The organism is Micromonospora sp. NPDC050417, assembly GCF_044458865.1.
GTDB lineage: Bacteria > Actinomycetota > Actinomycetes > Mycobacteriales > Micromonosporaceae > Micromonospora_G.
Genome location: NZ_JBITIH010000021.1, coordinates 1 through 57,671, shown reverse-complemented (window position 1 = coordinate 57,671; position 57,671 = coordinate 1). Strand labels below are relative to the sequence as shown.

The window sequence follows — 57,671 nt, the reverse complement described above, 5'->3', positions numbered from 1 at the left end:
GGGGATACGCTTACGCGCCTCAGCTCCGGTGATCACCTCCAGCATCCGCTGGTTCGGCGACACCGCGATCAGCACCGACCTGGCCGGGTCGGCGAGCTGTTCCAACAGCCGTACGGCGTGCTCGCGTACCGGCTCGTCCAGCGCACCCACGTAGACCGTGAAGACCAGTCCGCTGCCCTGGTCGGCGAGGCGCAACGCCTCGTCGATGCGGAGCAACTGGCGGGTGGAGAACGGACCGTCGAGCACGTCCGGTCGACCCACCGGCTCCGGCTCAGCCGGGCTGTACGTGGTCATGGTCTGCTCACCAGCGGTCACTTGCGCCTCCCGTTGTGCCCGCCGGAATCGGCGTACCCGTGGTCTCGGTCTCCGCACCGGTCAACTCGGCCGCGCGGCCACTGCCGCGCAGTGCGGCGGTGGCGGAACCAGCCAGATTCTCCGGTGCGGACAGGAACCAGACCGGTGTGAAGTCGAACGGACGCCCTGGCCGATACCGCTTGGCGCTCCGGCCGCCACCGGCGAGCGCCAACACGGCGATCACCAGCACCACGGCGGCCGGGACGCCGACGAAATACAGCAAGGTGTCGGTAACCGTCCACTGCTCGGTAGCAGACAACCTCAACGCTCCCAGGCGTGATAGGGACCAAGACACCCGGCCCAGGGTGGGCGGCCAGGCTGCCGGTCCGCTCCGACTCAGACTGTGTCAACGGTATCGTGCAGCGACGCGCCGCGTATCTCGGGGTGGCGAACCGACCCCGCATTGACCTGCCCGGGACCGGGCGCGGGCGGTACCGATCGGTGTCTGTCGCCGTACCGGACAACCGGACACCGCCCACGCGTGGACACGAAAACGCCCGAGGAACCCGTTACTCGTCAACCGTACGGGCGAGCGCGTCGGCCAGCCGCCAGCAGTCGTGGTACGTCGAGTAGAGCGGGACCGGTGCGGCCCGGATGACGTCGGGTTCACGGGAGTCGGTGAGCACCCCGTGCTCGAACCGCAGTCGCCGGGCCAGTTCGGCGGCGCTGCCCTGGCCGATCCGCAGCGAGAGCTGGGCTCCGCGCCGCTGCGGGTCACGCGGGGTGAGCAGGCTCATCGGTCGGGTCGCGACGACCTCGTCGAGCACGCGCTCGGCGTACGCGGTCAGCCGTACGCTCCGTTCGCGGAGCGCGGTCATTCCGATCTTGTCGAAGAGTTCCAGTGAGGTGCGCACCGGCCCCATCGCGAGGATCGGCGGGTTGGAGACCTGCCAGGCGTCGGCGGTGGCCGGCGGCCGGATCCGCGCGGTCATTTCGAACCGGGTCGCCGGTTCGTTGCCCCACCAGCCCTCGAACCGGGGCAACCCGGGATCGCCGAGGTGCCGCTCGTGGACGAACGCGGCAGCGATCGCACCCGGCCCCGCGTTGAGGTACTTGTACGTGCACCAGGCGGCGAAGTCCACGTCCCAGTCGTGCAGTCGCAGCGGTACGTTGCCGGCCGCGTGGGCGAGGTCCCAGCCGACCACCGCGCCGGCTGCCCGACCGGCCCGGGTGATCGCGGGGATGTCCATCAGCTCGCCGGTGAGGTAGTTGACCCCACCGAGCAGCACCAGCGCGACGTTCTCCCCCTCCCGTTCGAGGTAGTCGAGCACGTCGGCGGTGCGCAGGTTCTCCTCGCCCGGACGGGCGCGCAGCCGTACCACCACCTGGTCCGGGTCGAGCCCGTGGAAGCGCGCCTGGCTCTGCACGGCGTAGCTGTCCGAGGGGAACGCGGTGTCCTCGATGACGATCCGGTTCCGGGCACCGGACGGGCGGTAGAACGAGACCATCAGCAGGTGCAGGTTGACCGTGAGGGTGTTCATCACCACGGTCTCCGCCGGGAGGGCGCCGACCAGTCGCGCGGCCGGCTCGGTGAGCAGACTGACGTACGGGGTCCAGGGGCGGGCACCCTCGAAGTGGCCCTCGATCGCCAACCGGGCCCAGGTGTCCAACTCCTCCAGCAGTTCCGCCCGGGTGGCCCGGGGCTGGAGACCGAGGGAGTTGCCGACCAGGTAGGCGGCCTCGGCGTACCGTCCGCCCTCGGCGGGCGGGATCAGGAACAGGTCGCGCTGGCCAGGGTCGGCGGCGTCGAGACGGTGAGCTTCTTCTTCGGTGAAGGGCATCTTCGCTTCCACTTTCGGTGTCGTTCCGGTTCCGGTCCCCACGGGTCGCCGCCTCACATGGAGGTACGGGCCGACCAGAGCTCAGGAAAGACCGTACGGGCCATGCTTCGTTGCAACCAGGCCACGCCGCCCGAGCCACCGGTGCCCGGCTTCGCGCCCATGGTCCGTTGGGTCGCCTTCAGGTGCTGGTAACGCCAGTCGCCGAACTGCTCGGAGATCTCGGAGAGGGTCTCGCCGAGCAGACGCAACTGGTTGTCCGGGCCGGTGTCGGAGTAGATCTCGACCCAGCAGCGCTCCACCTCGGCGCTCGGCTCGGCCGGCTCGGTGAGGTCCCGGTCGAGCAGCGTCGCGGGGATGTCGAAGCCACGGCGGGCGAGCAGCCGGAACACCTCGTCCCAGAGGCTCGGCGCCTGGAGGGCGTCGGCCAGGGCGTCGTACACGGCGGGTTGCCGGCGGAACGGGCGGATCAGCGACGGGGTCTTCAGCCCGAGCAGGAACTCAAGCTGGCGGTACATGGCCGACTGGAAGCCGGAACCCTCGCCGAGCAGGTCACGGAACGTGTTGAAGTCGGCCGGGGTCATCCAGCGCAGACCCCGCCAGGCCGCGTTCAGCCCTTCCAGGTGCAGTACGGTGCGGCGCAACGGTCCGAGCGCGCCCCAGACGTCGTCCTCGGCGAGCCGCTGACGAGCATCGCGCAGTTCGAAGCAGGTGAGCCCGAAGTACAGCTCCATGATCTGGCTGACCATCAGGAACGACATCTCGCCCGGGTCCTTGCCCAGCGTCTGCTGCAACGTGTGCAGCGTGCTGGCGTGCACGTACGCGTCGTACGGCGTCCGGTCCGCGAACTCCAGCGTTGGCTCGCCCTGGTTCGCCTCGGCTCGGGCGGTGCGCTCGTCGGCGGTGACCGGCCGGATGCCGGGCCCGTTCCACCCCGTCGCGCCGACCCGGTCGGCCGCGATCACCGGCCCATGCTGCCCGTGCTCCATCTGACTGTCCCCTTCCGTTCCCGCCGTACGTCATGATCTCGCTCTCAGGCGCCTCCGAGGAATGCCGAAGCAACGGCATACTTGCGTCCTGACCTGCGAATCAGCGGCTATTTCGGTGAAACACCTCACGAAGGGAAGGTGCGGCATGGACGGCATGGACTGGGCGCTGCTACGCGAACTACAGGCCGACGCCCGGCTCTCCTTCAGCGAACTCTCCCGCCGGGTCCACCTCTCGCCGCCCGCCGTCGCCGAACGGGTCCGCCGGCTGGAGGAGGCCGGGGTGGTCACCGGCTACCACGCCCACGTGGACCTGACCCGGGCGGGACGGACCGTGGTGGCTCTGATTCGGATGTCCTGCTACGGCCCGCAGTGCATCCTGCGCGACCCCTCGGTCGCCGACTGGCCGGAAGTGCTGGAGATACACCGGATCACCGGGGACGCGTGCAGTGTGCTCAAGGTGGCCGCCGGGTCGATCGACGCCTTCGAGGACGTGATCGACCGGCTCGCCCCGTACGGGCAGCCGTCGAGCACGATGGTGCTCTCGTCCCCGCTGAACTGGCACCCGGTCACCCCACTGCCGGCGGTACCGGATCCGACCGCCCCCTGAGGCGGCGCCCCCCGATCGGTTGTCGCCCACCCACCGGCGAGTGGCCCGGCGATCCGGCGTGATTCGCGGGTCCGGGTGGGAACACCTCCCTCGACGCGAGTTACCGCGCGAAGCCGGCCGAGGGCCGGAAGGGGGAGGTCATGCGGGGTCGAACGGCAGTCCGTCGGGCACTCGTCTCGGCGGCCGGTGTGGTCGCCCTGGGGGCGCCAGCGGCGCCCGTCGCGGCGGCACCGACGCCGACACAGGCATCCAACGCGTTCGTCGAGGTCACCCCGAATACCGCCCAGGCGGGCAGTCGGGTGAACATCCGGGCAAGTTGCGACCAGGCAAACAACAACCAGGCGATCGTCGAGTCGCAGGCGTTCAACCGGGTCGTCGTACGACCGAACAACGGCTTCCTGACCGGGCAGGTGACCATTCCGGGCAACCGGGCGCCGGGCACCTTCGACGTGAACCTGACCTGCCCGAACGGCAACACCGCGCACACCACCCTGACCGTGGTCAACATGAGTAAGCCGACTCAGGGCCCGGCCACAGGGGGTGGCGGTACGGCCGGCGGCTTCGGCGGCCCGATGGTGCTCGCCGGTGGCCTCGCCGTGGTCGTGATCGGCGGTGGGCTCTGGCTGATGAGCGCGCGTCGCCGGCCCGAGACGCGACTCTGAGCCGGCCGAGCCGATGGCCGGTCGCCTCGCTCCGGTCCGGGCGGCGCAGAGCAGGGCTTGGCGCCTGCTCTCCCGGCTCGCCACCGAGGCGTCGGCGGCGAGCATCGTCACCCCGGACACCGCGGATCGCACCGCGCCCGGCACGCTGCGTACCGGGCGGGCGCAGCCCGGTACGGGACGGGCGGTCGGCACCGCCCGCCCGCCCGGTTACCGGGTCGCGCCGCAGCGCGTGGGCCGGGTCCGCCAGCCGGCACGCCGCCGCCCCGGTCCGGTGCCGATCATCATCGTGCTGATGGGGCTGATCATCACCGGTTTCGGCGTCCAGTACGTGACCGGGACGAACTTCCTGCCCGGGTTCAGCGCCGGTAGCCAGCCACCACCCCGCAAGTTTCCGGTGATGGAGCAGAGCCCGCCGACCGCGATCGCGATCGACTCACTCGACGTCCGGGCCCGGGTGCACCGGGTCGGGATCGCTCCGGACGGTTCGATCGCCGTACCGCCGCCCGACCGCTACCAGGAGGCCGGCTGGTACGACCAGAGCCCGACCCCGGGCCAGTACGGGCCGGCCGTGATCGTCGGCCACGTCGACACCCGGACCGGCCCTGCGGTCTTCCACGACCTGGCGAAGGTACGGCCCGGCGCCGAGATCGAGGTCACCCGGATGGACCGTTCGGTGGCCGTGTTCAAGGTCAATTCGGTCCGCCGTTACGACAAGTCCCAGTTGCCGACCGAGGAGGTCTTCGACGACTTCAACCGGCCCGGTCTGCGGCTCATCACCTGCGGTGGCCGTTGGGTCGGCGGCACCACCGGATACGCGGACAACGTGGTGGTCTTCGCCTCGCTGGTCTCCGCCCGCCCGGCGTGACCCCCGGCCGCGCTTTCCCGGTCAGGCGGCCTCGGCGTCCCGGAGGTCGAGCCAGTCCGCCCAGCGCGGGTCGGGTGCCCGGTGGCCGAGCACCCGCCAGGCTGTCCCCTTCGGCGGGGCCGGTAGCGCGTGCAGCCGCCAGCCCATCTCGGCCGGGGTCTTGTCACCCTTGCTGTGGTTGCACTTGGCGCACGCCGCGACGACGTTCTCCCAGGCGTGTCGACCGCCACGGCTGCGCGGGAAGACATGGTCGATGGTCTCGGCGGGGCCCCGGCAGTAGGCGCACCGCCAGCCGTCCCGGGCGAAGATCGCCCGCCGGGAGAGACCGACATGACTGCGGTACGGCACCCGGACGAAGCGGGTCAGGCGTACCACCGAGGGCACCGGCAGCGAGTTGCGGGCGCTGTGCAGCATCCCCTCACCGTCGGCGACGCAGACTGCTTTGGCCGAGAGCACAAGAATCGCTGCTCGACGCACCGAAACGACACACAGCGGCTCGTACGTCGCATTGAGTACCAACGAGCCGGAGCCCACCGTGGGTCGTATGTCAGGCATCGCGATCACCCTCCCGGTTGTGTCGTGCCCCACCCCTGTCATCTGCCCTGTGCCGACCGACGGCGCGGTTCGCTACCGACCGCGGCCGACGCCGGCAGATCACCGGCGTCCGTGCGCCAATAGTCCCCGATAGGACCCCCGATTGCACGCACTAATCCGGGGTCCCTCATGAAGCTTTTGTGTCGCGTGACAGGATGACCGGTTCCGTCCGGTTAACCAGGCGACACCGGACGCTTCCCGGCCGTTCGCGCTGGCGGGAGTGAACCCCCCTTGCGGCGGGGCGCCCGACGGTGACGCCGACCCGTGCGGTACTAAGGCACTCGTGAATCTCGTGCTCCCGTACGCCGTTCCCTCCCCCAGTCCGAGCAGCCCCGGCCCGACCAGTCCCAGCCCGGCCTGCCTGGACAGCTACGCCTGCGACCTGCTGTGGAAGTGGACCGACACCCCGTGGTTGGCGGAGGGCAGCTACTACCTCCTGATCAAGCCGCTGCGGATCATCGCGATCGTCCTGATCGCCATGCTGACCCGGTACCTGCTGCACCGGACCATCAAACGGCTGGTGGGCGCGACCGCCGAGGGGTCGGTGCCGACCATCCTCAAGCCGCTGCGGGAACGGATTCCCACCGCGCACGTCGACCCGGCAATGGTCGTACCCGAACGCCGTCGACAGCGCGCCGAGGCGATCGGTTCGGTGCTGCGCAGCCTGGTCACGGCGGTGGTCTTCGGGATCGCCGTACTGCTGGTACTGAGCGAGCTCAGCTTCGACCTGGCGCCGCTGCTGGCGAGCGCGGGCATCGCTGGCGTGGCCCTGGGCTTCGGCGCACAGACGCTGGTCAAGGACTTGATCGCCGGGTTGTTCATGCTCCTCGAAGACCAGTACGGAGTGGGCGACACGGTCGACCTCGGCGAGGCCACCGGCGTGGTCGAGGCGGTCGGCCTGCGGATCACCACGATCCGGGACGGGCGCGGGGTGCTCTGGTACATCCGCAACGGCGAGATCGTCCGGGTCGGGAACAAGAGCCAGGGCTGGGCGCTGGTCATCGTCGACCTGCCGATCGGCTTCGCCGGTACGGAGGAGGCGACCGCGGTGCTGCGTACGGCGGCGGCGTCGGTGGCGCTGGACCCGGAACTGTCGCCGGAGATCGTCGAGGAGCCGGAGGTGCTCGGCGTCGAGCAGATCACGGTGGACGGCGCGGTGATCCGTACGGTGGTCAAGACGACATCGGACGGACAACTGGCGGTGGGGCGGGAACTGCGCCGCCGCCTCGCCGAGGCGTTGGAGAACTCCGGTATCACCGCGCAGATCGCCGCGTCGCGGATGTATCTCCGCCCCCAGGCACCCGGGACGGGCGGCACCGAGACGGGTCAGGGCGGGGCCACCTGACCGGGGCGGGTGGCGCCGTCGGAGCGGTTCGCGGGATCAAGGGGTCGCGAACCGCATGGCTGGTCAGGTATCGTCCGTTCGTTCAGTCATCAGTGCGACGATCTACCCATTCACACTAGCCAAATGTCTGACGATCGGGCAGAATCCGGGACAAGCTCCTCTCGGAGCGTGACGAAGACTTCGCTGTCCCCTACGTCTGACAACGTTTCCCGACGGCTCCATCATGAGTGGTCAGCGGTCGAGAACGATGGAGGCCCCCGTGTCCGAGGCGACACGAACGCCCGAAGGGCCGGCTACCTTCCGCGAGGTGTTCGCGCAGCCGGAATTCCGGGCGCTCTACACGGCCAACGCGTTCTCCTGGCTTGGTGACTACCTGGCGCGAGCCGCCGTCACCGTGCTGGTGTTCCAGGAGAGCAAGTCGGTCGCGCTCTCGGCCGCCGCCTTCGCGGTGAGCTTCCTGCCCTGGCTCGTCGGCGGCCCGCTGCTCGCCGCGGTGGCGGAACGCCACCCGTACCGGAACGTGATGGTCATCTGCGACCTCACCCGGATGGTGCTGATCGGCCTCATCGCCATCCCCGGCCTACCGGTGCCGGTGATCCTGGCGTTGCTCTTCGGTGTCACCCTGGCCAACCCGCCGAGCCAGGCAGCCCGATCCGCGCTGCTCCCGATGCTGCTCAGCGGCGACCGCCTGGTGGTCGGTCTGGCGGTCAACACCAGCACCGGGCAGGCCGCCCAGATCGCCGGGTACGTGCTCGGCGCCTCGGTCGCCACCCTGAACCCGACCACCGCGCTGCTGATCAACACCGGCACCTTCGCGTTCTCCGCGATACTGATCCGGTTCGGCATCCAGCAGCGGGCGGCGGCGATGACCCCGGAACACCGCAGCCACCTGCTCCGCGAGACGGCCGAGGGGTTCAAGCTGGTCTTCGGAACCCCGGTGCTGCGATCCATCGCCGTCATCGTCTTCGCCTCGATGCTCTTCGCCATCGTGCCCGAGGGCCTGGCCGCAGGGTGGGCGGCGAAGTTCGTCGACGTGTCCGACCCTGATCACCCCAGCGCCGGCCTGGTCCAGGCGATGATCATGATTGCCAGCCCGGTCGGTTTCATCCTCGGCGGTCTGACCATCGGACGCGGGCTGCGTCCGGACGTACGACGGGCGATGATCCGGCCGTTCGCGGTGCTGGCCCCGCTCGCCCTGGTGCCGGCGCTGCTCAACCCGACTCCACCCGTGGTCGCCCTGATGGCGCTGATCAGTGGCTTCGCGGTGGCCGGCCTGCTGCCGGTCGCCAACGGTCTCTTCGTGCAGGCCCTGCCGCCCGGCTTCCGGGCCCGCGCGTTCGGGGTGATGAGCAGCGGGATACAGGTGCTTCAGGGCGGCGCGGTGCTGGTCACCGGGGTCCTCGCCAGCCGGTTCAACATTCCCACCGTGGTGGGGCTCTGGAGCATCGGCGGGGTGCTGCTGATGCTGGTCGTCTCGACCCAGTGGCCGAGTACGGCGGACTTCAACGCGGCGATCGCGAACGCCTCGCGGCAGACCCGGATGGGTGCCGAGGTACGCCCGGCGCAGCGCTCGGCCGAGGAGTCGATCGACGACCGGGCGCCGGGCTCTCCCAGCCCCCAGGGCGGCGTCAGCACTCTGTGATCAAGGCCGCCCCGACCGCGTCCCAACCGATCGATCCGGACCTGGCAGGATGGAAGCGTGACGTCTCCAGCTGAGGGCGATCCGACGCGGACGCCGACGACCCTGTTCGAGGCCATCGGCGGTGAACCGACCTTCCGCAAGCTGGTCGACGAGTTCTACGTCGGCGTCGCCGGCGATCCGCTGCTCCGCCCGCTCTATCCCGAAGAGGATCTCCGCCCGGCGGCGGACCGGATGACGCTCTTCCTGATGCAGTACTGGGGCGGACCGAACACCTACTCGGAGCAGCGTGGCCACCCGCGACTGCGGATGCGGCACGCCCCGTTCCGGGTCGGAGCGGCCGAGCGGGACGCCTGGCTGCGGCAGATGCGTCGGGCCGTGGAGAGCCTGGACCTGCCGAAGGAGTACGAGGAGACGCTCTGGGACTACCTGGAGCGGGCCGCGTACTTCATGGTCAACACGGATGAGGGCGACGTGACGCCCCCGCCCCGGCTCGGCTGACTGACGGCGTAGCCCACCACGTGCCCGGAAAATCAGCGGGAGAGGCGTCAGAGCAGGGCACCCTCGTCGTGTAGCCAGTCGACGAAGGTGGTGGCCATCGCCGCGCCGCAGTCGAGCACCTCGACCACCAGCGCGTCATGCGCTCCGGACCGCATCGGCACCTGCATCTCGGCGTAGATCGGCAGTTGGCCGCGTTCGGTCGGGTCGCCCACGTACGCCTTGGCGAAGCGTTGGGCGTGGTTCCACTCGTTGACCACCCGGTAGGCACGGTCCACCCAGTCCGGCGGCACCGTCGAGTAGGGCCGGGCACGCATCACCAGGATCTCGTCCTCCGGCCCCTCCAGCGCGAAGAGCACGGCGTGCCGTTCCCACATCGCCAGCAGGCTGCCGTCGCCGTCGGCGAGGTAGCGGACGTCGAGTAGGTCGAGGGCCTCACCGAGCCGGCGCAGGGTCACCGGTGCGACCGTTGCCGGCGCGATGGCGGCTGGTACGACGACGGCGGGCCGTTCCGTTGTCGCGGGCGATTCCGACGGATCAGAGTCGTGCTCCGGCTCACGTGGCGCAGGCGGTCCGACCCGCACGGCCTGGTCCACGGAGATCCTGCTTCGAGTCTCCGGCCCACCGCTCGAAGCGGTGTGACCGGGGCGCCATGACCACCACGGCATTGCTCGCGCACCTCACTCCCCAGCGGATCCAGTCGCCTACGGTGCGTTGGATCCGAGGGACGACGGTACCCGGATAGCCGTTCGGAGGCATCCCCCCAACGGATGCCCGTGACCGGAGGAACTATATAGCATCAACCGTTCAGGGGATCTCGAATAGGCGTGATCGACAGTTGGCTCGCTCTGAGTGCCCATGCGACTCCGAAGGGTGCCGAAAGCCCCGTCCACCGCCCCACCGCCCTGACCTGGACCCCGTCCGGACCGATCTGGCCCACCGAACCCGGACCAGCGGCTTCGACAGAAGTGGATACGGCCGCTTCGAGCGGAGTCGCCGCGGGACCGAGAAAGCCCATCCGGACCACCGCCTGCACCAGCCGCTGCGACACCTCGAACCGGCCGGGCGGCCCGGCCGGCGACGAACGGGTGACCACCACCGCGACGTGGTCCAGCAACGCGTCCCGGAGCATCCGCTGCCCCACGGCCCGACCGGCCACCCCGTGCTCCGCCGCGTCACGCAGTGTGCCCGCCGCCGCGGCGGCGATCCGACGTACGTCCGAGCCCGGCATCGTGTCGACCAGTTCCCCGGCCGACGGCGGCAACGGCCACCGCCAGTCGGCGTCCCGGCGGGGCGGCAGACCGGCACCGTCCCGAGCCAGCTCGGCCAGGAGCGTGGCCGCCGAGACGGTCACGTCACCTGGACCGGGCCCGGCGACGGTCCGGCCGACCAGCACCGCCCACGGCAGACGGGCCCAGAGCGTGGTACGCCCCGCGGGACCCGCCGGGCGTAGGCGTACCACCGCGGTCGGGTCGAGCCGGGTCAACCGGGCCAGGAAGGCGCCGGCGTCGGCGATCCCGGTCAGCCCGTGTCCGGGTGCCGCCGTGGCGACCGGCTCGCCGGGAGCGTGCCCGTCCACCGCCGGCCCGCTCACGGCAGCAGGTACGGCCGCAGGAAGGCCCGCTCGTCCGCGGAGAGGCGACGGGGCTGACCCTGTTCCAGGTCGTACGGCACCAGCACCGAACGGGCCCGACTGGCCAGCACGTCGCCGTCGAACAACTCGTAGCCGATGGTGAACCGGGAGGCCCGGATCTCCTCCACCCAGAGTTCCACCCGGACCGTCGGCGCCTGCTCGGCGGTGGCCCGGCCGAGGGCGTAGTCCACCGGACGCAGGTAGTCCACCTCGTGCCGGGCGATGACCACCCCCTCGGCGAACGAGCCGACCCCCCAGGCCCGGCCGCCGACGAACATCAACGCCACCCGGGCCTCCTCGTAGAGGGTGAGGAAGCGGGCGTTGTTGACGTGCCCGTACGCGTCCAGGTCGGACCAGCGCAGGGCGCAGTGGTAGACGTACCGGGCTGCCGGCGGGTGCTCGGCGGCGACCGGACTAGTCACGGGTGAGCTTGCGGTAGGTCACCCGGTGCGGTCGGGCCGCTTCGGCGCCGAGGCGGTCGATCTTGTTCTTCTCGTACGCCTCGAAGTTGCCCTCGAACCAGAACCACTTGGCCATGTTCTCGTCCTCGCCCTCCCAGGCCAGGATGTGCGTTGCCACCCGGTCGAGGAACATCCGGTCGTGCGAGATGACCACGGCACAGCCGGGGAACTCCAGCAGCGCGTTCTCCAGCGAGGAGAGGGTTTCCACGTCGAGGTCGTTGGTCGGCTCGTCGAGCAGGATCACGTTCCCGCCGATCTTGAGCGTGAGCGCGAGGTTCAGCCGGTTCCGCTCGCCACCGGAGAGCACCTTGGTCGGCTTCTGCTGGTCCGGGCCCTTGAACCCGAACGCCGCCACGTACGCCCGGGACGGCATCTCGACCTTGCCGACCATCAGGTAGTCGAGCCCGTCGGACACCACCTCCCAGACCGTCTTGTCACCGTTGAGGCCCTCACGGTTCTGGTCGACGTACGACAGGTGCACGGTCTCGCCGACCCGCACCGCGCCGTCGGTCGGCTGCTCCAGCCCGACGATGGTCTTGAAGAGCGTGGTCTTGCCGACACCGTTGGGGCCGATGATGCCGACGATGCCGTTGCGCGGCAGGGTGAAGCTGAGGTTGTCGATCAGCAGCCGGTCGCCGAAACCCTTGCTGAGGCTGTTCGCCTCGATCACCGTGTTGCCCAGGCGCGGGCCCGGCGGGATCTGGATCTCCTCGAAGTCGAGCTTGCGGGTCTTCTCCGCCTCGGTGGCCATCTCCTCGTAGCGGTCCAGCCGCGCCTTGGACTTGGTCTGCCGCGCCTTGGCGTTGGAGCGGACCCACTCGAGTTCCTCGGTGAGCCGCTTCTTCATCTTCGCGTCGCGCCGACCCTCGACGGCCAGCCGGGCGGCCTTCTTCTCCAGGTAGGTGGAGTAGTTGCCCTCGTACCCGATGGCCCGGCCCCGGTCCAGCTCCAGGATCCAGCCGGCCACCTTGTCCAGGAAGTACCGGTCGTGGGTGATCGCCATGACGGTACCGGCGTACTTGGCCAGGTGCTGCTCCAGCCACTGCACGCTCTCCGCGTCCAGGTGGTTGGTGGGCTCGTCGAGCAGGAGCAGGTCCGGAGCTTCCAGCAGCAGCTTGCAGAGCGCGACCCGGCGGCGTTCACCACCGGAGAGCTGGGTGACGTCGGCGTCCGGCGGCGGGCAGCGGAGCGCGTCCATCGCGAGTTCGAGCTTGGAGTCGATGTCCCAGGCGTCCTCGTTGTCCAACTCCTCCTGGAGCCGACCCATCTCCTCCATCAGCTCGTCGGAGTAGTCGGTGGCCATCTGCTCGGCGATCTTGTTGAACCGCTCCAGCTTGGCCTTGGTCTCCGCGACCGCCTCCTCGATGTTGCCGAGGACGGTCTTGGCGTCGTTCAACGGCGGCTCCTGGGCGAGCATCCCCACGGAGTAGCCGGGCATCAGCCGGGCATCACCGTTGCTCGGCCGGTCCAGCCCAGCCATGATCTTGAACAGGCTGGACTTACCGGCGCCGTTCGGGCCGACCACACCGATCTTGGCCCCGGGCAGGAAGCTCAGCGTCACATTGTCGAGCACGACCTTGTCGCCGTGCGCCTTGCGCGCCTTTTCCAGAACGTAGATGTACTGGGCCACGGTGCGGCCTACCTCCAGAGTCTGCGGAACAGGGAGCCTTAACCCGAGCCCGGGAGCCCGCGAGCGGGACGCGAGCGCAGGGTGAACTCCGCGCGGGCCGTCGTCAATCCTGACAGGTGAGGCGGCGTACGCCCACATCACCCCGCCGGGACCCGGAACGAGGGCCGAAACGGCTCGATATCGTCAAGATCACTTACTGGTTTGGCCTCACCGTCCCGCAGGGCAGTAAGAGTGGCACCGCGAGGGAGGCACCGCAGCTACGCTCAGTACGCTCAGCGGTGGACTGCGGAATCACCGGAGGTGCACAGATCGTGACGGAACGTAGCTCGTTCGTGGTCGTGGCGAATCGTCTGCCGGTCGACGAGGTGACCACCCCCGAGGGCCGCCAGTGGCGCCGAAGCCCAGGCGGCCTGGTCACCGCCCTGCACCCGGTCCTGGTCCAGCACCAGGGCACCTGGGTGGGGTGGGCGGGCGGGGTGGGCGCCGCCCCCGAACCGTTCGACCTCGATGGCATCGGGCTGCACCCCGTTCCGCTGAGCGCCGAGGAACTGGAGCGGTACTACGAGGGCCAGTCGAACGCGACCATCTGGCCGCTCTACCACGACGCGGTGGAAACTCCGGCCTACAAGCGCCGCTGGCGGGAGGCGTACCGGCTGGTCAACGCCCGGTTCGCGGAGGCCGCCGCGGAGGTGGCCGCCGAGGGAGCCACGGTCTGGGTGCAGGACTACCAGCTCCAGCTCGTGCCGGCGATGCTGCGGGAACTCCGACCCGACCTGCGGATCGGTTTCTTCCTCCACATCCCTTTCCCGCCAATCGAGCTTTTCATGCAGATGCCGCTGCGGGCCGAGGTGCTACGCGGCCTGCTCGGCGCCGACCTGGTCGGCTTCCAGCAACGGCTCGCGGCCCAGAACTTCGTCCGGCTGGCCCGGCACCTGCTCGGCCTCCGCTACGAGGGGCAGATGATCCAGGTCGACGGGCGCCAGGTGAAGGCCGGAGCCTTCCCCATCTCGATCGACGTGGCCGAGATGGAGCGGATGGCGGCCGACCCTGCGGTGCAGGCACGGGCCAAGCAGATCCGGGCCGAACTGGGTGACCCGAAGACCGTCGTACTCGGCGTCGACCGGCTCGACTACACCAAGGGCATCGAGCTTCGACTCAAGGCGTTCCGGGAGCTGCTGGCTGACGGAAAGTTGACAGTTCCGGACGCCGTTATGGTGCAGGTCGCCACTCCCAGCCGGGAACGGGTGGAGCACTACCAGGCACTACGCGTAAAGGTAGAGCGCGAAGTTGGCCGGATTAATGGCGAATTTGGGCGTGTCGGCGTGCCTGCTGTTCACTATCTGCACCAGTCGTACAGTCGCAGTGAACTTGCCGCGCTCTACTGCGCGGCTGATGTGATGATGGTGACCCCACTGCGAGACGGAATGAACCTGGTGGCCAAGGAGTACGTTGCATCGCGCGCCGACTCTGGCGGCGCGCTCGTGCTCAGTGAGTTTGCCGGCGCCGCCACCGAGTTGCGCCAGGCCTTCCTCTGTAACCCGCACGACCCCGACGGGGTGAAGGACGCGCTGTTGCGCGCGGTCCACGTCGACAAGGTGGAAGCACGGCGCCGCATGCGCATCATGCAGCGCCACCTGCGTACCCACGACGTCGAACACTGGGCCCGGTCTTTCCTGAACGAGCTGGGCGTGCCCGAAACGGAGGCAGTGTGAGCACGTCCGTACTGGACACCGGGTCGATGGCCCTGGACTCGATCGATCCCGCGCTGCGGGACGCGATCGGTCGAATCGCACGCTCCCCCAACCTGCTGGTCGCCTGCGACTACGACGGCACTCTCGCGCCGATCGTGGAGGACCCGAGCAAGGCCGTACCGCTACCGGAGTCGGTGGCGGCCGTACGCGCCCTCGCCGCCCTGCCCCAGACCACGGTCGCCGTGGTCTCCGGCCGGGCACTGCGCGACCTGGCCACCCTCTCCCGGCTCCCCAGCGAGGTACACCTCGTCGGCAGCCACGGGTCGGAATTCGACATCGGCTTCGTGGAACGCCTCGCCCCCGAACTGGTCGAGGTACGCACCCGCCTCCGCAGCGAGCTGCGCCGGATCGTCGCCGAACAGCCCGGCGTACGCCTGGAGAGCAAGCCGGCCAGCATCGCGGTACACACCCGCGGTGCGGCACCCGAGGTCGCGTCGAGGGTGGTCGAGGCGGTACGGAAGGGACCCGCGAGCTGGAGCGGCGTGACCGTCACCCAGGGCAAGGAGGTCATCGAGCTGTCGGTGATCCCCACCCACAAGGGGACCGCCGTGGACCAGCTCCGCACCCAGATCTCGGCCAGCGCGGTGCTCTTCATGGGCGACGACGTGACCGACGAGAACGCCTTCGCCAACCTGCACGGCCCCGACCTCGGCATCAAGATCGGCTCCGGGGAGACCCAGGCGACCTACCGGGTCGCCGACCCGGTCGAGGCCGCGCGGGTGCTCGGCCTGCTGCTCCAGGTCCGCCGCACCTGGCTCTTCGGCGAGCGGGCGGTGCCGATCGAGCGCCACTCGATGCTGGCCAACGGTCGCACCGTCGCGCTCCTCACGCCCGAAGCCAAGGTCACCTGGCTCTGCCACCCGAAGCCGGACGCCTCAGCGATCTTCGCCGACCTGGTCGGCGGCCCGCCCGCCGGTCACTTCAGTGTCGGACCGGAACGGGGCGGGCTGCCGCTCGGACAGCGTTACCGGCCCGGCACGATGACGGTGGAGACCCGCTGGTCCGGGCTGACCGTCACGGACTGGCTGGACCGGCCGTCGTCGGACAACGTACCGGCCGGATCGGCCGTCATCTCCGGCGACTCGACCCTGGTCCGGGTGCTCACCGGCTCCGGCCGGGTCCGGTTGGAGTTCGCCCCCCGGCCCGAGTTCGGCCAGGTGGCGGTGCAGCTCCAGCCGCTCGCCGACGGGCTGCTGGTGCTCGGCTCGAACGAACCGATCGCGCTCTACTCCCCCGGCATCGAATGGCAGGTGGTCGCCGACGGCGGCTACGAGACCGCCCGCGCGGTCGTCGACCTCGCCGCCGCCGGCGGATCGGTCACCCTCGAACTCCGCTTCGGCTCGCACAGCCTGGCCCACCACCGGGTTCCGGTGGCGGAACGGCAGGCCGCCGCCGAGCAGCCCTGGCGGGACTGGGTGGCCAGCCTGAAGCTCCCCACACACGACCGGGAACTCGTCGCCCGCAGTGCGCTCACCCTGCGCGGGCTCTGCCACGAGGCCACCGGCTCGATCCTCGCCGCCGCGACCACCTCGCTTCCCGAGGAACTCGGCGGGGTACGCAACTGGGACTACCGCTACTGCTGGCTACGGGACGCGGCGATGACCGCCCGCGCCCTGGTCGACCTCGGTTCACTCGGCGAGGCCGAAGCCTTCCTGCGCTGGGTCGACGGCTGTGTCGAACGTACCGGCGGACACCCGGAACGGCTGCACCCGCTCTACACCGTCGACGGCTACGAACTCGGCGCCGAAGCGGTCATCGACACCCTGCCCGGTTACGCCGGCTCCCGGCCGGTCCGGGTCGGCAACCTCGCCAACCACCAGCTCCAGCTCGACGTCTTCGGCCCGATCGCCGACCTGCTGGCGGCCGTCGCCGACCTGCGCGGTTCGGTGCTGGAAACCGAGTGGCGGGTGCTGGAGTCCATGGTCGAGGCGGTCAGCCGGCGCTGGCACGAACCCGACCACGGCCTCTGGGAGGCCCGCCTTCCTCCCCGGCACCACGTCTACTCCAAGGTCATGTGTTGGATGACCGTGGACCGGGCGCTGCACATCGTGCGCCAGCACGGTGACGGGGACCGGCCGGAGTGGGTCGAACTGCGCGACCGGATCGGGCACAACGTGCTTGAGTACGGCTGGCACGAGGGCGTCGGCGCCTACAGCGTCGCGTACGGCGACGAGGAGATGGACGCCTCCTCGCTCTGGATCGGGCTCTCCGGCCTGCTTCCCGACAACGACCCGCGGTTCCTCTCCACCGTGCTGAAGATCGAAGCGGATCTGCGCAGCGGCCCGGTGGTCTACCGCTACCACTGGGACGACGGGCTGCCGGGACGCGAAGGCGGCTTCCACATCTGCACGGCGTGGCTGATCGAGGCGTACCTGCGGACCGGACGCCGGGCCGACGCGGAGGAACTGTACGTCCAGATGGTCGACACCGCCGGTCCGACCGGCCTGCTGCCCGAGCAGTACGACCCGTTGGCCGAGCGAGGGCTCGGCAACCACCCCCAGGCGTACAGCCACCTGGGTCTGATCCGGTGTGCACTGCTGCTGGACGAGATGGTCAAGGAGTGAGGTAGCCGCGGTTTGGGGTGGGGCGCACCGTGCCCGGCGAGGGCCGTCAGGCTTGATGCCCGCGCCGGTCACGGTGCGCCCCACCGCTCACCTGGCTGAGGTGTAGGCGCGGATCAATCGCCCGGCGTCGTCGACCCGACCGGGGGCAGGGTTCCGACGACGTTGCCGATGACCACCACCGCCGGGGGACGGATCCTGGCTGTGCCGGCCGCGTCGGCGACCGTACCCAGGGTGGCCCGCAGCGTCCGCTGGGCGCCGGTCGTACCCTCCTGGACCACCGCTGCCGGCGTGCCCGGCTCCCGCCCGTGTGCCAGCAGCGTCGCGGCGATCGCGGCCAGGTTCTTCAGCCCCATCAGCACCACCACCGTGCCGCGCATGCGGGCCAACGCCGCCCAGTCGACCAGGGACGCCGGGTCGTCCGGGGCCACGTGCCCGGAGACCACGGTGAACTCGTGCGCCACCCCACGGTGGGTCACCGGGATGCCGGCGAGCGCCGGGGCGGCGATCGAGCTGGTCACCCCGGGAACGACGGTCACCGGTACGCCGGCGGCGGCGCAGGCGAGCGCCTCCTCGCCGCCGCGACCGAAGACGTACGGGTCGCCGCCCTTGAGCCGCACCACGAACGCGCCGGCCTGTGCCCGTTCGACCAGAATCCGGTTGATCTCCTCCTGGGCGCGGGCCGGGCCGTAGGGGATCTTCGACGCGTCGACCAGTTCGACGTCCGGACGGAGTTCGTCCAGGAGCAGCCCGGGGACCAGACGGTCGGCGACCACCACGTCCGCCTCGGCGAGCAGCCGCCGCCCCTTGACCGTGATCAGCTCGGGATCGCCCGGCCCCGACCCCACCAACGCGACCCGTCCACCGTTGGGTCGGTCGCGCTCCGCGCGGTCGGCGTTAGCAAGGGGCCCTTCTACTACCGAATCCGATAACAGGGGGCCCTTGCTTACCAGGGTGCCGTCGGCGAGGCGATCGCGGATGGCGTCGCGGACCGTCACCGCGCGGTGCGGATCGCCGCCGCCGAGTACGGCCACGGTCACCGCCCCGTGCCGGACCACCGCCGGGGTCCACGCGGTGGCCGCGTTCCGGTCGTCGGCACGTACGCAGAACACGCGGCGCTCCAGCGCGGCGGCGCTGACCGCTTCGGCGGCGACCGGGTCGTCGACTGCCACCTGCACCAGCCAGGCGCCGTCGACGTCGGCGGGCTCGAACGGTCGGGCCGTCCACCGCACCCGTCCCGCGTCCACCTGTGCCCGCAGCGCCGGGGTCAGCTCGGGGGCCACCACCTCCACCAGCGCACCCGCGTCGAGCAGCGCCGGCACCCGCCGGGTGGCCACCGCTCCCCCACCGACGACGAGCACCCGGTGACCCGCCAGGAGCAGCCCGAGCGGGTAGGGGTTGGCACCGATCTTCTGGGTCACTTCTCCGATACTCCCGCCGCGTCGAACGTGGCCACCTCGTGCAGCACCCGGGCAGCGCCGGCGACCACCGGGAAGGCGAGCAGGGCGCCCGTTCCCTCACCGAGCCGCAGCCCCAGGTCGATCAGGGGCTCCAGGCCCAACTGGCGCAGACCGATGGTGGCGCCCGGTTCGGCGGAGCGGTGTCCGGCGATCATGGCACCGGTCGCGTCCGGCGCGAAGGCCGCCGCTACCAGCGCCGCGGCGATCGCGCTCACGCCGTCCAGGAGAACCGGGGTACGCCGGGCCGCGGCGCCGAGAATGAAGCCGGTCAGCGCGGCGTGCTCCAGCCCACCGAGGGCGGCGAGTACGCCGAGCGGGTCGGCCGGGTCGGGGCGGTGCCGGGCGAGCGCGGCCGAGACCACGGCGACCTTGCGGGCGTACGTGAAGTCGTCGACCCCGGTGCCGCGGCCGGTCACCTGAGCCGACGCCGTACCGGTGTGTACGGCGATCAGCGCGGCGGCGGCGGTGGTGTTGGCGATGCCCATGTCCCCGGTGAGCAGGATGCCGGCGCCCGCGTCGATCAGTTCGTCGGCGGTACGGATGCCGACCTCGATCGCGGCCCGCGCCTCGTCCCGGGTGAGGGCCGCCTCGACGGTCATGTCCCGGGTACCGGGCCGGACCCGCGCCCGGACCAGGGCGGGTACGTCGACCGGGTGACCGCCGCCGTTCCCGCCCCTCGGACTCGGTACGGCGGCGGACGCAACCGGAGCCGGTGCCGCCCCGGTGACCGACGGTGCGGTGGTGGGGCCGTCGAGGTCGACCAGCGCGTCGGAGGCGATGAGATCGTCGAGCCCGGTCCGCTCGTCGTACGTGGTGCCCACGGCGGAGTCGGTGCCGAAGTCGGTCGGGTCGACGGGGGTGGTCGGGGGGATCTCGGGCAGCGGGGTGGCGACGCCGACGTCGACCACGGTGACGGAGGCACCGGTCTGCCGGGCGAACGCGTTCACCACCGCGCCGCCGGCGAGGAAGTTACCGACCATCTGCGCGGTCACCTCACGCGGCCAGGGGGTCACGCCCTGGTCGTGCACCCCGTGGTCACCGGCGAAGATTGCCACGGCGGCGGGACCCGGCAGCGGCGGCGGGCAGTCACCGGCGAGCCCGCAGAGGCGTACCGACAGCTCCTCCAGCTCGCCGAGCGAACCAGCGGGCTTGGTCAGCCGGCTGTGCAGCGCGCGGGCCGCCGCCATCGCCTCGGTGTCGAGCGGGCGGATCGTGGCGATCAACGCCTCCAACATCATGCCTCCAGGATCTCCGCCAGCACGGCGACGAACGCGTCAGTGGTGGCAGTGTCCCGTACGGCCACGCGCAGCCAGTCGGCACCCAGCCCCGGGAAGGTGTCGCCCCGGCGTACGGCGTAGCCCCGGTCCCGCAGGGCGAGCCGTACCTCGGCCGCACCGGCCAGTTCGACCAGGACGAACGCGCTTGCCGGGCTGCCCGCCACCCGTACGCCGGGCAGGGCCGCCAGGCGGCGGACCAGGTGCTCGCGGTCGGCGGCGAGGCGTACCGCGATCTCCCGCTCGGCGGCGACCGCGACCGGCGTGGCGCAGGCCGAGGCGGCGGCGAGCGCCGGTGTCGAAACCGCCCAGAGTGGCTGTACGGCGGCTAGCCGCTCCAGCAGCTCGGCCGGTCCGAGCAGGTAGCCGATCCGTAGTCCGGCCAGTCCCCAGGTCTTGGTGAGGCTACGCACCACCACGACCCCGGGCAGGTCCCGGCGGGCGGCCAACGACTCCGGCTCCTCCCCGGCGGACTTCGCCTCATCCCCGGTCGACTTCGACTCCTCCCCGGCCGACGATTCCGGCTGCCCCCCGGTTGACGCCCGCGGGACCTCGTCGCCGACGGTGCGGGCCGGGTGGGTGGCGTTGTCGCCACGGTCGGTGAGGCGGATGGTGGTGTCGGCGAACGCCTCGTCGACGACCAGCACCCGGCCGGGACGGGCGAGTTCGGCGAGGACGGCGGCGGGGTGCAGGACCGAGGTCGGGTTGGTGGGGTTGCCGACGAAGACCAGGTCGGCGTCTTCCGGCACGAGCGCCGGGTCCAGGCGGAACCCGGTCTCGGCGGGGAGCAGCACCCGTTCGACCCGGTGGCCGGCGGCCCGCAACGCCGCTTCCGGCTCGGTGAACTGCGGGTGCACCACCACCGGCCGGCGGGCGCCGCGCAGTGCCTGGGCGAGTAGCACGAAACCCTCGGCGGCCCCGGCGGTGAGCAGTACCTCGGCGCTCGGGCGGCGGTGCCGGGCGGCGATCGCCGCCCGGGCCGGACCGGGGTCCGGGTAGCTGGCCAGTTTGTCCAGCGAGGCGGTGATCGGGTCGGCCAGCCAGTCCGGCATCGGCGCCCGACGGACGTTGACCGCCAGGTCGACCAGGCCGGGTACGACTTCGACGTCGCCGTGGTGCCCCAGGTCGACGTCGATCTCACCGGGCCGGTCGGATGCTGTCAGCTCGCCGGGCCGGTCGGGCGTCAGTTCGCCGGGCCGGTCGGGGGGCACCTCGCCGTTCGCCGGTGGCCGGGGCGTGGTTACCTGCGGTTGCATGGTGGCGATCCTGCCCGTCGGCGGGAGCGCGGGCCAAAGAGCGAGGGTCGGGCGGCCGGAGTTCGACGGCGACGTTCGCGAATTTTTATCAGGTTAAAATGGGGCATGTCATAGCTTAAGAGGGTGACGAAGCCCACCCTCTCGCCTTCCGAAGGCAACCGCTTCCTACCCCTGCTACGAGCCGGACTCATCGCCGGCGTCATCCTCGCCGCCGCGGCCTACCCGCTCGCCGCCATCGGCGGAATCGGCGCCAAGGCAACCGCCGACCTGGTCCGCGACCGGCCCCGCGACCTGCGCCACACCTCACCCGCGCAGACCACCTACGTGTACGGCGCCGACGGCAAGACACTGCTCACCACGTTCTACGAGGAGCACCGCAAGTACACCCCGATCGGCGAGATGTCGCCCTACATCCAGCAGGCGATCGTCGCCTCGGAGGACTCCCGCTTCTACAAGCACAACGGGGTCGACGCCAAGGGCGTGGCCCGTGCCTTCGTCGCGAACCAGCAGGCCGGCGGGGTCTCCCAGGGCGCCTCGACGCTGACGATGCAGTACGTCCGGATGGCACTGCGCGACAGCGCGCAGACCCCGCTGGAGGTGCAGGAGGCGACCGAGCAGACCAGCATCCGCAAGCTGCGGGAGATGCGGATAGCGCTGGACCTCGAAAAGGAGATGAGCAAGACCGAGATCCTGGAGCGCTACCTCAACTCCGCTTACTTCGGTCACCGCGCGTACGGCATCTACGCCGCCTCGGAGATCTTCTTCTCCAAGACCCCGAAAGACCTCAGCCCGGTCGAGGCCGCCACCCTCGCCGGCCTGGTCAAGGCCCCCTCCGAGTACGACCCGGCGGTCAACGACCAGAAGGCCGCCACCGACCGACGCAACTACGTGATCGACCGGATGCGGACCATGGGCTACATCTCGCCCGACGCGGCGGCGGCGATGCAGGCCGAACCGATCAAGCTCAAGCTCTCCACCCCGCCGAACGACTGCGCCTCGGTATCGAAGGAATACAACAGTTGGGGCTTCTTCTGCGACTACCTGAAGTCGTGGTGGTCGGTCCAACCCGGCTTCGGCACCAACTCGCTGGAACGCCTGGACAAGCTGCGCCGAGGCGGCTACAAGATCGTGACCAGCATCGACCCGAAGGTCCAGGACATCGCGGAGAAACACGTACTCGCCAAGGAGAGCGCCAGCAGTCCGTTCGCACACGGACTCGTCGCCGTCGAGCCGGGCACCGGGCGGGTGAAGGCGATGGCGGTCAACCGGATCTACTCGCTCGACTCCACCGAGAACGGCCCCCACTCCGACCCGAGCAAACGCGCCCGAATGAAGGGCAACTACCCGAACACGGTCAACCCGCTCCTCGGCGGCGGTGACCTCCCCGGCTACCAGGCAGGGTCGACGTTCAAGATGTTCGTCATGCTCGCCGCGCTCGACGCCGGCCTGCCGCTCTCGACCGCGTACGACTCGCCGTTCCGGATCACCTCGATCTATCCCGGTGGCGGCACCACCAGTAGCTGCGGCGGGCTCTGGTGCCCATCCAACGCCAGCGCCGCGATGACCGGCCGGCAGACCATGTGGTCCGGCTTCGGCAAGTCCGTCAACACCTACTTCGTCCAGCTCGAACAGGCGATCGGCGCGGACAAGGCGGTCGCCCTGGCGGAACGGCTCGGCCTGCAGTGGCGTACCGACGTGGACAAACGCCAGGCGTCACCGGAGAAGCGGAAGGAGTGGGGCGCGTTCGTACTGGGCGTCTCCGACGTCACGCCGTTGGAGATGGCGAACGCGTACGCGGCGATCGCCGCCGACGGCCGGTTCTGCGAGGCGATCCCGGTGACCTCGATCAGCAACCCGGACGGCACCCCGACCATGATCACGACGAAGAGCGGCGGACAGGTCGAGGCCGCGAAGCCCCGGTGCCACCAGGAGGTGAGCGCAGACGCGGCCCGTGCCGCCACCGACGCGGCCCGCTGCCCGACCGGTGACACCCCGGCCCGGGGCTCCTGTGGCGGCTGGTCGACCGCCGACAGCGTCAAGGGCACCGTCGGCCGCCCGGTCGCCGGCAAGACCGGCACCACGGACAGCACCCGGTCCGCCTGGTTCGTCGGTTACACCCCGGAGTACGCCATGGCGAGCTTCCTGGCCGACCCGGACAACCCGTTCAACGCCGTCGGCGACGCGCAGTCGAACAAACCGGTCAGCACCGTCTCCGACACCCTGCGGGACGCACTCAAGGACCAACCCGTACGCCAGTTCGCCCCACCCTCCCCCACCATCAGCTGAGGGGTAAGGAAGGGGCCCTTGTTAACGCTATGCGTTAACAAGGGCCCCTTCCTTACCCCTCAGCGGAGGTCGGCGGAGACGAACGACCAGGACTCCAGGTCCACCCTGCCGCCCTGGGCGTACCCGGCGTTGCGCAGCAGCCCCTCGTAGCTGAAACCAGCCTTCTCGGCGACCCGACGGGAGGCGATGTTGCCCGGCGCCACCCGCAACTCCAGCCGCTGGAACCCGTGCTCCAGGATCAGGGCGATGGCCAGGGCGAGCACCGCCTCGGCGGCGAGCCCGTACCCGCGTGCCTCGGGCGCCACCGCGTAGCAGACCTCCGTAGCCCGGCCGGACCAGTCGGTCCGCTTGGTCCAGAGGGTGCCGACCAGCCGGTCGTCCTCGCGTCGGATCACCCCGTAGTGATCGCCGTTGCCACTGTCCCGCCGCTCCTTGGCCATCTCCGTGCACCAGGCGACGGCGTCGATCGGGCCGGACGACTCCGGCAGCGGCATCCAGCGCTGGGTCAGTTTGTCGGCGAAGATCCCCGCGACCGCCGGGACGTCGGCGGCCTGCAGCGGCCGTACGTGGGCGCGCGGGGTGGACACGGTCAGGGTCGGAAAGCGGCGGACGGCCACCTCCCCGGTCACGCCGACCGCCCACCGTCCGGGCCGCCCGACCCCGGCCGCTCCCCCTGGCCCGGTCGAGCGCCCGACTGCACCGGATCGGCCGGCCGATCCGACCGCACCAGCCGCAGGCCCCCGACCGGCTCCGCCCCCGCTCGGGGCGCCCGGGGACCGGCCACCGGACCGTTCCGGACCCCGGCTGCCGGCTCCGCCCCCGCGCGCGGCGCCAACGGGCCCGGTACGGCGAGCGCCCCGACCAGTCGTCCCGCGATCTCCGGGGCACCCGCCCAGTGGAGGATGAGCTGCGAGGCGTGCACCTGCCGCCAGACGAAACCCTCCGGCGTACCGCCGCCCCAACTCCAGGCCGGGGTCTGTCCGGCCCGGGGATCGAGCAGACCCCGATGCTGCTTGTAACCAACCAGCCGGGCACCGAGCGGGGCGACCACGCTGGCAGCGCGGGCAGTCGCCTCGCGATAGCCGACCACGATCCGGTCGGTGCTGACGCCGGTCGCGTCGAACACCCCGCACATCGGCCGGCCGTCGAACTCCCGGGCCAGCCAGAGCGCCCCGGCCCCCTCGGCTAGCACCGGCCGGCCGGAACGGGCGAGTTCGGCCACCGCCGCGGCGAGCCGCCGGTTCCCCGACAGTTCCTCCGCGTACGACTCGGGCAGCCCGCCGCCGACGACCAGCGCCTCGGTTCCCTCCGGCAGTTCCTCGTCCTGCAACGGGTCGACCGGCACCACCTCCGCCCCCGCTGCGGCCAACAACTCGGCGGTTTCGGGGTAGGAGTAGGAGAGCGCCGCGGTTCCGGCGAGCGCGATCACGGGCCGCCGGCCGCCGGCAGCACCCACCGGACCGGCCTGACCTGGCACGCCCTGACCGGGACCGCGCGATGCAGCGCCGGGCTGGCCCGGTGCCGCCGCACGGGCCTGGGCCAGCGCCTCCGCCGCCGACCATGGCTCGGTGGCGAGCCGGGGCGCCGACCGGGCCAGGCTGAGGAGCCGGTCGAGGTCCACGGTGGCGGCGATCGCCTCACCGAGCCGGCGCATCCCCCGGTACGCGTCCACGCCCCGGTGCAGCACCGGCACCACACCGTGCTGGCGGGACGGGAGTGCGGCGGGCAGTTCGTGCCGGCGCAACGCGCCGAAGACGGGTACGCCGATGTCGTCGAGGGCCTCCCGGAGCAGTTGCTCGTGCCGGTCCGAGGCGACCCGGTTGAGGATCACCCCGCCGAGCCAGAGCATCTCGTCGTACGCCCGGAACCCGTGCACCAGCGCGGCCACCGACTGGCCCATCGCGGCCACGTCGACGACCAGGACCACCGGCGTACGCAACGCGGTGGCGACAGCGGCGGTGGAGTCGGTCTCGGAGCGTCCGGCGAGACTGTCGAAGAGCCCCATGGTGCCCTCGACCACCGCGACGTCGGCGCCGGCCGCGCCGTACGCGAAAATCGGGGCGACCCGGTGCGGGCCGACCAGCCGAGGGTCGAGATTGCGTCCCGGCCGACCGGCGGCGAGTCCCAGGTACGCGGCGTCGGTCTGGTCCGGGCCGACCTTGAAGCCGGCGGCGTCGAGCCCCCGGGCGGCGTACGCGGCGAGCAGACCGACGGCGACCGCGGTCTTACCGTGTCCGGAGGAAGGCGCGCTCACCAGCACGCGCGGCACGGCGGTCATGGTCGGCTCCTCGGTGCAGACGGATCGGTGCGGACGGATCGGTGCGGACGGATCGGTGCAGACGGATCGGTGCAGACGGATCGGGGTGAGACGGACCGGGGCGAGACGGTGGCTGTCGATGTGGCGCTGTCATCAGGTATTGAACGTTGTGCCGTGGATCATCGGTTGCCACCGGCGGCCGTCCCTCGTCCCGGACCGTGGACACGAAGGGGCCGAGCGGGCCGACCCGGCAACCGGTTCGCCGGCCGTGACGATACCGGGCGTCGTGGATGGCCGCCTGCCGCCAATCCGGGCGCCGGCGTAGTGGTCGCGGTCATACGGGTAACCTCATCTCGTGTACCGCTTCCTGTTCACCCCACGCTGGCTGGGCATCTTCGCCCTGACACTGGCCGCGGCGACGGTGATGGTGCTGCTCGGCAACTGGCAGCTGAGCCGCTACCGGGAGCGGTCCGAGATCAACGAACGGATCGACGCCGCCGACCGGGTGGCGCCCGCGCCACTGGCCGACGTGTTGCCCACGGCCGGCGGGTCGGTCGGGGTGGCGGGACCCGCGCCCGACAAGGACGCGGCCTGGACCCGGGTCACCGTGACCGGGCGGTACGACAACACCAACACGATCGTCGTACGCGGCCGTACGGTCGACAGCCGGGTCGGCTTCGAGGTGGTCACACCGTTGCTCCTCGCCGACGGCAGCGCGGTTCTGGTCGACCACGGCTGGGTACCACCGCCGCCGGGTTCGGCCACTGCCCAGCCGGAGTTGCCGGCGATACCCACCGGTCAGGTGACCGTGGTCGGCCGGGTGCACCTGTCGGAGAGCAAGCCGGGCGTGGTCGATCGCCGCGACGGCAAGCTGGAGACCCGCCGGATCGCACTGCCGCGGCTGGCCGGCGAACTCCCGTACCCGGTCTACGGCGCGTACCTGCTGCTCGACGAGCAGACCCCGGCGGCCGACCCGACCTTCGCGGCGGTGCCGATCCAGCACGAGAACAACTGGCAGAACGCCGGCTACGTGGTCCAGTGGTGGCTCTTCGCCCTGATGACCCTCTACGGTTTCGGTTGGTTGGCGCGCCGCGAGGCGCTTGGTGACAACAAGTCGAAGGCCGACGACCGTACGCCGCGCAGCCGGGACCGGGCCGCGGAACCTGCCTGAGCGGCGGGTCCGGCCGACCGCACCGGCGTCACCCGGCGACCCTGCCGGCGTGGATGGCGCGGACCATGTCGATGGTGTCCGCCTCGGCGGCGCTCTTGTCGTCGCGGTAGCGGACCACCCGGGCGAACCGTAACGCCATCCCGCCCGGGTAACGGGAGCTGGTCTGCACCCCGTCGAAGGCGATCTCGACCACCTGCTCCGGCCGGACCCGGACCACCCAGTCGCCGCGCTCGACCGCCAGTTCGAGGAAACGTTCGGTCTGCCAGCGCAGCAACTCGTCGGTGAGGCCCTTGAAGGTCTTGCCGAGCATGACGAAACCACCGGTGCCCGGGTCACGGGCGCCGAGGTGCAGGTTCGACAGCAGGCCCTGACGCCGGCCGCTGCCCCATTCCACCGCGAGCACCACCAGGTCCAGGGTGTGCCGAGGCTTGACCTTGACCCAGCCGCCACCGCGCCGGCCAGCCTCGTACGGCGCGTCGGGCGACTTGACCACCACGCCCTCCTGCCCGGCGTCGAGCGCGGCGGCGAACGCGTCGGCCGCGGCGAGCACGCTCTCCACGCTCACCCGCCCGACGAGTTGGGGCGCGTCGACCGTCGCGGCCAGGGCCGCCCAGCGCTCCCGACCGGGTGCGTCGAGCAGGTCCGTGCCGTCGAGGTGGAGCAGGTCGAAGAAGTACGGGGTGAGCACGCTGGCGCCGGTGCTGCCGGCCGCCGCACGCACCGCCGGGGCGGCCGGAGCGGGGCGGACCGGGGCGGGCAACGGGGCGGGTGCGGGGCCGGCCGGGAGGGCTGGTTCCTGCCGCCCGGCGTCCCCTGTCGCTGTCGCCGAGTCGGTCGGTGTCGCCCGATCGGCGGGCGCCGCCGGGCCGGCCGGGGCGGCGCCGAAGGACCGCACCGGCTCGTTCGCCGACTGTTCGGCGGCAACCTCGGCGGAGAGGCCGGCGGTCGCGCTGGGGCGGGCGCCCCGGGTCGCCGCCCGGCTCGCCGTCTCCTGGAACGGTCGGGGGCGACCGGCGGCGTCCAGCGCGATCGCCTCGCCGTCGAGCACGATCTCGCGGGCCGGCAGGGTGCGGACAGCCGCGACCACCTCCGGCACCCGGGAGGTGATCTCGTCGAGGCTGCGGGTGAAGACGGCAATCTCGTCACCGGAGCGGTGCACCTGGATCCGGATGCCGTCGAGCTTGACGTCGACCACGGCCGGCGTCCCGCTCACCGCCAGGGCCTGGTCGACCGAGGGGGCGCTCTGCGCGAGCATCGGCGCGAGCGGCCGGCCGACCCGCAGGGTGATCTCGCCGAGCGCGGCGGCGCCGCCGGTCAGCGCCGTCACGGCGACCGTCTTCAGGTCTCCGGTGAGCAGCAACGCCCGGCGTACGGCCGGGAGCGGCACCTCGGCGGCGCGGGCGATGGCGTCGGCCAGGAGTCCGGCCTGCGCGCCCTGGCGCAACTCGCCGCTGAAGAGCCGGACCAGCATCTGCTGCTCGTCGGCGGTGGCGGCGGTGAAGAGCCGGCCGAGCAGGTCGCGGCGGCGGGCCTGTGACCCGGGGCCGGCCACCGCGGCGATGGTGTCGATGGCCGTGTCGACGTCGGTGACGGTCAGCACCGGCTGGGCCGCCGCTGGCGGCAGCTCACGCAGCGCGGCGTAACCGACTCCGGTCTGGCGTTGGCGCAGCTCACCGGCGAGATAGGCGGAACCGGCCGGGATCTCGTCCGGGGCCAGGCCACGGAGGGAGGCGGCGAGCAGCTCGACCTTCGCCCGTCGGCCGGAGGTCGCACTGACGGCGGCCGAGGTGGCCACCAGGTCGAGGAACCGCACGTCCCCATCCTGGCAGCCACCCCCGACAGGACGTGGGTGAAGCTACGCGGAGGCGGGCTCCTCGATCCGCAGGCCCCGGGCACGCACCTCGTCGGCGACCCGGGAGAGCACGGCGTCGAGCGCGCAGAGGACGCTGGAAAGCTCGCCAAGCTGGTCCTTCAGGGTTTCCTCGGACCACGCGGAGACGTTGACGTCCCCCAGAGCACTGACGGCGGCGTCGAGCCGCGTTATCGCCTCGTTCGTACGCATGTTCGAGACCATACCGCGCGACTCGGGACGTACGCACGAACTTCGCCCATCGTGTCGCTGGAAGTTTCCGCCTTGCCCGACAACTCAGCAACAACAGCGTGCGGGCGCCCGCACAACGTCACCTCGGTCGGGGGAGTAACGTGCCGACGTTGATCAACTCTTCGCCTGGAAAGAATCAAGACATGACCCCCAAAAGTGTCCTCCGACGAATCGGAGCAGGCGTTGCCGCCCTGGCGGTAGCCGGCACCCTGACCGGCGTCGCCGGCCCGGCGCAGGCGGCCGAGGCGAAGCCGAATCTCTCGCTGTCGTTCCAGAACGACGCGAACCTCAATAACACCCCCACCACCATCGGCACCTACGTCTACAACTACGGCGACGCTCCGGCGACCGGCGTGACGGTGACCTTCGACGCGAGCGCGGTCGCCAGCAAGGTGAACGTCTCGGTGCCGGACTGGAACGACGACTGCAAACTGAGCGGCACCACGGTCGTCTGCCAGTACGGCAGCCTCGCCGCCGGCGCGGTCGACACCATCTACGGGGTCGTGCTGGCCAGCAAGCTCCGCGCCACTCCCGGCGACGCAGGCTCGGTGCTGGTGACGATCAAGAGCACGGAGGACACCGGGCCGGGTAACACCGTTCCACTGCCGGTCACCATTGTGGCGTCCGGACCGGACCTAGTCGCCCTGGCCGAGGACATCGGATCCAAGGACGACCGGGTCGGCCCGGGTGACACGGTGCCGTTGGTCGGAGCCGTGCACAACGAGGGCGACACCGCCACCACGGACATCTTCGTCAGCTGGCAACTGCCCGGTGAGGGCGCGTTCGTCGAGCGCTACGACGACTGCGTCTACACCGACTACCGGGACCACCCGGACCCGCCGGGTTACGTGTACGGCCCCTCCTTCGTGACCTGTGTCGCGCCGCTCGTGTTGCAGCCGGACGAGACCGTGCTGCTGTTCGATCCGGCAACCGACAAGTCGCTGTTCAACGCCACCTTCGGCAAGAACCTGGCCGGTCCGGAAGCGGCACGCGGGTTCCTTGAGGTCGGGCTCGCCGATCAGGAACTGATCGCCAAGACGCGTCAGCAGGCCAAGGGTGGGCCGTCCTTCGCGGCGAAGCTCAAGGAGGTCACGACCCGGACCAGTAGCGCCAAGCGGGCGGCGGTCGCCGAGGAACTCGACTGGTCCGACAACCTGTCGGAATTCCAGATGTGGACCAAGCCGAACACGGTCGATTTCGCGGTCACGACGGAGCCGGTGACCGGCTCCGTCGGCGACATCGTCGAGATCCCCTACACCGTGGTCAACAACGGGCCGTCCGACGGCGCGGCGGGCTGGGAGGTCATCGCGCCGAGCGGGACACTCCTCCTGCGCAGCGAGTGGTGCTACGGCCGCGACGCCTCCGGGGACCTCCTCGACGAGTCGACCACACAACTGTGCGGAATCGAGAGCGCCTTCCCCGCCACCGCGTCCGGCTTCAGCGGGATCAGTTCCAAACTCCGCATCAAGATCACTTCGACGCCGGGTTCCAACGGCACGATCACCGTCAACAGCTACGGACCCTCGCCCGAGTCGAAGCCCGAGAACAACGTCGCAAAGATCGTCTTCGGCACCTCCGGTAACGGCGACACCGGTGACGACGACAGCGACGAAGGGGGCGCTGGCGCCGACAGCGGCCTGCCGATCACCGGCGTCCAGGCGGGGCTGATCGGCGGCATCGGCGGTGCCGTACTGATCGCCGGCGCCACGCTGTTCCTGCTGGCCCGTCGTCGCCGGCTGGTGCTGGTCGTCCCGACCGAGGACGGCTCCGGCAGGTAGCCCGTCGACAAAGCCGTGGGCCGTGGTCAGGAGGTTCTGACCACGGCCCACGTCGTTGGCGGTCGCTGGTCAGCGGTCGGCGGCAGCCGCCTCCGCGACCTTGGCCAGCAGCAACGTCTCGGCCAGGCAGACCCGGGCGAACTCGCCCAGGTGCAGGCTCTCGTTCGGCCCGTGCGCCCGCGCGTACGGGTCCTCGACCCCGGTGACCAGAATCGCCGCCGCCGGGAACATCTCCTGGAAGGTGGCGATGAACGGGATCGAGCCGCCGACGCCGATGTCGACCGGCTTCACCCCGTCCCAGGCCGTCTCGAAGGCGCCTCGGGCGGCGTCGAAGTACGGTCCGGAGGCGTCGATCACGCACGGGTCACCGTCGTGCTCGATCGTGACCACGGCGGTCGTACCCCACGGCGCGTGCTTCTCCAGGTGCGACCGGAGCGCGGCGTACGCCTGCTTGGGGTTGTCGCCCGGGGCCAGCCGGACGCTCAGCTTCGCCTTCGCCGCCGGCACCAGCGCGTTGGGTGCCCCGGTCGTCGGCGGCGCGTCGATGGCGAGGATGGCCAGCGCCGGCTTGGTCCAGATCCGGTCGGTGAGCCGACCGGTGCCGATGAAGGAGACGCCGTCGACCAGCCCGGACTCGTGCCGGAGCCGGTCCTCCGGGTAGTCGACCGTCGCGCCACCCCGGCTGATCAGACCGTCCACCGCCACGTCGCCGTTCTCGTCGTGCAGGGTCGCGAGCAACCGGGTCAGGGCGGTCAGCGCGTCCGGCACCGCGCCACCGAACATGCCGCTGTGTACGGCGTGTTCGAGCGTACGGATCTCGACGAAGCAGTTCACGATGCCGCGCAGCGAGGTGGTCAGCGCCGGTACGCCGATGTCCCAGTTGCCGGAGTCGGCGATGACGATGACGTCGGAGGCGATCTCGTCGCGGTGTTCCCGGAGCAGCCGCTCCAGCGAGTCGGAGCCGAACTCCTCCTCGCCCTCGATGAACAGGACGACACCGACCGGCAGGTCGTCACCGAACGCGCGCAGCGCGGCGACGTGGGCCATGATCCCGGCCTTGTCGTCTGCCGCACCCCGCCCGTACAGGCGGCCGTCCCGCTCGACCGGCTCGAACGGGTCGCTCTCCCACAGGGAGATGTCGCCGACGGGCTGGACGTCGTGGTGGGCGTAGAGCAGCACCGTCGGCGCCCCGGGCGGCGCGGCCCGCCGACCGATGACCGCGGGCTGCCCGCCGGAGCGGACGATGCGTACGTCGAGCGAGCAGTCGCGCAGCAGCCCGGCGACGGCTTCGGCGGAACGTTCCACGTGTGAGTGGTCGAAGCCGTCGAACGCGATGCCGGGAATCCGGACGAGGCGTTCGAGGTCGGCCCGGACGCCCGGCAGTTCCCGCTCGATGGCGGCCCGCAACCCGGCCTCGGTGAAGATCGGTCTGGTCATGACCGGAATCGTAGGCCGGACTTACCGTGACCCGCGCGGGGAGCCCACCGAACGAGCTCAGCCGAGGCTTCCGGAGCGGGGCCGCCCGCGCCGCCGGCACCGATGGACGCTTTTCGGGGCGAGACCTGCGAGTCACCGCAATCGAATGTAGTGGATGTCCTGGTCGAGCGCGGTGGTGGCGTGATCAATCGCCCCGGCGCCGGGAGCACCGTCGACCACGAGGTCGGCCCGATCGGCGGTGGCGTCCGCCGCGAAGTGCCGGCGCTCCCCCTGCCGCCACCGGGTCAGGTCCGGCAACACCTCCGCCCCGTCGCGGGCCAACACCCGGTCCAGTCGGAGCCGGGGTGGCGCGGTCACGAAGATCGCCAGGCTCAGTTCCGGGGCGATGCCGGCCCGGCTGGAGCTGACCCCCTCGATGACCACCACCGGCGCGGGCGGCACGGTCACCCAGTCGGGGCCGAAGGCGCCCACGGCCCAGTCGTAGCGGCGGTAGCGTCCGGGCCTCGCGGCCCGCAGCGGAGCCAACACCCACTCGTCCAGCCTGGGCCAGAAGGTGAGCTGGTCATCCCAACCGGCGAGCAGGTCATCGGTCCGCACCACCGGCACGTCCTCGCCCGCCCCCAGGTCCAGCGGCTCGACCGGGCCGTCGCCGGTCAGCTCGACCGGCACCGGCACCGGCACCGCGCTCAGCGCGGCGGCGAGACGGCCGGCGAAGACGCTCTTACCCGCGCCGCTGGGGCCGTCGACCGCAACCAAGCGGGTCCGCCCGAGTCGCGCCGGCCGCCCCATGATCCGCCGTGCCAGCTCCGGAAACGTCTCCACCCACTCGGTCACCCCGGCACGCTACCGCCCACCCCGGCACCCGGACGGCGGGCAGCGCGCTAACCGACGGGCGGTGCGCTAACCGGCGGGTGGTGCGCCCGGTGGGATGAAGGGCAACCCGGCCGGTGGGCCGCTTTCGACCAGACGCCAGAGCGCGTCGGTGTCGAGGTGTTCCTCCACCAGGTCGCCGAGCAGGTCCAGGGTCCGCTCCCGGGCGGCGGCGAAGGACGTGTCCGGTGCCACCTGGAAACCGTGCCGGCCGGCGAGCCGGGCCGCCTCGGTCAGGAATCGGCGGCGGAACCCGTCCGACTCGAACGCCCCGTGCCAGTGGGTACCGAGTACGGCACCGAGGTTCGCCCCTTCGGTACGACCGTCGGCGTACGTCAGCAGCGGTGGCAGCCCGGGGTCGGTGTGGGAGACGTACCCGTGGTGGATCTCGTAGCCGTGCACCGGAAGCGACTCGTAGGCCGCGCCCACCGATCGGGTCACCGTCTTGCGCGGGTCGAACGCGATCTCCATCGGCAGCAGACCCAGCCCCTCGACGGTGCCCTGTCGGCTCTCGACCTCGTCGTGGATGACGCGGGACAGCATCTGGAACCCGCCGCAGATGCCGAGCAGCGGCCGTCCGGCGGCGGCGTGTGCGTGCACCGCGTCGGCGAGGCCGGTACGGCGCAGCCACGCCAGGTCGTCGACGGTGGACTTGGTGCCGGGGAGCACGACCAGGTCGGCGGCGGCGACCTCGCCCGGCTCCACGGTGAGCCGGACCCGTACCCCGGGTTCGGTGGCGAGTGCCTCCAGGTCGGTGGCGTTGGAGATGCGCGGCAACCGGACCACCGCCACGTCCAGCCACTCGGTGCCGCGTGGCGGCGCCGGCCGACCGAGCAGCCGGTCGTACGCGAGCGAGTCCTCGGCGTCGAGCCACAGGTCCCGGTCCCACGGCAACACCCCGTACGTGGGGCGGCCGGTGACGTTGCCGAGCATGTCGATGCCGGGTTGGAGCAGGCCGAGGTCCCCCCGGAACTTGTTGATCACAAAGCCGGCGATGAGCGCCTGGTCGGCGGCGTCGAGCAGGGCGACGGTGCCGAACAGCGACGCGAAGACACCACCCCGGTCGATGTCGGCGACGACGATGGTGGGCAGGCTGGCGTGCCGGGCCAGCCCCATGTTGACGTAGTCGGTGTCCCGCAGGTTGATCTCGGCCGGGCTGCCGGCGCCCTCGCAGATCACCACGTCGTATTCGGCGCGCAGTTCGGCCAGGGCGGCGAAGGCGGTTCGGGCGAGCCGGGGCCGCAGCGTCCGGAAGTTGGTGGCGGTGATCGAGGTGGTCCCTGATGCCGGGGACCCGTCGGGGCCCGCCTCGGTCCGCGCGCCTGCTCCGGATCGCGCGACCGGCTCCCGCAGCGCCTCACCGAGGAGCACGACCTGGCTGGACAGGTCGCTGCCGGGCTTGAGCAGCACCGGATTGAAACGCAGATCGGGGGCGAGCCCACAGGCGGCGGCCTGCATGGCCTGGGCCCGGCCGATCTCGCCACCCCGGCCGTCCGGCCCGACCACCACCGCCGAGTTGTTGGACATGTTCTGCGCCTTGAACGGGGCCACCCTGACCCCGCGCCGGAACAACCAGCGGCAGATGCCGGCGGTGAGCACGCTCTTGCCGGCGTCGGAGGTGGTTCCGGCGACGAGCAGGCCGCCGCTCATCGGCGTACCCCGGTGGGCGAACCGGGGCGAAGCGCCCGGGACCGGACCACCCGGGCCAGACCGCCGAGCAGCGCCCGCCGGGGTCGTGCGGTGATCGCGTACGTCACCGCGACGCCCAACGCGGCCAGCCCGACGCTGCCGGAGAGCCGGGCGGCGCGACGGATGTGCCGCGCCTCTGGCCGGGGCCCGTCACCGAGGAACGGGCGAACCTCCGACCGTCCGAAGTAGACGTTACGTCCGCCGAGCCGGACCCCGAGGGCACCGGCCATCGCCGACTCGCACTGCCCGGAGTTCGGGCTGGGGTGATCGTTGCGGTCCCGGCGCCAGATCCGCCAGGCGCGACCACGGTCGCCGCGTACGGTCGGCGCGGTGACGATGGTGAGCAGCGCGGTCAGCCGGGACGGCACCAGGTTGAGCAGGTCGTCGAGGCGGGCGGCGGCGGTGCCGAAGCGCGCGTACCGGGGCGACCGGTGTCCGACCATCGCGTCCAGGGTGTTCACCGCCCGGTATCCGATCAGTCCGGGGAGTCCCGCCACGGCACCCCAGACCAGGGGCGCGACCACGGCGTCGGAGGTGTTCTCGGCCACCGACTCGACCGTCGCACGGGCCAGTTCGGGCTCGTCGAGCATCGACGGGTCTCGTCCGCAGAGATGGTTCAGTCGTCCACGGGCCGCCGGCAGGTCGCCCTGGCGCAGTGCCCGGCCCATCACCGTCGCCTCGTGCCGCAGGGTCCGGCCGCCGAGCACGGTCCAGGTGCCGGCCGCGACCAGCGCCGCACGGGCGATCGGCCGCTGCCGGGTCGCGGTCGCCGCAGCCACCGCCACCAGCACCGGTACGCCCACCGCCAGCGCCGCGTACGCCGCCCCCGCTGAGCGGTTCGGCCGGTAGAGTCGGTTTTCGAGGGCTGCCGCCGCCTGCCCGAACCCGGCGACCGGGTGGAATCGACGGGGGTCGCCGAAGAGCGCGTCGAGCGCGTAGCCGGCAGCCAGACCGGCCGCGTTGGCCGTGCCGCTGCCCAGCCGCACCCGGCTCAGGCCGGCTCTCGGGCCGCTGCCCGATTGTGTCGTGCTCGTCGTGGCCGGCTGTCCGGCCCGACGAATGATCGTCTCCGGTCGCACGCCGATCACCCCCGGCCGCAGCCTAGCCAGCCGACCGGTGTGCCGGGGAGGCGGGCGGCTCCCCTGATGCCTCAACGTCGTGGCGGGCATGGCAACGCCCCCGCACCGGTCCTCCAGGCACGGGGGCGCGTTAGGTCGTCAGAACTGCTTGGCAAGGCCAACGAAGGCCCGCCACGCCTCGGGGCCAAAAGTCAGGGCCGGCCCAGCCGGGTCCTTGCTGTCGCGGACGAGGACGCGGCTGGCGATGTTGTCGGCCACCTCCACGCAGTTTCCCTGATTCCCGCTGCTGCGAGTGCTCTTGCGCCACACGGCACCGGTTTGGTTGCTCATCACTCCATCTCCTTGGCGATCATGATCAACAGGTCGGCCGACCGGTCTACGTCGCGCGCCAGACCTTCCAAGCGCCTTCCAAGTCGCAGAGTACGACGCAACTTCCGTCTGCCTGTCGAGATACAGGGCACCCGTTAGTGACTCGCTGTAAACCGTAGTGGGCTCGGGAGTGCGACTACGGACGGAGTGCGACTACGGACGCGGCGATCGATTTCTACGGCATCACCCCGGCGGAACTCGCCACGCTCCGGACGCGATTCGCGGAGTGGCGAAGTGAGCTTCAAGGTCACATGGACCCAGGCTCGACCCCAACCACCTGACCCGCCCGGTCGAGTCAGCGGGGCGATGACCATTCCTCGCCTTCTCGATCTCGGCAGTAGCTCACCATGCGCCAGCCGGCTGGCACGGGGGCGTTGGTCAGCGTGCCGCCCGCTCGACCTCCTGAAGCACAAGCCCGAGGGTCTGTGACCGGCGGTCAACTGGCAGCCCCGCCCAGGCCCGCCGGGCGTACGCCACGCCTGCGGTCTTGTCTCCGGATTTCGCCATCATGAGGCCCCGGTGTAGTTCGATGTGCGTTGCGAACCTGGTCAGCGCCGCCGGCCGTAGTCGGTCGGCCTCGTCCTGCGCTTCGCTGCCCGCACCGACGACACCGAGCCGCGCGTAGAGCATCGACCGAAACGTGGCCATCCGCCAGGCTGGCACCGCGAAGTCCGACACCAACTCGTCGGACGCGACCCGATCGAAGACCCGCCGGGCGTCCTCGTCCGAGGCGACAGCCCCGCCCAGGTCTCCACGCCCGGCCGCTACGTGCGCACGTGCCATGAGGGCGTTCAGGCGCCCGAGCGAGGGTTGGTCGGACAGGCCGATCGCTTCGTCCGAGTACCGCTTCGCGATGTTGAGGGCCGCCCCCTCGTACGCAAGAGCGATCGCTGCCCGGCCTCGCACCCACACACGAATGCCAAGGTCTTCGGAGCGGTCGGCGGCCGTCGCGGCGAGGTCATACCACCGGATTGCCTCGCGTGGGTCCTTAGTGGTCTTCCCGTAGACCGCGAGCGCCCGCGCGGCGCTCGCCCACATACGTGGCGTGTCTAGGTGCTGCTGCATCACGACCAGGTCACCCGCGAGCCTGGCTTGTAGGGCGTCCGCGCCAATTTCCATGTAGTCCCGCCCGTACTGGGCGACGCGTTCGCGCCAGTCCTCCTCCGCCCCTCGGCCGTCGAGTGCTGCGCTGAAGCCGGTTCGGATAAGTTCCGAGGCCGCAACCGGACCCACGACGCCCGCCGCGAGTAGCTGTCGTCGGTTCACGTCCGCACCTCCCAACGCCCGCGCGTACGCGAGCACGACATCGTCCGTCGCGGTGCGGCGTCCTGCCTCGACGTTGCTGAGGTGGGTTGCCGAATAGCAGGAGCGCGCCGCGATGTAGGCCAACGTAACGCCGGCCTCGGCCCGAGCCTGCCGTAACTGGGCGCCTAGATCGCTCACCGGGGGGCCTTCCTTGAAAGGTCCTGAAAGCATCGTTCGTCTTCCAAGCGTAGTCCCTCGATCACAAAACTATGAGCAACGGAAACCGCTCGAATCCTCCCGGTGCTCAGGCCGGACGTGGACGGACGGAACCGGGGGCCGCCCCGCAACCCGCGCACTCGGACGGGGCGGCCCTGCCCATTACGAGGAGGTGACGCGTTGTCCGTCTTCCGTCGATGGTGGTCCGGGTGCGTCGTCTTCCCCCGTGGACGACGCCCCAGGGCGGGTCTTCGCTTGAACAGGAACCCGACGCTGTCGTGCTCGTCGTGGCCAGCCGTTTGGTGTGCTGGGGAGGCGGGCGGCTCCCCCGACGCCCGCCTCCCCCACCGCCGGTGGCGACCGGCGGACCGATCAGGCCGGCACGGGCACCCTGGCCCGCCCACGTCGGGCCCGGCCGCCCACCTGCGGGCCGTCGGCCCCCGTCGCCGGGTCACCCCCGTCGAACTCGTCGTCCTCCGGCCCGCCCGACAGAATCCGGTCGACCGGCACGTCCACCGGCGGGTTCCCGCCTGCCAACTCGTCCGGCGGCACCTCGTGTTGCCCGAGGTCGGTCAGGTCGTGGGGCGGCAGTTCCGGCAACTCATCGCGGAGGGTCAGGAAGGTACGCGACTCCTCCTCACCGTCCGGGCCGTCGAGCCGGGCCGGCACCAGTTCGTCCGACACCGGTTCGGTCGGCTCGCCCTGGACGCGGTGCTCGGCTTCGCCGTCCTCGACGGAACTCGTGGTCATGGTCGGACGGTTGCGGGCGAACTGTCCCCGCCCCCGGGAGAGGTCGTGGCCGACGGCGACCGCCTCCATCTCGTACATGGTCCGGTGGTTGCCGGCGTCGTCGACCCAGTCGCGGGTGTACATCCGGCCGACCACGATGACCGGGTCGCCGGTCATCACCGACGAGGAGACGCCCTCGGCGAGCTTGCGCCAGCAGTTGACCCGCACGCGCAGGCTGTTGCCGTCGATCCAACGCCCGCTCTCCCGGTCGAGGCGGCGGGAGGTCGAGGCGACCTTGAAGTTGGCCACCAGCGTGCCGCTCTGGGTCGTACGTCGCCATTCCGGCGCGGTGAGCACGTTGCCCACGATGGTCACATAGGTATCGAACATCATCTCTCCGTAACTCTCACGGCTGTCCAGGGATCACCACATCGAGTCGACTCACGGACGAGCGTGGCGGTCTGCCGGCGGTGACGCCACCGACCGCCCACAGACTGTGGACAACTCCCGAGGCTGTGGAGAAAAACCTGATCAAGCGCGAATGTGGTACGGCGCGATAACGTCGACGGCGTGGAACCGGACCTGCTCGGCGGAGCGTACGAGTACCAGACGATCGATCTCGGGCATGACGACGAGGGACCCGTGCTGGCCACCCTGGTACGTCGCGGTGCCGACCACCCCACCGGGCGTGCCGTGCTCTACGTGCACGGGTTCGCCGACTACTTCTTCCAGGCCCACCTGGCCGACTTCTACGTCGAGCGTGGCTGGGACTTCTACGCACTCGACCTACGCAAGTACGGTCGCAGCCTGCTCCCGCACCAGACGCCGAACTTCTGCCGCGACCTGCGCGAGTACTTCCCCGAACTCGACGCGGCGGCGAGCATCATCCGCGACCAGGACGGCAACCGCACCCTTCTGGTCAACGGACACTCGACCGGCGGACTGCTCGCGGCACTCTGGGCCGACGCCCGGCGGGACGAGGCGATCATCGACGGACTCTTCCTCAACAGCCCGTTCCTGGACCTGAACGCGCCGTGGCTGGCCCGTCGACCCCTCGCGGCGGCCGTCGCCAGGCTGGCCCGGCGGATGCCGTACCTGGTCGTCCCCATCACCCTCTCCCCGGTGTACGGCCAGAGCCTGCACACCGACCACCGGGGCGAATGGAGTTACGACCTCGCCTGGAAGCCGCTCGTCGGTTTCCCCGTCCGGGCCGGCTGGCTTGCCGCGATCCGCCAGGGCCAGCGGCGGCTCCAGCGCGGACTGGACGTCCGGGTACCCGTCCTGCTCGCCGCCTCCACCCGGAGTTGCCGGGTCAACACCTGGCACGAGTCGGCGACGCTCGCGGACTCCGTACTCAACGTGGCGGACATGGCCCGTTGGGCACCGGCGATCGGACGGCACGTAACCCTGGTCCGGTTCGACGGCGGCCTGCACGACCTGACGCTCTCCGGACCGGCCGTACGCGAGCGGGTCTTCAGCGAGCTGGACCGCTGGGTCGGCGCTTTCCTCGCCCCAGCTCCCCCGGCTGCGGCGACTCCGACCAGCGCACCTCCGGACCCGACTCCTTCGTCGGCTCTGGAGGCTCAGGGCGTTCCGGACGTTCGGACCGCTCCGGACGCTCCACCCACTCAGACCGCTCCGGACGCTCGAACCGCCTAGGCCGCTCGGGCGGGTCACCCGGTTCGGCCCGCTCGACTCGATCACGCGGTTCAGCCCGGTCCACCCGGTCCCGTCGCTGCACCCGCTCCGGCTGCTGGCGCCGTCCCGGCCGCGCCGGTCGAGGCGGGTAGGACATCGGCTCGTACGGTTCCGAGCGGGGCTCGTACGACGAAGGCTGGTACGGCGGCCGGGGCGGCTGCGGGACCGTGCGTCGGGCCGGACCGGAGGTCAGTCCGGTGGGGGCCGCCGGGTGGAACGGCAGCCACATCCCCTGCCGCCACACCAGCAGGTCCCGGCTGAGCGGGTGCGGGTCACCGGCGAAGAAGACCCGGTCCACCGCGCGACGCGCCTTCTCCCGTCCCGGACGTGACTGCGACCCAGTGACGATCACCACGTCCCGGGCCGGAACGCCGATGACCAGTTCGCCGGGGACCGACTGCTGCAGGTCGTCCCAGAACTCGTCGACCAGCAGCACGCTGGACTCCAGGCCGTCGAAGGAGAGCAGCAGGGCCGGTGGCTGGCCGGAGATCCGCAGCCGGTTCATCGCGATGTCCAGGTTCTCCATCGCGGTTCGCCGCAGCGCCCGCCGACCAACTCCGCTGCGGTCCAGGTCCGCCCAGGTCACCAGGCGCTCACCGTACGGTGGGCCGAACGAGTACGCGATACCGATGTCGTCGGAGAACTCGTCCAGCACGTGGTCCTCGCCGAACTGCTCGTCGATGGTCGACACCAGCAGCGGCAAAAACTCAGTGCTCGTCACCCGCACCCGTGAAAACCTAGTATGTGCTGGCCGGGCCGGCGACCCCCGTCCAGCCGAATGGTCTGCCCGGCGGCGCGGGTACCCTACTCCCGCGTACCACAGCACGCGCTCGTAGCTCAGCGGATAGAGCAGGGGACTTCTAATCCCAAGGTCGCAGGTTCGATCCCTGCCGGGCGCACCACCTCTCAAGAGGAAAAACGCCCTCCCGGACATAGACCGGGAGGGCGTTACTTTTAGTTAGGGGACGGGCTGGGGGCAAAATCAGGCGCCGGGGTGTGCGGAGGCAGCGCCTGGGCCACGACCGCGAGGCGGGCTCCCAGGTGGTCCAGCTTCGCCCGGAGCGGCGCTGATGCGATCGGCATCCAGGCTGCCGCGCCGACCTCGTCGGTCTGGAGCGTCAACTCCGGCGGGTCGGTCACGGTGAACGCGTAACAGAGATCGAAGTGCCAGTGCCGGGGTTCGTCCCGCCCCGGGTTGGCGGGGATCGGGTGGATGTCGATGTCCACCGGCCGCCGGTCCAGGGGCACCAGGACGTCGGCGGTCAGACCGGTCTCCTCCTCGACCTCGCGCAGGGCGGCGCCGAGCAGGCTGGTGTCGGTCGGCTCCAGATGCCCTCCGGGCGGGAGCCAGCGGTCGAGCACGTTGTGGTGGATGTGCAGGGCCTGCCCGGAGGGGTCGAGCAGGAGGGCCGAGCAGGTGAGGTGACCGGTGAAGGTCGAGCGGGAGGTGATCGCCGCCCGCTGCGCGACAGCGGCGAGCAGCGGGGCGAGGCGGTCGTGCTCGGTGCCGTACCGGTCGAGGTAGTCCCCGACCGTAGCGGCGATCTCGTCCATGTCGATCATCGGCGTCTCCTCGGTTGCGACCACCGGTTACCGGGACCGGAGCACCACATCCTTGCTGAGACCGGCCCATCCGGTCGCACGGGCACGGGCGAGTACGTCCCGCAGCCGGGGCGCGTCGACGGGGTGCTCGACGCCGTCCCGGATCACGCTGACGGCGAAGCGGTCACAGAGATAGTCCACCAGTTCCTCGTCCGCGTGCATGACCTCACAGATGCCGGCAACCTGCCGACCGTGCAGCAGACCGGCCATCCCTTCGAGGGCCTCCAGTTCGTGCCCCTCGACGTCGATTTTGAACAGCAACGAGTCGTCAGGCGCGAGGGTGACCCGCTCGTCCAGCCGGAAGCAGTCGACCGAGACTCCCCGGTCGCTGCGCAGCCGCAGGGAGGAGACCCCGGAGTGCGTGTGGAAGTTCAGGCGGGCGACGCCGGTGGTGTCGCTGGCCGCACCCTCGTGCAGCACGATGCCCGGATAGTCGCTGCCGCTGTGCCGGAGCGTCTCGCGCAGCATCCGGATCACCACGGGATTCGGTTCCACCAGGTGGAGTGCGCGCAGCCCTTCGTGGTAGCGGGTGGAGAAGGCCACCTCGCCGTAGTTCGCACCGATGTCCAGGGCGACGGTCGGGCGTAGCTCACCGGCGAGGCGGCGCCAGGTGGCGACGGCGCTCCGGTCGAGGTTGCCGTGGTACATCGCCAGCAGCACGCCCCGGATGTCGGCGGGATCCGCGTGCATACGGACACCGATCTCGTTGCGGAAGGCCCCGGAGCGGGCGCGCAGTGCGGTGCGTTGGGCCACGATCCGGACCCGTTGACCGCCTGACTTGTGGAACGCCTGTCGAAGTACCGAACGGAAGGTTGCCAACCGAGCCTCCCCTGCTCACGCGCCTGCACCTCACGTACGGGCACGGAGTGCGGCGTCCTCACCGCAACGAGGCAGGTGGGCAGGAGGTGACGCCCGGTGGGGTGGACGGCGGGGTGGACGTTTCGGTGGACCTCGATCTGGGCCGTTCAGTCGAGCGGGTTCGGCGGGTCGAGCGGGTTCGGCGGGTCGAGCGGGTTCGGCGGGTTGACCGGCCCGAGCAGGCCGGTCGAGGGGCCGCCCCGGCGGCGTTCGGCTCGCCTGGCCCGCTGCTCGGCGCTGAACCGTTTGCGCTCGGCAAGGTCGCGCCGCCACCCTTCGCGCGCTTCGGCGCTGGTGCCCTGGAGCGCGTTCTCGACCGTCGGCGGCCCGAGGATCTTGAACAGGACGTCGAACATCCGGTCCCGGCCGGTGAGCCGGGACAGGAACGACCGCTTCGGCTTCGACGCGTCCATGTCGATCCCGTCCTCTCGTCGACCAACCGCTTGGCGTACCAATAGTTTGTACACCAAGTATTGGTCCGGCAAGGGGTCGGGGTCACCTTTCCCGACCTCCCCGGAATCAGCCCTGGGACACGCCGCCGGCACCGGCAACACGGGTGGCGGTGATCAGCCGGGTGAGCGACGCGTGCAGGTGGAGCAACTCGTCGAGGTCCATACCGAGACGCTCGATCACCGCCGCCGGGATCTTCTCCGCCTGCGCCCGCAGTGCCCGACCGGAATCGGTCAGCACCACGGCGAGCGTCCGCTCGTCCTGCGCGTCCCGCTCTCGCCGGATCAGGCCGTTCACCTCCAGCCGCTTCAGCAGCGGCGAGAGCGTGCCCGGATCAAGTTGCAGCAACTGGCTGAGGGCCTTCACCGAGAGCGGCGTCGACTGCCACAGCGCCAGCATCACCAGGTACTGCGGATGGGTCAGCCCCATCGGTTCGAGCAGCGGCCGGTAGAGCGCCACCACGTTGCGCGAGGCGACCGAGAGGGCGAAACACACCTGCCGTTCCAGCGCGAGCGGATCGACCGCGAGCGGGTCTCCCCCGCTCCCCTCGTCGCCCATCACAGCTCCCCCGCTCACTCACCGGCGCCTCACCCGGGCGGACACACCGGGACGAAGGCTACTCGCGGGCGTCCTAGCCACCCGGCAAGACCGCTGACCGGGTACGACACCCGGCCAGCGGTCTCACGTACGCACCTGCGGTCAGGCCGGGAAACCGTAACGGGCCGCGTGCTCGGGGTCGGCCGGGTCGATCTGCCGGATACCCTCGTCGGCGAGCCGCTTGTTGATCTCGTCCAGGTTGTCCCGGACGAGTTGCGCCTCCTCCTCGGTGGTCTTGCCCCGGTGCGGCTTGCCCGCGTGTTCGAGCGTGGCGTAGTCGACCCGCTCGGCGGTGACCCGCTTGGCCGTCTTCGACGGCTTGATCCGCTCCGCGGTCTTGAGCAGTTGGGCCATCGGCACGTCGGTGGCGAGCGCGTCGAACTCGCTGGCGGTGAGCACCACCCGGCGCGGTTCACCGCCGCCGTGGCTGTCGTAGATCTCCACGACCGCGACGTCAAGCGACGCGTCGTCGATGCTCTCCACCTCGACCGGCCTGGCCTCCAACTGCACCGGTCCAGCCACCAGGTCCGGGTGTTCCAGGACGACGACGCGCACGATCTCGTCGTCCGCCTGGAGGACCTTGCCGCTGAAATCGGAGATGTGAACGGTCTTTCTACCCATGCGGGAAACTTCTCCTGTCGGACGGTACTGCCAGGGCCAGGGAACGAAGTTACCCGACAGGTGTGCGAACAACTTGCTAGGGCCGGCCTCCGCGCCCCCGGTGTGTCGCACCGTCGCCCACCCCTGCGGCGTACCGGCGAGGGACCACGATCGCACCGGGCAGTTTCCGCGCTGACCAGGCTCTTCTTACCCCACGTCTGGCGTCCCGGCCCGGCCCCGTGCCGGGACTCACTCCTGTACGGAGTCGGCGCCCGGCACGGCGTCGAGCAGCACAAGCTCCTCGTTGCGCGAACGCTCCAGCCCGGCGGCGAGGGCCTTGGTCCGGTCACTGCCGCCGGACTCCTGCTCCGACCGGGCCACCACCGCGCTCTGGGCCAGGTGTTCCCGGATCAGGGTGACCACGCGGGGGCCGAACTCGGCGGCTGGCGCGGCCCGGACATCGGCGACCCGAAGCTCGGTGATCATGCCGGGCATCTGGTGCCCCTCGTGGATGTTCTCCTCGGTCACGTCCCCGGCGGCCAGCAACGACCGCAGCTCGGCCAGTTCCGCCCGGTGGGTCGAGGTGAGCCGGCCGGCCAGTTCCCGTAGCGCCGGTGTCGTGGCCGCGCTGGAATCGAGGTACGAGAAGAAGGCCAGCGCCTGGTCGTTCATCGGGATCATCAGTTGGATGAAGGCCAGGTCCGTGCCGCTCAGCACCACCGGTACGGCGGCTGCGGGCGACGCCGAGTGGTCCGCCTTCGCCCGGGACGTCCCACGGCCCCAGCCCTGCACCAACGCCACCGCCAACGCGGTCACGACCAGGATCGTGAGCGCCCCGAACAGACGCCCGTGACCGGCACCGTCGCCGGTCGCGCCACCCCGCCCGGTCATGCCCGACACCCGGCCGTCCCGGCCCGATCCCCGATCTGGTGGACGCTCGGCGAGGCAGTTGTCACGGACAGGAAACCGAGGGCAGGTCGGGTGGTCATAGCGGGGCACGCACCTTTCTCTCTCCGCGCAGAGAATACGTGAATGACACCCGCGTCCTCGACTCGGATCCCTTATCTTTCACTTAACTCCGGCACCGGTTCCAACCCTGTTCCGACCCGTTCCGGGGCCCCTGTTCCGCGAACCCGGACGCGAATCCCGGAAACGGACGAGCCACGACGGAAAAGGCACTTCCGCCGTGGCTCGACAATCCGCGAACAGCTATGGTCCGATGCGTCGCACCAACCAGCCCGCCACTCTCAACCGGCAGCCTGGAAGGCCCGGCCGATCGCGGTCGCCTCGGTGCCCGTACGGAACAGTCCGGACTGGTCCCGGTCTGTCGCGGGCAGCCCGAACCAGGCGTACCGGTGCACGAAGGAAAGTCCGCCGAGCATCTTCGTGGCAGCGGTGAGAAATGCCGCCTGCTGCGCCTGGGTCGGGAAACGCTGGGCGCCGTCGGCAAAGTTCATCAGGGCGAACTCGGTCAGCCAGATCGGCACCTTGTAACGGTTGTAGACAGCCTGGATGTACTGCTTCAACTGGTTGACCGCGTTGGTGGTGTTGAAGTCGCCGCCGTACCAGTGCAGGGTGATGAAGTCGACCCGCAGACCGCGTGACTTCGCCCCGGACATGAACCGGTCCAGCCAGCCACCCGCATCGGCACCTCCCCAGGCGACCGCCGGGCTGCCCAGCGTGCTGCCGGTGGCGACGAGCTGCGGCCAGAGGTCCAGCGCCTGCTCCGGCGTCATGTTCGACTGCTCCCGCAGGTCCGGCTCGTTGAAGCCGAGCAGGTACGGTCCGGCCGCCTTGGCGCGGGCGAGTTCAGCGGCGGTGACGCTCTTCGAACCCCAGATCATCGGTACGAAGGTGGCCCCGCTCGGGGTGTTGATGCCGGAGTGCTGGGTGCTCCAGGTGTAGTACCAACTCGCCTTCGAGTTGGCCAGCGCCTGACTCACGCCGTTGAACTCCCAGACGCCGACGCCCTTCTTCGCCGAGGTGACCGCCGGTCCGACAGCCGGCGCCCGGCTGCTCGGCTTGGCGCTCGGCGTCGCCTTCACCGAGGGGCTCGGCGAGGCCGACGGCGTGGGCGTGGGGGTGGCGGACGGGGACGCTTCGGCAGGCGCGAGCGCGGCGTCCACCGGCGGCGGCGCGGCGACGGGAGGCGGCGTCGGGCTGGTCAACTTGGTCACCACCAGTGCCCCGGCCACCAGCGTGGCCACTGCGGCGGCGGCGGTGAACGGGATCAGCACCTTCTTGGCGCCACCGGTGAACAGGTTGCCCCACCAGCCCGCCCCGTCCGGGGGCGCCACCTCCGGGCCGGGGGTCCAGGGCGTACCACCGGCCGGGGCGGTGGCCTGGTGGGCGGCGGTGGCGGCGTGCGACGGGGCCGCGCCCGCGTACGCGACTGCGGAGATCTGGTCGCCGAAGCTCGCCGGCACCGGGAGCAGCGGGAGCCCGGCGAGGAGCCGGTCGATCGGGAGGAAGTCCTCGCGGTAGCGTCCGCAGAACATGCAGTCCCGTACGTGCCGGGCCAGGCGCTTGCGCCACAACGGGGTCGGCGTGCCGTTCCAGCTCGCGGTCATGTTCCGCAGATCCGGGCAGCTCGGTCGGCCGCGCAGTGCGCGAACGACCGTACGGGCGGTCTGGATCTGCTCCTTCATCCGGTGGATCCGTACCGCCGCGTGGCTGACGCTGAGGCCGAGCGCGGCGGCCAGGTCGGCGCGACCGAGTTCACCGGTCTCCTCCAGCCACCACAGGGCGAGGAGTTCCTGGTCGTCCGGGTCGAGCCAACGGGTCGCCTCGGCGACCTCGCGGCGTTGGTCGGTGAGGCCGAGCCGGAGGATCGTCACCTCGGCGAAGTCACCCGCCGGGTCGGGCACCTCGTGGATCGCGTCGATCCCGGCGTCGCGGATCAACGCGGTACGGCGGTGCTGTTCCCAGTCGCGGATCTGCCGGATGGTGATCGCCACCAGCCAGGGCCGGAACGCCCCGGGGTCGCGCAGGTCGGTCAGGTGACGGACGACCCGTACCAGGGTCTCCTGGACCACGTCGTCGACGTCGGCATGCCCGCGCAGCGCCCGGCCGACGATGTTGTAGACGAGTGGGAGGGAGTTCGCCACCAGGTCGTCGAGCGCGTGCTGGTTGCCCCGCTGGGCCGCGATGACCATCCCGGTATCGGGTACGCCCCGACCGGCTGAGGACATGGCGTCTCACTCCCCTTCGATTTCTCTTGGCTCGTGCGGCATTTCGCCTGCTTACGGCAATTGCCCGAGTGTCAGGCGCCGAAGGCCGGATCTGTTCGGCCTCTCCCTGTCAGGAGACCGGCGGGCGTGCGGCGAATTACGGAAACCTCCACGACTTCACCGAAGACCGGAATCAGGCAGCTCAGCCGCGGGTCGTCCCGACATGGGTGGCGGGCCGGCCGGCCTGCCGGCGCAGGCTAGGCAGCCCTCGAACCCCCTGTCAACCCCCGCCTCCGCTCCGCACCGCGCGGCACCCAGCGGAGGTTAGGAAGGGGCCCTTCCTCTACAGAAGGCGATAACAAGGGGCCCTTCCTTACCCGGGGGTGGGGGTTGGGGGGTTGGTGGAAGTGGTGGGTGGGCAATTACCCGCGTGCGCGCCGGGCCGTCGCGGCCCGGGGACTTGGCGACCAGGGCGAAGGAGCACCATGCAGGTCTGGCCGGGGGAACGGTATCCGCTGGGGGCGACCTACGACGGCACCGGAACCAACTTCGCGATCTTCTCGGAGGTGGCCGAGTCGGTCGAACTCTGCCTCTTCGACGAGTGGGACCTCGGCGCCGAGCGTCGCGTCCCGCTGCCGGAGGTGGACGCGTACGTCTGGCACGCGTACCTGCCGGGGGTGCAGCCGGGACAGCGGTACGGCTTCCGGGTGCACGGGCCGTACGACCCGGCGTCCGGGGTGCGGTGCAATCCGCACAAGCTGCTGCTCGACCCGTACGCGAAGGCGGTCGACGGCGAGGTGGTCTGGGATCCGGCGGTCTACGACTACGACCTGGCCGACCCGGACCGGATGTCGGAGACCGACTCGGCGCCGTTCATGCCGAAGGCGGTGGTGGTCAACCCGTACTTCGACTGGGGCAACGACAGCCCGCCCCGGACGCCGTACCACCACTCGGTGATCTACGAGGCACACGTACGTGGGCTGACCCGGCGGCACCCGGAGATTCCGGAGGAACTGCGCGGAACGTACGCCGCCATCGCCCACCCGGCGATCATCGAGCACCTGACCCGGCTCGGTGTGACCGCGATCGAACTGATGCCGGTGCACGAGTTCGTCCACGACCACCGCCTGACCGATCTGGGGCTGCGCAACTACTGGGGGTACAACACCGTCGGCTTCTTCGCCCCGCACCACGGCTACTCGGCGCTGGGCCGGCTCGGCCAGCAGGTGCAGGAATTCCGGGCGATGGTGAAGGCGCTGCACGCGGCCGGCATCGAGGTCATCCTCGACGTGGTCTACAACCACACCGCCGAGGGCAACCACCTCGGCCCGACGCTCTCGTTCAAGGGTGTGGACAACCGCTCCTACTACCGACTCTCGGAGGAGGACCCCCGCTACTACGTCGACTACACCGGGACCGGCAACAGTCTGAACGTACGCAGCCCACACTCACTGCAACTGATCATGGATTCGCTCCGGTACTGGGTGCAGGAGATGCACGTCGACGGTTTCCGGTTCGACCTGGCCGCCACCCTGGCCCGGGAGTTCTACGACGTGGACCGCCTCTCCACCTTCTTCGAGGTGGTCCAGCAGGACCCGGTGGTCAGCCAGGTGAAGTTGATCGCCGAACCGTGGGACGTCGGCCCCGGCGGCTACCAGGTGGGCAACTTCCCGCCGGTCTGGACCGAGTGGAACGGCAAGTACCGGGACACCGTGCGCGACTTCTGGCGTGGTGAGCCCGCCACCCTGTCGGAGTTCGCCTCCCGCGTCTCCGGCTCCGCCGACCTCTACCAGGACGACGGGCGCCGCCCGTTCCACAGCATCAACTTCGTCACCTGCCACGACGGCTTCACCCTGGCCGACCTGGTCGCGTACAACGACAAGCACAACGAGGCCAACGGCGAGGAGAACCGCGACGGGGAGGGACACAACCGGTCCTGGAACTGCGGCGTGGAGGGGCCGACCGACGACCCGGCGGTGCTCGCCCTCCGGGCCCGGCAACGCCGCAACTTCCTCGCCACCCTGATGCTCTCCCAGGGCGTGCCGATGATCGGCCACGGCGACGAACTGGGCCGGACCCAGCGCGGCAACAACAACGCCTACTGCCAGGACAACGAGCTGGCCTGGGTGAATTGGGAGAACGTCGACGAGCAGCTCCTGGAGTTCGTCCGTACGCTGACCGCCTTCCGAGCCCGGCACCAGGTCTTCCACCGGCGCCGTTTCTTCACCGGCCTGCCGGTGCAGACCCGCTCCGCCGGCGCCCCCCTGCCCGACCTGGCCTGGTACACCCCGGACGGCCGGGAGATGACCGGCGAGGACTGGGGCAACGACTTCGGCCGTGCCGTCACGCTCTTCGTCAACGGCGACGGAATCCGGGAACGCGGCCAGTACGGGCAGCGGCACCGGGACCAGTCGTTCCTGCTGCTGTTCAACGCGCACGACGCGGCACTGGACTTCGCCCTGCCGGGCGAGGAGTTTGGTCAGAAGTGGGAACGCGTGATCAGCACCGCCGAACCCGACCCGGACGACCCGACGGTGATCGAGACCGGATCGACCGTACGGGTGTCGGACCGTTCGCTGGTGGCGCTGGAGAGGATGGTGTGACATGCCCACCGGTGCCCACCGACAGGTCACGGCGACCTACCGGGTGCAGGTCCGGCCCGGATTCGACCTCGACGCCGCCGCTGGCCTCACCGACTACCTGGCCCGTCTCGGCGTCACCCACCTCTACAGCGCGCCGCTGCTGACCGCCACTCCCGGCTCGGCGCACGGTTACGACGTGGTCGACCCGCGTGCGGTCAACCCGGAACTCGGCGGCGAGGCCGCCCGGCGGCGACTCGTCCAGGCGCTGCACGAGGCGGGGCTGGGCCTGGTCGTGGACATCGTGCCCAACCACGCCGGGGTCGCCGTGCCGGTGGCGAATCCGGCCTGGTGGGACGTGCTGCGCCGGGGTCGCTCGTCGCCGTACGCGCGCTGGTTCGACATCGACTGGTCGCGGCCCCGGCTGCTGCTCCCGGTCCTCGCCGACGACGCGGGCCGAGCCGGGGGGCCGGACGCCCCCGACGCCCTCGACGACCTCAAGATCGCCGACGGTGAGCTGCGCTACCACGAGCACCGGTACCCGATCGCCGACGGCACCGACGGCGGAAGCCCACGCGACGTGCACGACCGGCAGCACTACGAGCTGGTCTCGTGGCGGCGCGGCGACACCGAACTGGGCTACCGCCGCTTCTTCGCCGTCTCCGACCTGGCTGGCCTTCGGGTCGAGGACCCGGAGGTCTTCGACGCCACCCACGCCGAGGTGCTGCGCTGGGTGGCGGCCGGCGAGGTCGACGGCATCCGGGTCGACCACCCCGACGGGCTCCGCGACCCGGCCGGCTACCTGGCCCGGCTGCGGGCCGCGGCGCCGGAGACCTGGCTGGTGGTGGAGAAAATCCTGGAGTACGGCGAGGAGCTGCCGGACTGGCCGGTCGACGGCACCACCGGGTACGACGCTCTCGCCTCGGTCTGCGGACTCTTCGTCGACCCGGCGGCGGCCGGCGACTTCACCGTCCTCGACACCACCGTCACCGGCCGACCCACCTCCTGGCCCTCGCTGATCCACCACTGCAAGCGCACCGTCGTCACCCGGCTCTTCGCCGCCGAACTGAACCGGCTGGCCCGGCTGGTACCGGAGGTCGCACCGGAGTCCGCCCGCGCCGCGCTGGCCGAACTCGCCGCCTGCTTCCCGGTCTACCGGGGCTACCCGCCGCACGGGGCCCGACACCTGGCCATGGCCCGGTCGGAGGCGGGCCGACGACGGCCGGACCTGACCACCACCCTGGACACGGTCACCGCCCACCTCCGTGACCCCGACGACGAACTGGCCCAACGGTTTCCCCAGCTCACCGGGGCGGTGATGGCCAAGGGAGTGGAGGACACCGCCTACTACCGGTGGAACCGGTTCGTGGCGTGCAACGAGGTCGGCGGCAGCCCCGCCCGGTTCGGCGTACCACCGGCCGAGTTCCACCGCGCCACCGCCGCCCGCCACGAACGCCTGCCGGCCGGCATGACCACGCTCAGCACCCACGACACCAAACGCGGCGAGGATGTCCGTGCCCGACTGGCCGTACTCGCCGAACTTCCCGCCGACTGGGCGCGGCGGGTACGTGACTGGATGGCCCGCGTGCCGCTACCCGACCCGTCGCTTGCGCACCTGCTGTGGCAGACCGCCGTCGGCGCCTGGCCGATCGAGCGGGACCGGCTACACGCGTACGCGGAGAAGGCTGCCCGGGAGGCGGCGGCCTCGACCAGTTGGTCCGACCCGGACCCGAGGTTCGAACACGCCCTGCACCACCTGGTCGACCGCATGTACGACGACGAGACACTGCACGCCGAGATCACCGCCTTCGCCGACCGCCTCACCCGGCCCGGCTGGTCCAACTCGCTCGGCCAGAAGCTGGTGCAGCTCACCATGCCCGGGGTGCCGGACACCTACCAGGGCACCGAGCTGTGGGAGAACTCCCTGGTCGACCCGGACAACCGGCGTCCGGTCGACTTCGCCGTACGCAGGGAACTGCTGGACCGGCTCGACGCCGGCTGGCTGCCGCCGGTCGACGCCAGCGGGGCGGTGAAGCTGCTGGTGGTCTCCCGGACCCTGCGGCTACGCCGGGACCGGCCGGAACTCTTCACCGGCTACCACCCGGTGCCGGTGCACGGCCCGGCCGCCGAGCACGCGGTCGCCTTCGACCGGGGCGGCGTGCTGGCGGTGGCGACCCGGCTGCCGGTCGGCCTGGCCCGACGCGGCGGTTGGGGCCGCACCTGGCTGTCACCCTCCGTTAACAAGGTGACCGAGCTGTTCACCGGACGCGTCTACAGTGACGAACGGGTCCTCCTGGCCGAATTACTGGCCGACTACCCGGTGGCACTGCTCGTCCGAAGCAAGCCCGTGGAGGCATCATGACCGAGTTCACGGTCTGGGCACCGGAAGCGTCGCGGGTACGCCTACGCCTGGTGGGTACGGGCGACCACGAGATGGCGGCCGGCCCGGACGGCTGGTGGCGCCTCGACGTACGGGAGGCCGGTCCCGGCACCGACTACGCGTACCTGCTCGACGACGGGGACCGGGCGTTGCCCGACCCACGGTCGGCGTGGCAACCCGACGGGGTGCACGGACACAGCCGGGTCTACGACCATGGCGCGTACGCGTGGACCGACCAACGCTGGACCGGTCGGCAGCTTCCCGGTGGGGTCCTGTACGAGTTGCACGTCGGCACCTTCACCCCGGAGGGCACGTTCGACTCCGCTATCGCGCGGCTCGACCACCTGGTGGATCTCGGGGTCGACCTGATCGAACTGCTGCCGGTGAACGCCTTCAACGGCGAGCACAACTGGGGCTACGACGGGGTCTGCTGGTTCGCCCCGCACCACGGCTACGGCGGGCCGGACGGGCTGAAACGGCTGGTCGACGCGGCTCACGCACGTGGGCTGGGAGTGATCCTCGACGTCGTCTACAACCATTTCGGCCCCTCGGGGGCGTACGCACCGCTCTTCGGTCCGTACCTGGCGGAGACGAGCAACACCTGGGGGCGCTCGGTCAACCTGGACGGCCCCCACTCCGACGAGGTACGTCACTACATCGTCGACAGTGTGGTGATGTGGCTGCGTGACTACCACCTCGACGGGTTGCGGTTGGATGCCGTACACGCGCTCCGCGACCAGCGGGCGATCCCGCTGCTGGAGGAGTTGGCGACCGAGGTGGAGGCGCTCTCCACGCACGTTGGTCGGCCGTTGTCACTGATCGCCGAGTCGGACCTGAACGATCCACGTCTGATCACCCCTCGGGAGGCGGGCGGGTTCGGGCTGCACGCCCAGTGGAACGACGACGCCCACCACGCCCTGCACACTCTGCTCACCGGCGAGGAGCAGGGCTACTACGCGGACTTCGGTTCGTTGGAGTCGCTCGCCGACGTACTGGCCGGGGCGTTCTTCCACGCCGGTGGCTGGTCGAGCTTCCGGGGGCGTGGCCACGGCCGCCCGGTCGACCGGCACCGGGTGCCTGGTCACCGGTTCGTCGCGTACCTCCAGAACCACGATCAGATCGGCAACCGGGCCAGTGGCGACCGGCTTTCCGCGTCGCTCTCCCCGGGTCTACAGCGGGTCGGCGCGACCCTGCTGCTCACCGCGCCGTTCACACCGATGCTCTTCATGGGTGAGGAGTGGGGGGCGAGCACCCCGTGGCAGTTCTTCACGAGTCACCCGGAGCCGGAGCTGGCCGCCGCGGTCGCGACCGGTCGACGCCGTGAGTTCGCCGCGCACGGCTGGCCGGAGACGGAGGTGCCGGATCCGCAGGATCCGCAGACGTTCGTCCGTTCCCGGCTCGACTGGGCCGAGTTGGAGAAGCCTGAACACCGCGACATGCTGGACTTCTACCGTCGGCTTATTAAGCTGCGTCGCAGCCACCCGGATCTCTCCGACCCTCGACTGGACCGGATCGGGGTGCGTTACGGGAACCAGTTCCTGGCGGTCCGTCGGGGCAACTGTGTGGTGGCGGCGAACCTGGCCGGCAAACCGCAGCGGATCGACCTGGCCAGTGTCGTACGCACCGTGCTGTTGGCGACCGGCCCGGGGGCTAGCGTGACCCGTAGCGGGGTCGAGTTGCCGGCGGAGTCCGCCGTCATCGTCGCGGTCTAAAGCTTCACTTCTTTTGGGTACGCGAATTCTGGGTACGCGAAGAGCCGGGCCCCGTTTTCGGGGCCCGGCTCTTGTTCGCTGTGCTGGTGGTGTCGTTGTGCTGGTTGCTTACTTGGTCCAGACGTCCTGGACGATGTGGGCGGCCTGGTTCTCCCACTGCGCGTACGCGTCCGGGAACGCCGACACCTGAACCTTCTGCGCCGCCACCGTCAACGGCAGGTCCTGCCAACCATCCACCTGCTTCAGATTGCTCAGAAACGCCGTCGCCGCGTACGTCGGATCCGTGATCTGAGCCGGAGTACCCCAACCAGACGACGGACGCTGCTGGAACAGACCCAGGGAGTCGTGGTCGTTCATGTCACCCAGATGACCCAGGTTCTCCAACTTCGACTCCTGCATCGACGTAGCGACCGCGATCACCGCACCACGCTCACCCATACCCAGCTTCTTGGCGGTATCAGTGATCGCCTTGGCGTTATCGAGCTGCTCCTTCGACAGGCTGATCTGCGACTGCGCACCCTGCGTGCCATGCGGGACGAGCTTGTCCATGCCCGGCTTGGCGGCAGTCTCCTGCGCGACGGTGGTCATCGCCGGTGCAGTGTGCCCGGCCGGGGCCGCGAACGCGTGCGACGCGGGACCGGCGACAGCACCACCGATGAAGGCGAGGCTGGCGACACCCAGAGCGGTCTTACGGACGAACGAAGTCTTGGTAACAGCGGTGAAAGTCGTCTTCACGATGGTTCACCTTCCAATCGGGGGCTCTCCCAGCACGCACACAAGGGGGTACAGGTGCCGTGCTCGGAGGAAGAAGAAGTACGAGGCCACAGGCTTCACGAGGCGGGGGACGCCTCGGCGCTGCTCCGGTCGTACGCGATGTATAACGACGCCACCCCCGCCAACATTCCGCCGATCATGGCCCCGAGCATGTTGATCAAGCCTAAAAACCTCGCAAACCGGACGCCAGGCGCAGAGAGATTGAGCCCCTGCAAGCAAGCAAGCTGATACGTCCGAATCAGCCCCTCATGTGCCGGGGGCACCTCGTTACCTCGGTGAGCGCGGGGTCGGGTTCCGACCCATAACCCACGCGCGGCGCGGGGCGCGGCGGGCCATCGGCTACGGCACCGCTACCCGAGGCTGGCCGGTGATATCAGCCGGCCGAGGCGGAGGCCACCTCGGTACGGGAAGCCGGCACGGGCGGCTGCGCCTCACCGAGCAGGCGTTCCATTGCCCTGCGAGTACGGGCCAGCGCCCCACGGTCGCGGCGCAGCCGCAGCCCATGGTTCAGCGCCAGCATCTGACCAACCAGCTCGAACACCACCTGGTCCGGGTCGGTCCCGGTGGGCAGGTCCCCGTCGGCGACAGCAAGAGACACGTGCAGGCGCAGGTCGCGTTCCCAGAGTCCGACGAGTCCGGCGACGGCGTCGCGTACCGGGCCGTCGCGGTCGTCGAACTCGCTGGCGGCGGCGGTGAAGAAGCAGCCACCGGGAAAAACCTCACGCTCCACGTGCGACACCCACGCCGCGCACATGGCGCGGAGGCGGGGCAGCCCGGGTGTGACGCCGTCCGTGTCACTGGAGGTTTCGCGGAAGAAGATCTCGGCTGCGGTGTCGACGACCGCCAACTGGAGGGCTTCCTTCGAACCGAAGTGGCCCAGCAGCCCGGACTTGCTCAACCCCAGATCGGTGGCGAGCCGGCCGATGGTGAGTCCTTCGAGACCTTCGACCGAGGCGACCTCGACGCCTCGCGCCAGGATCGCGGCACGGGTCTGACCGGCTTCGGCGCTGGAACGGCGAGGGCTCACGGCGCTCACTATAGCTAGCACCGACGTATTTAGCGTACGACCGTTCGGTCGCTATAGTCCGTGACATCTCACCGACCCGAGCCCCCGAGGGAGCCCCCGTGCTCTACCTGATCGTCAGAGCGCTGCTGATTCCGCTGGTCCGACTCATCTACCGCCCCGTCATCGAGGGCCGGTCGAACGTACCAATGCGGGGCGCGGTGATCCTGGCGAGCAACCACCTGTCGTTCTTCGACAGCATCGTCATCCCCCTGATGTCGCCACGACGCGTGGTCTTCCTGACCAAGGCGGAGTACTTCCAGGGCCGTGGCCTACGGGGACGGTTGGTGCGGTGGTTCTTCACCGCGATCGGCTCGGTGCCGGTGCAACGCGGAGCCAACCGCGCGGCGCAGGCATCCCTCGACGCGGCACTGGAGGTGCTGACCACCGGTGACGCCTTCGGCATCTACCCCGAGGGAACGCGCTCGCTCGACGGGCGGCTCTACCGGGGCCGGACCGGTGTCGGATGGTTGGCGTTGACCGCACGCGTACCGGTGGTGCCGGTGGCGCTCGAAGGCACCGACCGCATCCAACCCGTCGGCAACCGGCTGCCGAGAATCAGCCGGGTGACCATCCGGTTCGGCACCCCGCTGCACTTCGGCCCCGAGTACGGCGAAGCAACCTCGGCCACCGACCGGCGCCGGGCAACCGACGAGATCGTACGGGCGATCGGCGCCCTCTCCGGTCAGGAGTACGCCGCCAGCTACAACGAACCGGCGAAGGTGTAGCTAACCTGCGAACGTGGGCAACCAACAACTGCTTGACGTCAATGGACTACGACTGGGTTACCGGACCTCGGGAGAGCCTGACGCACCGGCGATGGTGCTGCTGCACGGCGGTGGTGGTGACGGGTCGACCTGGGACGCCATGCTCACCGAGTTCGCCGACCGGTGGCGGGTCCACGCCCTCGACCTTCGCGGACACGGGCGCAGCGACCGGCCGGGCCACTACTCGGTCGAACTCATGCGGGACGACCTGGTCGGATTCCTCGACGGGCTGGGGCTGGATCGGGTCACGCTGATCGGGCACTCGCTCGGCGGGGTGGTCGCGTACCTCTTCGCGGCGGCGTACCCGGATCGGGTCCAGGCGTTGGTGCTGGAGGAGACACCGCCTCCGGTCCCCCTCGGCCTGAACGTTCCGCAGCGCCCGGACGGGCCACTCCCCTACGACTGGGCCGTACGCCCTGCGGTCATCCGGCAGCTCAACGCGGCAGATCCGAGCTGGCGGGAGGAGCTGCCGCGAATCACCGCGCCGACCCTGGTCATCGCCGGTGGGTCAGCCAGTCACCTGCCGCAGGATCAGATCGCGGACATGGCCGCCCGCCTGCCGGCTGGTCGTTTGGTCACCATCCCAGCCGGACACCAGGTCCATGCCAACCGACCGGCTGAGTTCGTCGCCAAGGTCCGCGCCTTTCTGGGTACGGACAACCGCATCAACTGACGTCCGAGTACGCGAAGAGCCGGGCCCCGTTTCCGGGGCCCGGCTCTTGTTCGCTGTGCTGGTGGTGTCGTTGTGCTGGTTGCTTACTTGGTCCAGACGTCCTGGACGATGTGGGCGGCCTGGTTCTCCCACTGCGCGTACGCGTCCGGGAACGCCGACACCTG

The 57,671-nt window shown here is 70.6% G+C and carries 49 protein-coding genes and 1 tRNA gene (1 of these 50 running past the window's edge); 18 read left to right on the top strand and 32 right to left on the bottom strand.

The window, feature by feature from the left end; translation table 11 throughout:
• From ACIBF5_RS24955 to ACIBF5_RS24940, 4 genes are all read right to left on the bottom strand, one after another.
• Positions 1–294 carry the 5' portion of a DUF5130 family protein gene (locus tag ACIBF5_RS24955; protein WP_396815369.1) on the bottom strand. 120 nt of this gene lie to the left of the window's left edge, so the window shows 294 of its 414 coding nt (coding positions 1–294); the start codon lies at positions 292–294; the stop codon falls past the left edge of the window.
• 7 nt (positions 295–301) lie between these two features.
• Positions 302–577 carry a hypothetical protein gene (locus tag ACIBF5_RS24950; protein ID WP_396815368.1) on the bottom strand — a complete coding sequence of 92 codons (276 nt, stop codon included), beginning with the start codon at positions 575–577 and terminating at the stop codon, positions 302–304.
• Positions 578–863: 286 nt separating this feature from the next.
• Positions 864–2,135 (bottom strand): kynureninase, encoded by a 1,272-nt coding sequence (gene kynU / locus ACIBF5_RS24945; RefSeq protein ID WP_396815289.1) that lies wholly within the window; start codon positions 2,133–2,135, stop codon positions 864–866.
• A 53-nt stretch (positions 2,136–2,188) separates the two neighbouring features.
• A complete protein-coding gene (locus ACIBF5_RS24940; protein ID WP_396815288.1) occupies positions 2,189–3,121 on the bottom strand; it encodes a tryptophan 2,3-dioxygenase in 933 nt (310 codons plus the stop codon).
• Between the two features lie 145 nt (positions 3,122–3,266).
• On the opposite strand from ACIBF5_RS24940, the gene ACIBF5_RS24935 reads away from it, so the two are divergent.
• From ACIBF5_RS24935 to ACIBF5_RS24925, 3 genes are all read left to right on the top strand, one after another.
• Positions 3,267–3,728: an Lrp/AsnC family transcriptional regulator gene (locus tag ACIBF5_RS24935; RefSeq protein ID WP_396815287.1), complete on the top strand. Its 462-nt coding sequence runs from the start codon at positions 3,267–3,269 to the stop codon at positions 3,726–3,728.
• Between the two features lie 140 nt (positions 3,729–3,868).
• Positions 3,869–4,390, top strand: coding sequence for a hypothetical protein (locus ACIBF5_RS24930; protein ID WP_396815286.1), 522 nt, complete (start codon positions 3,869–3,871; stop codon positions 4,388–4,390).
• Between the two features lie 13 nt (positions 4,391–4,403).
• A complete protein-coding gene (locus ACIBF5_RS24925; RefSeq protein ID WP_396815285.1) occupies positions 4,404–5,255 on the top strand; it encodes a class F sortase in 852 nt (283 codons plus the stop codon).
• 21 nt (positions 5,256–5,276) lie between these two features.
• On the opposite strand, the gene ACIBF5_RS24920 is transcribed toward ACIBF5_RS24925, so the two are convergent.
• Positions 5,277–5,810, bottom strand: a complete 534-nt coding sequence (locus tag ACIBF5_RS24920; RefSeq protein WP_396815284.1) for an HNH endonuclease — start codon at positions 5,808–5,810, stop codon at positions 5,277–5,279.
• Positions 5,811–6,141: 331 nt separating this feature from the next.
• Between ACIBF5_RS24920 and ACIBF5_RS24915 the strand changes: the two genes are divergently transcribed.
• The 3 genes from ACIBF5_RS24915 to ACIBF5_RS24905 all read left to right on the top strand — a co-directional run bounded on the left by ACIBF5_RS24915 (position 6,142) and on the right by ACIBF5_RS24905 (position 9,334).
• Positions 6,142–7,194 (top strand): mechanosensitive ion channel family protein, encoded by a 1,053-nt coding sequence (locus ACIBF5_RS24915; protein ID WP_396815367.1) that lies wholly within the window; start codon positions 6,142–6,144, stop codon positions 7,192–7,194.
• Between the two features lie 247 nt (positions 7,195–7,441).
• Positions 7,442–8,836: an MFS transporter gene (locus ACIBF5_RS24910; RefSeq protein WP_396815283.1), complete on the top strand. Its 1,395-nt coding sequence runs from the start codon at positions 7,442–7,444 to the stop codon at positions 8,834–8,836.
• A 57-nt stretch (positions 8,837–8,893) separates the two neighbouring features.
• Positions 8,894–9,334, top strand: a complete 441-nt coding sequence (locus tag ACIBF5_RS24905; protein ID WP_396815282.1) for a globin — start codon at positions 8,894–8,896, stop codon at positions 9,332–9,334.
• Positions 9,335–9,381: 47 nt separating this feature from the next.
• On the opposite strand, the gene ACIBF5_RS24900 is transcribed toward ACIBF5_RS24905, so the two are convergent.
• The 4 genes from ACIBF5_RS24900 to ettA all read right to left on the bottom strand — a co-directional run bounded on the left by ACIBF5_RS24900 (position 9,382) and on the right by ettA (position 13,055).
• On the bottom strand, positions 9,382–9,999 hold the full coding sequence (locus ACIBF5_RS24900; protein ID WP_396815281.1) for a YbjN domain-containing protein: 618 nt from the start codon (positions 9,997–9,999) through the stop codon (positions 9,382–9,384).
• A gap of 131 nt (positions 10,000–10,130) precedes the next feature.
• Positions 10,131–10,925 carry a hypothetical protein gene (locus tag ACIBF5_RS24895; RefSeq protein WP_396815280.1) on the bottom strand — a complete coding sequence of 265 codons (795 nt, stop codon included), beginning with the start codon at positions 10,923–10,925 and terminating at the stop codon, positions 10,131–10,133.
• A complete protein-coding gene (locus ACIBF5_RS24890; protein ID WP_396815279.1) occupies positions 10,922–11,386 on the bottom strand; it encodes an acyl-CoA thioesterase in 465 nt (154 codons plus the stop codon). The genes ACIBF5_RS24895 and ACIBF5_RS24890 overlap by 4 nt, the downstream gene beginning before the upstream one ends.
• A complete protein-coding gene (ettA, locus tag ACIBF5_RS24885; RefSeq protein WP_396815278.1) occupies positions 11,379–13,055 on the bottom strand; it encodes an energy-dependent translational throttle protein EttA in 1,677 nt (558 codons plus the stop codon). The genes ACIBF5_RS24890 and ettA overlap by 8 nt, the downstream gene beginning before the upstream one ends.
• Positions 13,056–13,366: 311 nt before the next feature.
• Between ettA and ACIBF5_RS24880 the strand changes: the two genes are divergently transcribed.
• Entirely contained in the window at positions 13,367–14,767 is a 1,401-nt protein-coding gene (locus tag ACIBF5_RS24880) for a trehalose-6-phosphate synthase (RefSeq protein ID WP_396815277.1), read from the top strand.
• A 26-nt stretch (positions 14,768–14,793) separates the two neighbouring features.
• Positions 14,794–17,370 carry a trehalose-phosphatase gene (gene otsB / locus ACIBF5_RS24875; protein ID WP_396815366.1) on the top strand — a complete coding sequence of 859 codons (2,577 nt, stop codon included), beginning with the start codon at positions 14,794–14,796 and terminating at the stop codon, positions 17,368–17,370.
• A gap of 113 nt (positions 17,371–17,483) precedes the next feature.
• Here the strand turns inward: otsB and cobA are convergent, their stop codons facing one another.
• Genes cobA through cobC form a run of 3 tightly spaced genes read right to left on the bottom strand, consistent with a single transcriptional unit; the run spans position 17,484 to position 21,357 of the window.
• Positions 17,484–18,776, bottom strand: coding sequence for a uroporphyrinogen-III C-methyltransferase (gene cobA, locus ACIBF5_RS24870; RefSeq protein ID WP_396815365.1), 1,293 nt, complete (start codon positions 18,774–18,776; stop codon positions 17,484–17,486).
• 8 nt (positions 18,777–18,784) lie between these two features.
• Complete coding sequence (locus tag ACIBF5_RS24865; RefSeq protein ID WP_396815364.1) at positions 18,785–20,062, bottom strand: nicotinate-nucleotide--dimethylbenzimidazole phosphoribosyltransferase; 1,278 nt, start codon at positions 20,060–20,062, stop codon at positions 18,785–18,787.
• The gene (cobC, locus tag ACIBF5_RS24860) at positions 20,062–21,357 is read right to left on the bottom strand and encodes an Rv2231c family pyridoxal phosphate-dependent protein CobC (RefSeq protein WP_396815276.1); all 1,296 of its coding nucleotides are present in this window, start codon (positions 21,355–21,357) and stop codon (positions 20,062–20,064) included. The genes ACIBF5_RS24865 and cobC overlap by 1 nt, the downstream gene beginning before the upstream one ends.
• A gap of 123 nt (positions 21,358–21,480) precedes the next feature.
• Here cobC and ACIBF5_RS24855 point away from each other — a divergent pair, with 123 nt between their 5' ends.
• Positions 21,481–23,643, top strand: a complete 2,163-nt coding sequence (locus ACIBF5_RS24855; protein ID WP_396815275.1) for a transglycosylase domain-containing protein — start codon at positions 21,481–21,483, stop codon at positions 23,641–23,643.
• Between the two features lie 59 nt (positions 23,644–23,702).
• Here ACIBF5_RS24855 and ACIBF5_RS24850 read toward each other — a convergent pair whose 3' ends face one another.
• Together ACIBF5_RS24850 and ACIBF5_RS24845 are read right to left on the bottom strand one after the other, a co-directional pair.
• Positions 23,703–24,272, bottom strand: a complete 570-nt coding sequence (locus ACIBF5_RS24850; protein WP_396815274.1) for a GNAT family N-acetyltransferase — start codon at positions 24,270–24,272, stop codon at positions 23,703–23,705.
• Complete coding sequence (locus tag ACIBF5_RS24845; RefSeq protein WP_396815273.1) at positions 24,269–25,921, bottom strand: cobyrinate a,c-diamide synthase; 1,653 nt, start codon at positions 25,919–25,921, stop codon at positions 24,269–24,271. The genes ACIBF5_RS24850 and ACIBF5_RS24845 overlap by 4 nt, the downstream gene beginning before the upstream one ends.
• A 334-nt stretch (positions 25,922–26,255) precedes the next feature.
• Between ACIBF5_RS24845 and ACIBF5_RS24840 the strand changes: the two genes are divergently transcribed.
• On the top strand, positions 26,256–27,071 hold the full coding sequence (locus tag ACIBF5_RS24840; protein ID WP_396815272.1) for an SURF1 family protein: 816 nt from the start codon (positions 26,256–26,258) through the stop codon (positions 27,069–27,071).
• 28 nt (positions 27,072–27,099) lie between these two features.
• On the opposite strand, the gene ACIBF5_RS24835 is transcribed toward ACIBF5_RS24840, so the two are convergent.
• Both ACIBF5_RS24835 and ACIBF5_RS24830 read right to left on the bottom strand, forming a co-directional pair.
• Complete coding sequence (locus ACIBF5_RS24835; protein WP_396815271.1) at positions 27,100–28,884, bottom strand: ATP-dependent DNA ligase; 1,785 nt, start codon at positions 28,882–28,884, stop codon at positions 27,100–27,102.
• A gap of 42 nt (positions 28,885–28,926) precedes the next feature.
• Complete coding sequence (locus ACIBF5_RS24830; protein ID WP_121161955.1) at positions 28,927–29,133, bottom strand: hypothetical protein; 207 nt, start codon at positions 29,131–29,133, stop codon at positions 28,927–28,929.
• Between the two features lie 182 nt (positions 29,134–29,315).
• On the opposite strand from ACIBF5_RS24830, the gene ACIBF5_RS24825 reads away from it, so the two are divergent.
• A complete protein-coding gene (locus tag ACIBF5_RS24825; protein WP_396815270.1) occupies positions 29,316–30,950 on the top strand; it encodes a peptidase in 1,635 nt (544 codons plus the stop codon).
• 69 nt (positions 30,951–31,019) lie between these two features.
• Here ACIBF5_RS24825 and ACIBF5_RS24820 read toward each other — a convergent pair whose 3' ends face one another.
• From ACIBF5_RS24820 to ssb, 7 genes are all read right to left on the bottom strand, one after another.
• Complete coding sequence (locus ACIBF5_RS24820) at positions 31,020–32,387, bottom strand: dipeptidase (protein WP_396815269.1); 1,368 nt, start codon at positions 32,385–32,387, stop codon at positions 31,020–31,022.
• 132 nt (positions 32,388–32,519) lie between these two features.
• A complete protein-coding gene (locus ACIBF5_RS24815) occupies positions 32,520–33,176 on the bottom strand; it encodes a uridine kinase (protein WP_396815363.1) in 657 nt (218 codons plus the stop codon).
• Between the two features lie 111 nt (positions 33,177–33,287).
• Positions 33,288–34,907: a cobyric acid synthase gene (locus ACIBF5_RS24810; RefSeq protein ID WP_396815268.1), complete on the bottom strand. Its 1,620-nt coding sequence runs from the start codon at positions 34,905–34,907 to the stop codon at positions 33,288–33,290.
• Entirely contained in the window at positions 34,904–35,926 is a 1,023-nt protein-coding gene (locus tag ACIBF5_RS24805; protein ID WP_396815362.1) for a cobalamin biosynthesis protein, read from the bottom strand. Before ACIBF5_RS24805 ends, ACIBF5_RS24810 begins: the two co-directional genes overlap by 4 nt.
• A 237-nt stretch (positions 35,927–36,163) precedes the next feature.
• The gene (locus ACIBF5_RS24800; RefSeq protein ID WP_396815267.1) at positions 36,164–36,355 is read right to left on the bottom strand and encodes a DUF397 domain-containing protein; all 192 of its coding nucleotides are present in this window, start codon (positions 36,353–36,355) and stop codon (positions 36,164–36,166) included.
• Between the two features lie 417 nt (positions 36,356–36,772).
• A complete protein-coding gene (locus tag ACIBF5_RS24795) occupies positions 36,773–37,837 on the bottom strand; it encodes a helix-turn-helix domain-containing protein (protein WP_396815266.1) in 1,065 nt (354 codons plus the stop codon).
• Between the two features lie 390 nt (positions 37,838–38,227).
• On the bottom strand, positions 38,228–38,974 hold the full coding sequence (ssb, locus tag ACIBF5_RS24790) for a single-stranded DNA-binding protein (protein ID WP_396815265.1): 747 nt from the start codon (positions 38,972–38,974) through the stop codon (positions 38,228–38,230).
• 180 nt (positions 38,975–39,154) lie between these two features.
• On the opposite strand from ssb, the gene ACIBF5_RS24785 reads away from it, so the two are divergent.
• Together ACIBF5_RS24785 and ACIBF5_RS24780 are read left to right on the top strand one after the other, a co-directional pair.
• Complete coding sequence (locus ACIBF5_RS24785; protein ID WP_396815264.1) at positions 39,155–40,243, top strand: alpha/beta hydrolase; 1,089 nt, start codon at positions 39,155–39,157, stop codon at positions 40,241–40,243.
• A gap of 865 nt (positions 40,244–41,108) precedes the next feature.
• A tRNA-Arg gene (locus ACIBF5_RS24780) sits at positions 41,109–41,184 on the top strand.
• A 52-nt stretch (positions 41,185–41,236) separates the two neighbouring features.
• On the opposite strand, the gene ACIBF5_RS24775 is transcribed toward ACIBF5_RS24780, so the two are convergent.
• From ACIBF5_RS24775 to ACIBF5_RS24745, 7 genes are all read right to left on the bottom strand, one after another.
• Positions 41,237–41,845, bottom strand: coding sequence for an NUDIX hydrolase (locus ACIBF5_RS24775; RefSeq protein ID WP_396815263.1), 609 nt, complete (start codon positions 41,843–41,845; stop codon positions 41,237–41,239).
• Between the two features lie 27 nt (positions 41,846–41,872).
• Complete coding sequence (locus tag ACIBF5_RS24770) at positions 41,873–42,703, bottom strand: FkbM family methyltransferase (RefSeq protein WP_396815262.1); 831 nt, start codon at positions 42,701–42,703, stop codon at positions 41,873–41,875.
• A gap of 146 nt (positions 42,704–42,849) precedes the next feature.
• The gene (locus ACIBF5_RS24765; protein ID WP_396815261.1) at positions 42,850–43,155 is read right to left on the bottom strand and encodes a hypothetical protein; all 306 of its coding nucleotides are present in this window, start codon (positions 43,153–43,155) and stop codon (positions 42,850–42,852) included.
• Between the two features lie 106 nt (positions 43,156–43,261).
• Positions 43,262–43,750 carry a MarR family winged helix-turn-helix transcriptional regulator gene (locus ACIBF5_RS24760; protein ID WP_396815260.1) on the bottom strand — a complete coding sequence of 163 codons (489 nt, stop codon included), beginning with the start codon at positions 43,748–43,750 and terminating at the stop codon, positions 43,262–43,264.
• A gap of 141 nt (positions 43,751–43,891) precedes the next feature.
• Positions 43,892–44,410: a hypothetical protein gene (locus ACIBF5_RS24755; protein WP_396815259.1), complete on the bottom strand. Its 519-nt coding sequence runs from the start codon at positions 44,408–44,410 to the stop codon at positions 43,892–43,894.
• 228 nt (positions 44,411–44,638) lie between these two features.
• Positions 44,639–45,280, bottom strand: coding sequence for a DUF305 domain-containing protein (locus tag ACIBF5_RS24750; protein ID WP_396815258.1), 642 nt, complete (start codon positions 45,278–45,280; stop codon positions 44,639–44,641).
• Positions 45,281–45,636: 356 nt separating this feature from the next.
• Positions 45,637–47,580, bottom strand: a complete 1,944-nt coding sequence (locus tag ACIBF5_RS24745) for a sigma-70 family RNA polymerase sigma factor (RefSeq protein ID WP_396815257.1) — start codon at positions 47,578–47,580, stop codon at positions 45,637–45,639.
• 464 nt (positions 47,581–48,044) lie between these two features.
• Between ACIBF5_RS24745 and glgX the strand changes: the two genes are divergently transcribed.
• From glgX to treZ, 3 genes are read left to right on the top strand one after another with little or no spacing between them, the layout of a single operon-like run.
• Positions 48,045–50,162: a glycogen debranching protein GlgX gene (gene glgX, locus ACIBF5_RS24740; protein ID WP_396815256.1), complete on the top strand. Its 2,118-nt coding sequence runs from the start codon at positions 48,045–48,047 to the stop codon at positions 50,160–50,162.
• A gap of 1 nt (position 50,163) precedes the next feature.
• A complete protein-coding gene (gene treY, locus ACIBF5_RS24735) occupies positions 50,164–52,500 on the top strand; it encodes a malto-oligosyltrehalose synthase (protein ID WP_396815255.1) in 2,337 nt (778 codons plus the stop codon).
• A complete protein-coding gene (gene treZ, locus ACIBF5_RS24730) occupies positions 52,497–54,230 on the top strand; it encodes a malto-oligosyltrehalose trehalohydrolase (RefSeq protein WP_396815254.1) in 1,734 nt (577 codons plus the stop codon). Before treY ends, treZ begins: the two co-directional genes overlap by 4 nt.
• Positions 54,231–54,338: 108 nt before the next feature.
• Here treZ and ACIBF5_RS24725 read toward each other — a convergent pair whose 3' ends face one another.
• On the bottom strand, positions 54,339–54,965 hold the full coding sequence (locus ACIBF5_RS24725) for a hypothetical protein (RefSeq protein WP_396815253.1): 627 nt from the start codon (positions 54,963–54,965) through the stop codon (positions 54,339–54,341).
• A gap of 412 nt (positions 54,966–55,377) precedes the next feature.
• Entirely contained in the window at positions 55,378–56,031 is a 654-nt protein-coding gene (locus ACIBF5_RS24720) for a TetR/AcrR family transcriptional regulator (RefSeq protein WP_396815252.1), read from the bottom strand.
• A gap of 98 nt (positions 56,032–56,129) precedes the next feature.
• Between ACIBF5_RS24720 and ACIBF5_RS24715 the strand changes: the two genes are divergently transcribed.
• Together ACIBF5_RS24715 and ACIBF5_RS24710 are read left to right on the top strand one after the other, a co-directional pair.
• The gene (locus ACIBF5_RS24715) at positions 56,130–56,795 is read left to right on the top strand and encodes a lysophospholipid acyltransferase family protein (protein WP_396815251.1); all 666 of its coding nucleotides are present in this window, start codon (positions 56,130–56,132) and stop codon (positions 56,793–56,795) included.
• Between the two features lie 13 nt (positions 56,796–56,808).
• The gene (locus ACIBF5_RS24710; RefSeq protein ID WP_396815250.1) at positions 56,809–57,507 is read left to right on the top strand and encodes an alpha/beta fold hydrolase; all 699 of its coding nucleotides are present in this window, start codon (positions 56,809–56,811) and stop codon (positions 57,505–57,507) included.
• Positions 57,508–57,671: the final 164 nt, after the last annotated feature.

Coding starts and splice junctions, on each gene's coding strand:
- ACIBF5_RS24820 (WP_396815269.1), bottom strand. CDS start 32,387: ATGACCAGACCGATCTTCACCGAGGCCGGGTTGCGGGCCGCCATCGAG.
- ACIBF5_RS24910 (WP_396815283.1), top strand. CDS start 7,442: ATGGAGGCCCCCGTGTCCGAGGCGACACGAACGCCCGAAGGGCCGGCT.
- ssb (WP_396815265.1), bottom strand. CDS start 38,974: ATGTTCGATACCTATGTGACCATCGTGGGCAACGTGCTCACCGCGCCG.
- ACIBF5_RS24830 (WP_121161955.1), bottom strand. CDS start 29,133: ATGCGTACGAACGAGGCGATAACGCGGCTCGACGCCGCCGTCAGTGCT.
- treY (WP_396815255.1), top strand. CDS start 50,164: ATGCCCACCGGTGCCCACCGACAGGTCACGGCGACCTACCGGGTGCAG.
- ACIBF5_RS24760 (WP_396815260.1), bottom strand. CDS start 43,750: ATGGGCGACGAGGGGAGCGGGGGAGACCCGCTCGCGGTCGATCCGCTC.
- ACIBF5_RS24845 (WP_396815273.1), bottom strand. CDS start 25,921: ATGACCGCCGTGCCGCGCGTGCTGGTGAGCGCGCCTTCCTCCGGACAC.
- ACIBF5_RS24930 (WP_396815286.1), top strand. CDS start 3,869: ATGCGGGGTCGAACGGCAGTCCGTCGGGCACTCGTCTCGGCGGCCGGT.
- ACIBF5_RS24775 (WP_396815263.1), bottom strand. CDS start 41,845: ATGATCGACATGGACGAGATCGCCGCTACGGTCGGGGACTACCTCGAC.
- treZ (WP_396815254.1), top strand. CDS start 52,497: ATGACCGAGTTCACGGTCTGGGCACCGGAAGCGTCGCGGGTACGCCTA.
- ACIBF5_RS24940 (WP_396815288.1), bottom strand. CDS start 3,121: ATGGAGCACGGGCAGCATGGGCCGGTGATCGCGGCCGACCGGGTCGGC.
- ACIBF5_RS24935 (WP_396815287.1), top strand. CDS start 3,267: ATGGACGGCATGGACTGGGCGCTGCTACGCGAACTACAGGCCGACGCC.
- ACIBF5_RS24925 (WP_396815285.1), top strand. CDS start 4,404: ATGGCCGGTCGCCTCGCTCCGGTCCGGGCGGCGCAGAGCAGGGCTTGG.
- ACIBF5_RS24765 (WP_396815261.1), bottom strand. CDS start 43,155: ATGGACGCGTCGAAGCCGAAGCGGTCGTTCCTGTCCCGGCTCACCGGC.
- ACIBF5_RS24865 (WP_396815364.1), bottom strand. CDS start 20,062: ATGTTGGAGGCGTTGATCGCCACGATCCGCCCGCTCGACACCGAGGCG.
- cobC (WP_396815276.1), bottom strand. CDS start 21,357: ATGCAACCGCAGGTAACCACGCCCCGGCCACCGGCGAACGGCGAGGTG.
- ACIBF5_RS24825 (WP_396815270.1), top strand. CDS start 29,316: ATGACCCCCAAAAGTGTCCTCCGACGAATCGGAGCAGGCGTTGCCGCC.
- ACIBF5_RS24750 (WP_396815258.1), bottom strand. CDS start 45,280: ATGACCGGGCGGGGTGGCGCGACCGGCGACGGTGCCGGTCACGGGCGT.
- otsB (WP_396815366.1), top strand. CDS start 14,794: ATGGCCCTGGACTCGATCGATCCCGCGCTGCGGGACGCGATCGGTCGA.
- ACIBF5_RS24800 (WP_396815267.1), bottom strand. CDS start 36,355: ATGAGCAACCAAACCGGTGCCGTGTGGCGCAAGAGCACTCGCAGCAGC.
- glgX (WP_396815256.1), top strand. CDS start 48,045: ATGCAGGTCTGGCCGGGGGAACGGTATCCGCTGGGGGCGACCTACGAC.
- ACIBF5_RS24755 (WP_396815259.1), bottom strand. CDS start 44,410: ATGGGTAGAAAGACCGTTCACATCTCCGATTTCAGCGGCAAGGTCCTC.
- kynU (WP_396815289.1), bottom strand. CDS start 2,135: ATGCCCTTCACCGAAGAAGAAGCTCACCGTCTCGACGCCGCCGACCCT.
- ACIBF5_RS24900 (WP_396815281.1), bottom strand. CDS start 9,999: ATGCCGTGGTGGTCATGGCGCCCCGGTCACACCGCTTCGAGCGGTGGG.
- ACIBF5_RS24815 (WP_396815363.1), bottom strand. CDS start 33,176: ATGGGGCGGCCGGCGCGACTCGGGCGGACCCGCTTGGTTGCGGTCGAC.
- ACIBF5_RS24745 (WP_396815257.1), bottom strand. CDS start 47,580: ATGTCCTCAGCCGGTCGGGGCGTACCCGATACCGGGATGGTCATCGCG.
- ACIBF5_RS24920 (WP_396815284.1), bottom strand. CDS start 5,810: ATGCCTGACATACGACCCACGGTGGGCTCCGGCTCGTTGGTACTCAAT.
- ACIBF5_RS24810 (WP_396815268.1), bottom strand. CDS start 34,907: ATGAGCGGCGGCCTGCTCGTCGCCGGAACCACCTCCGACGCCGGCAAG.